This is a genomic window from Pedobacter sp. ASV12 (assembly GCF_016429155.1).
Lineage (GTDB): Bacteria > Bacteroidota > Bacteroidia > Sphingobacteriales > Sphingobacteriaceae > Pedobacter.
The window spans coordinates 1-56,598 of sequence record NZ_JAELUC010000019.1 but is presented as its reverse complement, the minus strand read 5'-3'; the positions used below and the strand labels follow the sequence as shown (position 1 = coordinate 56,598).

Below are 56,598 nucleotides of genomic sequence, written 5' to 3'. Positions count from 1 at the left end.
CCCCCCCCCCCCCCCCCCCCCCCCCCCCCCCCCCCCCCCCCCCCCCCCCCCCCCCCCCCCCCCCCCCCCCCCCCCCCCCCCCCCCCCCCCCCTTTTTTAATGATCCGGCGACCCCCGAGATCTACACATGTCGTGGTTCGTCGGCAGCGTCAGATGTGTATAAGAGACAGGTTGAAGCAGCCGAAGAATTAAATTTGCCTTTAGGAACCGTTAAGACGCGGGTCAGAATGGCTATTTTAGAGTTGAGGAAAAATTTTAATTGAGGTGGAAGTGGAAGATGTAAACGCATATATCGAATCGGGCATTCTTGAACTCTACGTTTTGGGTCAGTTAACTGAACAGGAATGTAGAGAGGTGGAAGAGATGGCTCAAAAACATCCCGAAATAAAAGAAGAGCTATCGGCTATCGAGCTGGCATTGGAAAACTATGCTTTAAGCAATGCGGTTACGCCATCGGCAACATCAGAAGCCAAAATACTTGGCAACCTCGAACAGGCCCAAACTTCTACCACCCCTGCAAACGAGCCCAAAATCATTCCTTTGCAACCTAACTATCCCGATAAAAGGGTAAAGAACCTACGCATTGCATTGGTAGCCTGTATTGCTCTTTTGGTAGTAAGCACGGTTGCTTTATTTTCGCTATATAGCCAATTAAACATGGCTCACGATCAAATTGCAAGCCTAAATGCTACAAAAGACAGCTATGCCGCAACTGTTTCGAAATTAGAATTTGATAAAGCGGGCATGAAAAACCGCATAGACATGACCGAAACCACGGAATGGGCAACCGTAAAACTGCGTGGGGTAAAAGATTCGCCAGAGGCTAATATGCAGGTTTATTGGAATAAAACCAACAAAAGCATATTGATCAATTATGCCGCCATGCAATTGCCTAAAACCGACAATGCACATGAATACCAATTGTGGGCTTTGGTTGATGGCAAACCGGTAAGCCTAGGGGTATTTGGTCCTGATGACACCGCCAAAGAAGCGGTAAAACAAATGGAAACCATTGCCAAGGCACAAGCTTTCGCAGTAACCATCGAACCGATGGGCGGCAGCCAAAATCCGACCATGGAGAAAATGGTGGTAATGGGCGAAACCTCTATCTAATCTCTATTTAAAATTTGCTTAATCGTTTTTGGAATTTGCAAACTCAATTGCGAAGCGCTAATGGTTGCTCTTTTTTTAGCCAGTTGATCGCCCGCTGCCCCATGCAGGTAAACACCCAGCACAGCCGCATCGGCAGCTGTATAACCCTGCGCCAATAATGCGGCCAAGATGCCGGTCAGCACATCGCCCATGCCCCCAGAAGCCATTGCCGGATTGCCGGTTGGATTGATATGGATTTCGCCGTCGGGTAAGCAAACAAAAGTGTATTGGTTCTTCAGCACGATGACGATTTTTCGTTGCTGGGCTTCCTCGCTTGCCGTAGCTACCCTGCTCCACCAATTTTCATGCTGGCCAAACAAACGGTCAAATTCTTTCAAATGTGGCGTTAAGATACTCCCCGGTGCCAATTCGGCCAGTATGTCTTGTCTTTTAGCCAATAGATTCAAGGCATCTGCATCAATCACCAAAGGGCGCTTTAAACCAATGACCTGCTCTAAAAGCCGTTCGTTTTCCGTCTCAGTTCCCAAGCCAGGGCCAATGGCAATGGCCTCAAATTGATCAAACACATCGATACTTAAATCGATGGTTCTTGGCAAAGCCATCACTTCCGGCAAGGCTGCGTTCAAGGCTATTAATCCGCTTGGGGGCAAGCATACCGTGGTTAAGCCTGCACCGCTATGCAAACTGGCCCCGGCCGCCAACAGGGCCGCCCCCATGGTAGTTTCGTTGCCTGCTAGCAATAATGCATGCCCATAGGTTCCCTTGTGGCTAAAGTTTTGCCGAGGCACAAGCAACCTTGCGATATCGGCTTGTTCGGTTAACTTCCATCGGCTTGATTGCCTTGCTATAAAACCTTGGTCCAACCCAATATCGGCGACCTTAAACCGTGCCAATGCGTGTACCGATTCGGGGAAGAAAAAATTGAGTTTGGGTTGTTGAAAAGCAATAACCAGTTCGGCTTTGATACCATTGTAATGGCTAAGTTGGCCTTCGGCATAGAAGCCTGTAGGTACGTCGACAGCAATTACCTTGCGATTTAACTGGTTGACCAAAGTTGCCAGAGCCAAAAAATCGCCGGTTAGAGGTTTATTCAATCCCGAACCTAAAATGGCATCTACAATGACCGTGGCTTTCGATTGGCCAAGCAAGTCTACTTTGTCCAATTGTGTCACTGCAATTTTGGTTTCTCGTAATCGGGACAGGTTTATCAAATAATCATCGCTCTGTTTAGCCGAAAAGCTGGCCAAAAAAACTTCGCAACCGCCGTAGCCCTCATGGACCAGCAGGCGCGCTATGGCCAAACCATCGCCTCCGTTGTTGCCAGTCCCGCAAATAACGGCTATCGAGGTATCCTTTTCTGGCACCTCCCGCACAAATACCTGTACAAAGGCTTTGGCAGCACGTTCCATTAAATCGACCGAAGGAATGCCTTGCTGCCTGATGGTATAGGCATCGGCTTCGCGCATTTGGGCAGCAGACAGGAGATTTTTCATTGACCTTAAGTTAGCAATTTTAGTCCAGAGTTAAAAGCGCTAATCAATGGCCAACAGGCTATCGGTTTAACAAAGAAAATGTAACATTCCTCTCCCACCGGCGTCTCTATATCGATAATTGAATCGCTAACCAAATTAAAAACAGATGAATCAAAAACCATCGAACGCATTCATAGCAGCCGCATGGATCGCACTTGGAATTGGCATGATTGGCTTTATCGTTGGGCTTTGGCGCTCCGATATGCTGTTAAACGAAAAAGGTTATTACTTTGCGGTATTGATGTTCGGCCTATTTGCCGTCATTTCGCTGCAAAAAGCGGTACGCGACAAACTGGAAGGTATTCCGGTTACCGAAATCTACTATGGTATCAGCTGGTTCTGCACCATTTTAACGATTACCTTGCTGATTATTGGCTTGTGGAATGCGGAACTGCTGCCTAGCGAAAAGGGTTTCTACGGCATATCCTTTATCCTGGCCCTTTTTGGCGCTATTGCGGTGCAAAAAAACACCCGAGACAGCCAAAACTTTAACAAAAGCCAACAATTAAACTAGAAAACCATTCATCCTTTACAGGCCACTTGCTCCAAGCAGGTGGCTTTTTTGTGTACTTCATACACTATCTTACCAAAATTGTGACAATTGGAACGCGATAAAATACTATGCTTTAGCTATTTTAGGAATAATTTATCCCATTTTTTAGATGAAGTACTTAAAAATTTTAATCTTAGCCGTTACCCCGTTTTTCGTAGCCGCTCAAAGCCCCAAATTTTTCGATGTGAAAGGCAAAAGCATCATCGACCCCAAAGGCCAACCCATTGTGCTCAAAGGCACCAACCTGGGCAATTGGCTCATCCCCGAAGGTTACATGTTCAAGTTCAAGGATGCTACTTCGCCCCGGATGATCAATCAGGTTTTCACCGAACTGATCGGCCCCGACAAAACGGCAGCTTTTTGGAAAAAATACCTCGACAATTATGTGACCCAGGCCGATATCCATTACCTGAAAAGCTTGGGCATGAACTCTATCCGCATCCCTTTTCATTACAAAATGTTCACTGCCGAAAGCTATCTGGGCAGCAACGATCCCAATCGTGGTTTCGAATTGATGGACAGGGTAATCAACTGGTGCAAAGCCGAAAATCTGCCTGTAATTTTAGACATGCACTGCGCGCCTGGCGGCCAAACTGGCGATAACATTGACGATGGCGACGGCTATCCTTTCTTGTTCGAAAACGAAGCCAGTCAGCAGTTAACCGTTGATATTTGGACCAAAATTGCCAATCATTACAAAAACGAGCCCACCGTAATCGGCTATGACTTGCTGAACGAACCTATTGCTCATTACTTCGACACCAAAAAACTAAATCCATACCTGGAGCCTTTCTACAAAAGGGTAACCGCAGCGGTAAGGAAGGTTGATCAAAACCACCTTATCTTTTTAGGCGGTGCCCAATGGGATTCGAATTTCAAGATTTTTGGCCAACCCTTCGACAACAAGCTGGTTTATACTTTTCATAAATATTGGACGGCCACCACGCAAGATGTGGTACAGGAATATGTAGATTTTAGCCATAAGTATAACGTGCCGATTTATGTTGGCGAAACCGGCGAAAACAACGACAAATGGATTTTGGAATTTAGAACCCTGATGGAAAAACTGGACATCAGCTGGCATTTCTGGCCTTACAAAAAGATGAACAACAAAAGTGGCATCGTTACTTTCCCCACACCCGAAAACTGGGATCTGGTAGTTAAATACGCCGACCAGCCCAAATACAGCTTTGCCGACTTGAGAAAATATGCTCCCGCAGACAGAACAATCATTGAAAATGCCCTGAACCAATTGCTAGAAAAGTGCAAATTCGAGTATTGCAACACCAACGATGGCTATTTGAAAGGCTTGGGCCTGAAAGAGGGGAAATAAAGTTGGCCGTTTTCAGTTTACAGTTCTCAGTTGGCGGTTGGCAGTTTACCCATGAGCCAATGAGCTAATCAACCAATCAGCTAAAAACATAGGCGAAGCTTTAAAAACCTCGCTTATGTTTTTTTAGTCTTCCATTTCTTTTTTCAGGAATTTTCCGGTCAGGCTAATCGGGCTTTGGATCAATCCCTCTGGTGTTCCTTCAAAAATAATGCGGCCGCCACCAGCGCCACCTTCTTCTCCCAAATCGATTACCCAGTCGGCTACTTTTACGACATCGAGGTTGTGTTCGATAACCAACACCGTATTTCCTTTTTCTACTAGCTCGTTCAGCACGCCCAATAACACGTTGATGTCTTCAAAATGCAATCCGGTTGTAGGTTCGTCGAGGATATAAAATGTTTTGCCGGTATCTTTTTTAGATAGCTCGGTGGCCAGCTTAACCCGTTGCGCCTCGCCACCCGATAAAGTGGTAGAGGCCTGTCCCAAACGGATATAGCCCAAGCCAACATCGTTTAGCGTTTTGATTTTACGGTAAATGGCCGGCATATGCTCAAAGAAAGCGCAAGCTTCTTCAATGCTCATATCCAGCACATCGCTAATGGATTTGCTCTTATAACGGACCTCTAAGGTTTCGCGGTTGTACCTACGTCCGCCACATTCCTCACAAGGAACGGCCACATCAGGCAAGAAATTCATTTCAATAACCTTCATGCCGGCACCCTGACAGGTTTCGCAACGGCCGCCTTTTACGTTAAACGAGAAACGGCCCGGCTTGTAGCCCCTGATTTTCGCCTCTGGCAGCTGTACAAACAGATTCCGGATATCGGAGAAAACGCCGGTGTAAGTAGACGGGTTAGACCTGGGTGTACGTCCGATGGGTGCCTGGTCGATCTCGATTACTTTGTCAATTTCTTTAAGGCCATTGATTTTTTCGTAGGGCAAAGGCGTTTTCTTGGCCCTGAAAAAATGATGGTTCAATATCGGATAGAGGGTTTCGGTAATCAGGCTTGATTTGCCGCTGCCCGATACGCCCGTTACGGCAATAAACTTGCCCAAAGGGAAATCGACAGAAACCTCTTTTAGGTTGTGGCCTGTGGCTTTAATGATCGAAAGTTTATGCCCGTTGCCTTTGCGGCGTTTTTTAGGCACAGCTATGCCTTTTTTGCCATTGAGGTAGGCCGCGGTTAGGGTATTCGATTTTAAAATTTGCGCAGGAGTTCCTTCGGCAACTACTTCGCCGCCACGTACGCCTGCTGCCGGACCGATATCTATCACATGGTCGGCTTCTAAAATCATGTCCTTATCGTGTTCAACCACCAAAACAGTATTGCCCAAATCGCGCAGGTTTTTCAAGGCATTGATCAGGCGTTCGTTATCGCGTTGGTGCAAACCGATGCTCGGCTCATCCAAAATATACATCACGTTCATCAGCTGCGAACCGATTTGGGTAGCCAAACGGATGCGTTGCGCCTCCCCGCCCGATAACGTACGGGCTGTACGGTCAAGCGAAAGATAATTCAGGCCCACATCGGTCAAAAAACCAATCCTCGACCTGATTTCCTTCAAAATTTCCTTCGCGATGGTATTTTGTCTTTCGTTCAGGCGGTCTTCCACATTTTCGAACCAGCCTTTTAGCGTCAGGATATCCATTTCGGCCAGCTCGAAAATATTCTTGCCATCTACCTTAAAGTGCAGGCTTTCTTTCTTTAAACGAGCGCCATTACACTCAGGACAAGTTTTCAGCTTGCGGAAGCTATCCATATCATCGGCTTCTTCGCCCCTGCGCTCCTGTTGTTCTTCCAGCAATTTGATAATCCCATCGAACGTAATCTGGTAGTTCTGCACGTTCCATTTATTGTATTCGACGGCAACGCTCAACAATTCGTGCGTACCGTTTAAGATGATGTCGATGTTTTCATCGCCCAACTTTTCTAGAGGCGTTGATAGCGAGAAGCTGTATTTTTTGGCCAAGGCTTTCAACACCTGGAACATCCATACGTCGCGGTATTCGCCCAAAGGCGCCAAACCGCCGTTGATGATGCTCAGCTTCATATTGGGCATTACCGATTCCTTATCGACCACAAAAATATAGCCCAAGCCATCGCAACGTTCGCAAGCACCATAAGGCGAGTTGAACGAAAAGCTGTTTGGTTGGGGTTCATCGTAAGAAATACCTGTGGTTGGGCACATCAAAAAACGGCTGAAATGCGCCACATTGTTTTCCTTATCGCTGATTTTGATAATTCCCTTGCCCAAGCGCATGGCGGTTTGGATGCTGTCCAACAGGCGTTTATGGTCTTTTTCGTCGATGATCAAGCGGTCAACCACAATTTCGATATCGTGTATTTTATAGCGATCGACCTGCATTTTGGGCGTCAGGTCTTGGATTTCGCCATCAATGCGCACTTTTACGTAGCCTTGCTTGCGGATCTGCTCAAACAGTTCGCGGTAATGGCCTTTACGGCCTTTTACTACCGGAGCCAGGATATTGACGGCAATGCCTTCAAATTTCTTATAGATATTGCGCAAGATCTGGTCTTCGCTCATACGCTCCATTTTTTCGCCGGTATTATACGAAAAAGCATCGGCCACACGGGCGTAAAGCAAACGCATAAAGTCGTAGATTTCGGTAATGGTACCTACGGTTGAGCGCGGGTTCTTGCTCGTTGTTTTTTGTTCGATGGCAATTACCGGACTTAGCCCTGAAACTTTGTCTACATCCGGACGTTCCATACCGCCCATAAACTGGCGCGAATAGGCACTAAAAGTTTCCATATAGCGACGCTGGCCTTCGGCATAAATAGTGTCAAAAGCCAACGACGATTTTCCGCTGCCACTAAGGCCCGTGATGACAACGAGCTGATTACGAGGAAAACTAACATCGATATTTTTAAGGTTATGCACTCGGGCTCCATACACTTCTACATCTTTTTGTACGCCGAGGTCGATATTGTTTTTGCTCATAAATTAGTGAATTTTCGATATTAAAAAACAGCCTGCAAAAATAACGATTTTCGGGCAGAAAAACGACCCATCTGCAAAGCTGAAAATCAGGCACATGTCATCATTATAATTCGTGACTAATACCTCAAACAAACAAGCCAAAACACAAATGGTTGGCGTTATTTTCAAACTCGAATTTGATGGAACAAAACTTGTTTTCGGCAACCGTTGCGCAAAACATATCACCGCATATTTGGAATGGAAAAAAATTAAGAATAGTTTTGAGGAAACAAAACAAAGCTTTGCCAATGGCGCAGAGCTGATTTAATTTTAAGAAAAGCTTAGAAATTATGATTATCGAACCTAGAATGCGAGGATTTATATGTTTAACCGCACATCCGAAAGGCTGTGAGCAAAACGTAATTAATCAAATTAACTATATCAAATCGAAAGGGGCCATCAACGGCCCGAAAAAAGTGTTGGTTATTGGCGCATCAACCGGTTTTGGCTTGGCCTCAAGAATTACCAGTGCCTTTGGTGCTGGCGCGGCAACTATTGGTGTTTACTTTGAAAAACCACCCAAAGAAGGAAAAACAGCCTCGCCAGGCTGGTACAATACCGCCGCTTTCGAAGCCGAAGCCCAAAAAGCAGGCCTATATGCCAAAAGCATCAACGGTGATGCCTTCTCTAACGAAGTTAAAACTCAAACCATCGACCTGATCAAAGCCGATTTAGGCCAGATTGATTTGGTGATCTACAGCTTGGCTTCACCGGTAAGAACCAACCCCAAAACAGGTATTACCCACCGCTCGGTACTGAAACCAATCGGCGGCACTTTTACCGACAAAACCGTCGATTTCCACACCGGTATTGTTTCTGAAGTTTCTATCGAGCCTGCCAACGAAGAAGAAATTGAAAACACGGTAGCCGTAATGGGTGGCGAAGACTGGGAAATGTGGATCGACGCCTTAAAAGAGGCTGGCGTATTGGCTGATGGCTTTACCACGGTAGCTTATTCGTATATCGGCCCTGCCGTTACTGAAGCAGTTTACCGCAAAGGAACCATTGGCCGTGCCAAAGATCATTTAGAAGCCACTGCCTTTACCATTACCGACAAATTAAAAGACATTAACGGCAAGGGCTATGTTTCGGTAAACAAAGCTTTGGTTACCCAAGCCAGTTCGGCTATTCCGGTTATTCCGTTGTATATTTCATTGCTCTATAAAATCATGAAAGCCGAAGGCATCCACGAAGGCTGTATTGAGCAGATCCAGCGTTTATACCAAGATAGATTATATACAGGCGCAACCGTTCCGGTTGACGAAAAAGGGCGCATCAGGATTGACGATTGGGAAATGCGCGAAGATGTTCAAAATCGCGTAGTTGAACTTTGGAAAGATGCTACTACCGAAACTTTACCTGCCATTGGCGATTTGGCTGGCTATAAAACCGATTTTCTGAATCTGTTCGGGTTCGATATAGCCGGTGTTGATTACCAGGCCGATGTAAACGAAGTTGTTGACATTCCTGGATTGGTAGAAGCTGAGGCTTAAGCCAAAAATATTTACGAAGCTTCCAAAACTTTGTAAGCGAAACTCTTGCAAAACCTCGACCAACTAGTCGAGGTTTTCTTTTATAAACGTTTGGCAATACGCCTTGATTTCGTCTCTTGTTTTGACAAAAGAAGCCAAGACCATCGCATCGCTCCCTTTGGCTTTTGCGGGATCTGAAAAGCCTTGATGAAACCTTTTGGCATGGCCCGGAAAAAACGGGCAGTTGGCCTGGGCATGATCGCAAACCGTAATGATAAAATCAAAATCGATGTCCTGGTATTCCTCGATGTGGTTAGCAGTATGGTTGGCAATATCGATCCCGTCAGCAGCCATTACAGCAACAGCAATGGGGTTAAGGCCATGGGTTTCAATTCCGGCGCTATAAATCAAGGCTTTCCCCTTGGCAAAAGCCCTCAAATAGCCTTCGGCCATTTGGCTTCGGCAACTGTTGCCTGTACAAAGCACTAATATCTTCTTCATCCCTTAACAACAGCCACCGCCAGGCGTACAGGTTCCTGAATTAGCTGTTGGCAGCTGTATCAGATTGAGCTTTGGTTTTGCCGGCTGAATACCACAAGCATCTTTGGCCAGACAGGCTGTTTGCATGTTGACCAACAAAAAGTCTTTGCCGTCAAATTCCAAACTGTATTTGCCGATGGTGCCACTTTGATATTCTACTTCAATCTCCAGATCCTCCATGCCCAACACCTCTTCGGAAAGACTGATAATGTTGAGCAATTTGGCCGGTTTTAAGCGGTGTTCAAAATCATCGGCATTCCACAGCTGAAAGTTGGCCCGGTTTTCGGTACGAACGGTTCCTCCACAGTCTATAAAGTGCTTGCGCACCACGCCAACTTCGGTTACATGAAAGTGCACTGGCACGAAGGTACCGTCGGCCAGCTTAAAATTGACCGCCTCCACCGTATTCAGGATATTTTTTACTTCTGATAATTTCATACTTTATATTTTTTCTAGCAGCATTCTTTTTTCTTGGCCAGTATTTTTCCGAACACCTCTTCAAAAAAATGCTTGAACTTGGCAAACATTTCTTCGTCTATGCAATAGCAAATGGCATTGCCTTCGATATTGCCCTTGATGAGGCCCGCATTTTTAAGCTCTTTCAAATGCTGCGATACCGTTGGCTGGGCCAAGGGCAACTCGTTTACAATATCTCCGCAAATGCAGGTATCAACGCTCAGCAAAAAATCTATAATCGCTATTCTGGCTGGGTGGCCCAAGGCTTTCATGATGGATGCCATTTCATTTTGCTTGGCGGAGAAGTGATCTGTTTTGGATGCCCCCATTATTTGATATTTTAATATTGCAATATTACGATAAAGATTTATATGCACCAAATTTTTTATCTTTAAACAAAAAATCAGATGTCGAATATTCAGCTTATAATCGAAGAAAGGCCAAGTGATATTGGCAATTTTATGGTGGGGAGGCTATTGCCTTTCCGCGAGAAAAGAATGGTTGGCCCCTTCAGTTTCATCGACCACATGGGCCCGGTAGCCATGAACGACCACAACAACCTCGACATCCCGCCCCATCCGCACATTGGGCTATCAACCCTCACCTATCTTTTTGAGGGCAACATCATGCACAGAGACGGATTGGGCACACAAATAGAAATCAAGCCTGGCCAAGTTAACTGGATGACTGCCGGCAAGGGCATTGCGCATTCGGAACGTACACCCGATTATCTGCGCAATACAGACAAAGTACTGCACGGCTTGCAGATTTGGGTGGCCCTGCCCAAGCACCTCGAACAAATGGAACCTGAATTTTTCCATGCCGATGTAGAACAAATTCCTTCTTGGGAAGAAAATGGTGTTCGGTACAAGCTGATTGCCGGCGAAGTAATGGGCCATCAGTCGCCCATTCCGGTGTATAGTCCGCTTTACTTTTTAGAACTCAAAACCTCGGCTCCACAAACCATCAAAATTGGCGATCAACTTTTTGGCGAAAGTGCCATCTACATTTTAGAAGGGGCCATAGCAAGCGATGGAAACATATTTGAGCCCAAGCAGCTTTTAGTGGCCAAAGAAAGTTCGCTCTGCGAATTTACCATGCAGGCCAATACCACCATTTATATTTTTGGTGGCGAACCCTTTCCGGAAGAGCGTTTCATTTACTGGAATTTTGTGGCCAGTAGCCGTGAGCTGATCGAGGCAGCCAAAGAAAGATGGTTGGCGCAAGACTATCCGCCCGTTCCCGGAGAAACCGAATTTGTGCCACTGCCACCATCATCCAAAAACATCAAATAGCATATTTTCTCGGCAAAAACAGCATTTTGAAATCAACAGTTTAACCATTAAGAAGTTAAGATATTTAGGCAAACCGCAACTTAGACGTCCTCAGCTGTCTTAGGTGGTAAAGTAACGGCAACATTTCAAATTGCCGTTCAACCATTTAGGCATTAAGGTACATTTAGATAAACTCAGGCTTAGACGTCCTCAGGTGTCTTAGGCGGTGAAACAACGGCAACATTTCAAATTGCCCTTCAACCTTTTAGGCATTAAGGTACATTTAGATAAACTCAGACTTAGACGTCCTCAGGTGTCTTAGGCGGTGAAACAACGGCAACATTTCAAATTGCCCTTCAACCATTTAGGCATTAAGGTAAACTTAGATAAACTGAGACTTAGACGGTCTTAGGCATCTTAGGGGATAAAACAACGGCAACATTTCAAATTGCCCTTCAACCTTTTAGGCATTAAGGTACATTTAGGCGATTGCAACTCGGGCAGACACAACCATCTACCTACTCCCAAGTAATTGTGGTGCCATTTACCGTGGGATGACCCGTACAGACCAGCACCCGCCCACGAGCCACTTCATCATCGGTAAGCACTTCGTTGTAATCCATTCTTACACCGCCTTCAATGCAAGTGGCTACACAGGTACTGCAAACACCACCGCTACAGCTGTATGGTAATTTGATCTTGTTTTCGAGCGCTACTTCTAAAATCCGTTTGGGATAAGGAATGTCTAAATGATGTACTTTGCCCGCAAAATGGAGTACCACCGAATAAGTATTCGTATCCTTTACCTTTTCGGTCGAATCATCTTCGTCAATTTCGTCCTCGGGCAACACAAAAGTCTCGCGTTTAACCTGAGCTGGCGCATAACCGGCTCCAAGCAGGGTAATGCGGCAAACATCCATGTAATCAACCGGACCACAGGTATAAAAGAGCGCGTCGGCCGAGTTGAAGGCCATATTTTCTTTTACCAATTGGTTGATCAGAAATCCATTTAGCCTGGCGCGCATCAGGTTTTTCGAATTGCTGTGCAGCTGGATGAGGGTTAAGCGCTCGGGATAATCCCGTTCCCACTGCCGAAGCTCATCCCTAAACAAAGTATCTTCGGCAGAACGGCTGCTATAAATCAGTACGATTTTAGAAAACTGCTCGCTAAGCAATGCCGTTTTGAGGATTGAAAAAAGTGGCGTTATGCCCACTCCGGCAGCAAACAGAAAAACTGTTCTTTTGAGCGTTGGTGCAGGCGTATAAACAAATTGCCCGTTGGGTTCGGCCGTATTAACTACATCGCCTATAGCCAATTGATGATGGATAAATCGCGAAATTTCTCCATTTTCCACCAACTTCACGGCAATAGACAAAGGCTCGTCGGCCACTGGCGAACTGCAAAAGGAATAAGACCTTCGCAGTTCTTTGCCGTTTACCTCAAAAACCAAGGTCAGGAATTGTCCGGCCTCATAAGCAAGCTTTGATCCGTCTACCGTTTCAAAATCGATAGCCAGCACTTCAGTGGGCTGTGGCCTGACGGCAATAACGCGAAGCTGGGGTGTAGACATGGGCCTAAATTACAAAATATCAGCACAACTCGCAGCAAGGCCAATGTCAAGACAACAAAAAAGGCCGTCAACTTTGAGATTGACGGCCTTTGTTTTGTTTAAATCAAATTACTCTACATTGCTGCTGGTGCTGCCCGTATAGGCAATGAGTGCTCTTTGCCCCACGTAGCCATTGCGTACGGGGTTTTCTAAAATTTCTTTGACCGAAATCAACTTGTAAACATACCCTCCTGTTTCCCGGTTTAATTTCATTTTGAAATAATTATCCTGATTTTGCCTGTTAATCTGTCTCTTCATGTGCACATCGCCTACGTTATAGGCCGCGGCCACAAGCGTCCAGCTATCAAAGATTCCATAAAGCTCTTTGATATATTTACAAGCCGCAATAGTCGATTTTCTCAAGTTGTTGCGTTCATCCACCCGGCTATTCACTCGAAGTCCGTAGGTACGGGCCGTTCCGGGCATAAATTGCCAATAGCCGGCTGCACCTTTGGGCGAAGTACCGCCTTGAAGGCCTGATTCAACCAATGGAATGTACTTGAAATCGTTAGGAATACCATATTGGGCCAAAATAGGTTCTATAATCGGAAACCATTCTGCCGCCTTGCGGTGTAAACGATTAGTTTGCAGGTTATGGTAAGAAAAAGAGGCCAAAACCTTTTTCATCTTGCCATTTATTTTCGCGTCGCCCATGGGTAGGGTTTCTGCTGCAAATTCTAGTTGAGCTAGTGAGAAAGCCGGCTCTTCAGCTTCTTTTTTTAGGGTATTTTTGTTGTCCTTATCAAGACTTGTCTTTACTTCTGGCAGCGTATAAGCAAACACTTTTGCCATAACCAGTAATACCAAGATTACCGTACATGGAATGAGGTGTTTCTTTATCATCTTCCTCCTTTTTTTGGTGAACAAAATATACTTGGTGCGCAAAGGTACATTTTATTAACCTAATTATCAAATAGTTATGAAATTAAGTTTAAAAATCAGGCTTTAAATAACTTTAAACGCAGATTCCATTTTTCTCAATTTGGCCAAAATTTAAGGGTTTGGATTACGAGATTTTTGCTAAATTTGCATCCGCATAATTCATGCGCTTAGAGGCATATCATGATCAGAAACAACAACAGGAACAGTCGCGATGACAAGTCCAAATCGGGCAAAGGAAGTACAGGCAGCAAATCTACAGGTACAGACAAATCCCAAAGCAGGTTTAACGACGCAACAGGAAGAGACGACAGGCGGAAATCCGGCTTCGACTCGAAAGAGAAAAGAGAATATAAACCAAGAACCGAAAGCGGTTACAAATCCAGAGAAACAGGAGACGACAGACGCAAGTCTAATTTCGACCCCAAAGAAAAAAGAGCATACAAACCCAGAACCGAAGGCGGCTTTAAAGCTAAAGAAGGATTTAATAAGCCTTGGGATAAAAAAGAGGGCTCTCGCCCATTCAAAGCCGCCAGTTCTAAAGACGGCATTACCGAAAGCAAACGCAGCTATACCAAAAGAGACGGCCAAACCGGAGAAGATTTCAAATCAGGCGACAGGAGAAGTAGCGCGCCGAAAAGCTTCGATAGCCGTCCGTTCAGAAAAAGAGAAGAAGGCAGTTTCAAGCCACGCAAAGAAGATAAAGGCGAAAGGGTTGCTCCAGCTACCCGCAGCCGGAAGCCCGTTGCTTCAAAAGACGACGACCTGATCCGCCTGAACCGCTACATTGCCAATTCGGGCATCTGCTCGCGCCGCAAGGCCGACGAACTGATCGAAGCCGGTGTAATTAGCGTAAACGGCGTTCCGGTTACCGAACTGGGCCACAAAGTTGACCCTTACAAAGACGAAGTACGCTACAATGGCGAAGTGCTTAAACGCGAAAAGAAAGTTTATGTACTCTTGAACAAGCCTAAAGACTATATTACTACTACCGACGACCCACAAGAACGCCGCACGGTAATGCAATTGGTAGAAAAAGCCAGTCGCGAACGGATTTACCCTGTGGGACGCTTAGATAGAAATACGACCGGATTATTGTTAATGACCAATGATGGCGAGTTGGCGGATAAGCTGTCGCACCCTAAAAATGGCATTACCAAAATCTATCACGTTGAGCTGAACAAAAACCTAAGCCAAGGCGATTTCAACAAAATCGAGTTTGGCTTGGAACTGGAAGATGGCCTGATCAAACCAGACAACATTTCTTACGTGGCCGGAGCCTCAAAAAAAGAAATCGGCATCCAGATCCACAGTGGCAAAAACCGCATCGTACGCCGCATATTCGAACACCTGGGCTATGAGGTAGTTAAGCTTGACCGCGTAGTTTACGGAAGCCTGACCAAAAAGGATTTGCCAAGAGGCAGGTGGCGCTTTTTGGAAGAACACGAACTGATCCAGATTAAACATTTAATTAAATAAGGCGGAAGGTTTGAAGTTGAAAGTTCAGAGTTGAAAGGCCAGAGTTGAAAGAGGAGGTGCCTGAAAGACGGCTGGTTAAAGAACCAAACAATAAGGCTAAATCATTCATCAACTCAATCGCTTTAGGCGCCATTCTTGGCTCAAATCAATTTTTTTTAATTAAATTCACTCCATAAAGACAACTTTAAACGTTGTCTTTTTTTATTAAGCTTAAATTCCGGAACCATGAAAAAATTGTTTTTCCTTACCGTTGTCCTTCTTTTTGCGGCCAATGCCCATGCACAACATTACAATCTGCTGGTAGGCACCTATACCAACAAGGGCAATAGCGAGGGGATTTATGTGTACGACTTCAATACCCTGAACGCCGAAACCAAGTTAAAAGCCGTCGCCAAAAACGTAGTCAACCCAAGTTATTTGGCCATCAGCAAAGACAAGAAATTTGTATATAGCGTAAACGAAGATGGAAAGAACAGTGGCGTAAGTTCGTTCAAATTCAACAGCACGAGTGGCGATTTAAGCTTCATCAACAGAAAGGCATCGGAAGGTGCCGATCCCTGCTACATCAGCGTTGATGATAAAAACGTAATCCTGGCCAATTACAGTGGCGGAACCATCAGTGTTTTTGGTCGCCATGCCGATGGTTCTTTAACCGATGCCAAGCAGGTAATCCAACATACAGGCAAAAGCATCGACCCTCAAAAAAGACAGGAAAGCGCGCACGTGCACATGGTGCAGTTCACTCCCGATAAAAAATACTTGATCTCGAACGACCTGGGCGAAGACCGGATTTATATCTACAACTACAATCCCATTAGCAGAAACAAAGTCTTGAGCATAAAAACAGTCATCAAAACCAATGCAGGAAGCGGCCCAAGGCACTTAACCTTTAGTCCGAACGGACGTTTTGCCTATTTGGCCCACGAGTTTAACGGCAGCATCACCGGCTTTGTTTACGCCAATGGCACTTTGAAAAAGATCCAGGAGATGGCTACTGCCGACAAAAACTTTACCGGCAGAATCGACGGTGCCGACATCCATGTAAGTGCCGACGGCAAATTCCTTTACGAAAGCAACCGCGGTGATGCCAATACCATTAATGTGTTTGCTGTTTTGCCAACAGGCATTTTGAGGTTTGTAGAAAGCGTAAGCTCTTTGGGCAAAGGCCCGCGCAATTTCAGCATCGATCCATCGGGCAAGTTTTTGCTGGTGGCGCACCAATACACTAACGAGGTAGTGGTTTTTAACCGCAACAGCATTACCGGCAAACTCACCGACAGTGGCAAACGAATCAATGTTGGCGTACCCGTTTGCCTAATATTTAGCAAACTATAAACACAGCTGTATTAATTATTTACTTTCGATTGCTCCAATACTTCGTTGTAGAATTCTACATACATGGGCAAGATTTTCTTCAAATCGAAGTCTTTGGCTCTGGTTAAGGCATTTTCCTTAAAATAAGCCAACACATCTTCATTGCTTAGAATGGTAATGGCTTTATTGGCCATATCGTCTATATCGCCTACATTGCACATGTAGCCACAAAAATCGTCGATGTTCAGCTCTGGTAAACCGCCTGCATTCGAAGTAATGACAGGTACTTTGCAGGCCATCGCTTCCAGGGCAGCCAAGCCGAAGCTTTCCGATTCGGAAGGCATGATAAAGAGATCCGAAACCGAGAGGATTTCTTCAACCGCATCCTGCTTGCCTAAAAACCTTACGTTTTCGCAAATGTTAAGCTCCCGGCAAAGCTGTTCATTGGCCGTACGCTCGGGTCCGTCGCCTACCATCAACAATTTAGACGGAATACGCTCCTGTACCTTTTGGAACATTTTGATGACGTCTTCGGTGCGTTTCACCTTCCTGAAGTTGGAGGTATGGATCAAAATGCGCTCGTTATTAGGGGCAATGGCTTTTTTGAAATGATCTTTAGGCTTCAGGCTAAAGCGGGCAAAATCGATAAAATTCGGAATAACCTTGATTTCTTTTTGAATGTCGAAGTGCTTGTAGGTATCTTCCTTAAGGTCTTGCGATACGGTAGTAACACCATCGCTTTGGTTAATAGAAAAAGTAACCACCGGTTTGTAGGTGGCGTCTTTGCCTACTAAAGTAATATCGGTGCCATGCAGCGTGGTTACAAACGGAATATTGATACCATAGGTAGCCAAAATCTGCTTGGCCATAAAGGCGGCCGAAGCATGCGGAATGGCATAATGTACATGCAACAGGTCGAGCTGTTCAAACCTGACCACATCTACCAGCTTGCTGGCCAGGGCCGATTCGTATGGAGCGTAATCAAACAGCGGATAATCCCTCACCGAAACCTCGTGGTAAAACAGGTTGGCAGAGAAAAAATCGAGCCGGGCCGGTTGGCTGTAAGTGATGAAATGAACCTGATGGCCTTCGTTAGCCAGTGCTTTGCCTAACTCTGTAGCTACTACACCGCTACCGCCAAAGGTAGGATAACAAACAATTCCTATTTTCATCTAGTTGTTTCTTTTAATAAGCTAATTAAGTATTCCATTTAATCAAAACCAGATTAAATTAACGAAAGCAAATTAACTTATATCTTATGTATTAATTGTTATCTGCCGGTAATAAAATGGAGAGATTATCAGTTGGCAGTTATCAGTTTACGGTTTACAAATCAGTCGACGCGTAATTAAAATCTGTTAACCTGTGGCTACAAATCAAGACTTCATTTCAGCCTGGATCACGAGGTACATCTCGTTAGGTCTTTGTGTACCGATGAAATATTCGAGGCCATCCCGATCGGTTAGCACGATGGCATCTTTGCCAGAAGAATAGAATCTGATGCTGCCTTTTCTGTGCAGGTTGTAAACCGGATTATTGAAAAAATAATTGCTGTAAGTAGCCTTGCGCACCTTTACAATGCTGTTCAGGTCAATTTTAACGCGCTTGGCCGTCCAAAGTCCATCAATAATTACGCTCTTGTTTTCGATGCGGATTTTATACTGGATCAGAAACAGCAGAATAATCGAAACACCAATAATGCCAAAGCCCACTACCAGAAAAAGATCTACGGTATTGTCTCTATCGCGCTCATACACGTAGGCCCCAAAACAAAAGGCCGCCATGACCAAACGAATGGCAATGCGGATATAATCGCGCCCAATGTATTGTTTTTCGATATAAACGTGCTTTTGATCCATTATTGATTTAACAGTTCGAATATAGCAACTTTTTTCGTTGTTGCATTGACTTTATATCTATTGTCTTGCCTTAATCCGGCTACCCAAATTATTTCGCCATTACCGTTAATCAGCAAAGGAATGCGTTCTTTTTGGGGCAACGGTACTTTTTCGTCGATCAAAAAATCGCTCAGTTTCTTGAACTGCCTCATTCCCAAAGGCATAAACCTATCGCCATCTTGTCTAAAACGCAATATCAACGGAAAAATAAGCTGCGCAACATCTACGTAAGCCTTATTCGGATTGGTTTCGTACACCCTCGCCTCTACATAAGAAAGCGCGATTTCCTGGCTGCCAATCCAGCTATGGCTATCTTGGGGGTGCACCAGGCAATGTTCTTCGTTTTTCTTCTCCACCGGCGAAATAATCAGCGTTTCCCTATCAATGGTTGCGCGATGGCTCGAGCTGTAAAAAGAAGTACCGCTCTGCTTATCGAGCGATGCCAAAATCCTGTTTACTACATGGGCACTAAAATTAAAGGGCTTCAGTAATTCGAACAACAAAAGCTTTTGGGGCTTTAGCTCCTTGATTTTTGCTATTTGGAGATGGCAATCGCCATGTTCTACATACATTATGGCCTGTCGGGTTTCGGCAACGATGCGCTGTACCAGTTCTTCCGTTTCGGCAAAACGCTCCATATTCTCGACAAAGGTCTGCTCCAGCTTGGGATTGAGTTCCTGCAGTTGTGGCATTACCGTGAGGCGAATACGGTTACGGGCATATTTGCTGCTCTCGTTAGAGCTGTCTTCAACAAAACTGATGTTATCTTCATCTATCAACTGGTCTATTTCTTGGCGCGACAGAAATAACAAAGGCCTGATCAACTTATCGCGTTTGGGCAAAATACCATGCATGCCACTAATACCCGTACCCCGAACCAGGTTAAGCAACAGGGTTTCTATCGAATCGTTTCGGTGATGGGCCAGCGCAATGTAATCGTACCCCAATTCTTGCCGCAATTGCTCAAACCATTGATATCGAAGTTCGCGTGCGGCCATCTGTGTCGACAGCTGATGCGTATCGGCATATTCGCTGGTATTGAAATGCGCAATGGCTACAGGCGCTTCCAAATCGGCAGCCAGCAATTTCACAAAACTCTCGTCGCGCCGCGATTCGTCGCCACGCAAATTAAAATTGCAGTGGGCTATACTAAAATGAAATCCGGCGAGTTTAAATAGCTGTGCCATCAATACCGAATCCTTACCTCCACTCACGGCCAGGAGGATTTTATCTTCCGGCTCAAAAAGGGCATTCTTTTTGATATAAGCGATGAACTGGGTCAATGGCAACATAATCCAAAATTATCTATTTTATAACGATTGTACTTAAAATATAGAACAAAAAACGCTTCCGCAAAGCCGAACCATTTAAAATGAAGGACAAAAGCCCTTGCCAAACCCTAAAACAAAAGAATTAATCAGCTGAAAATACTAAGCAAAAACTTAACTTTGTAACGTGCAAAAATTACGCTTTTTCTTTCTTCTAGTCCTTTTGCCCAACTTGTTGCTTGCGCAGCAGCGCACCAAGATCATCCTGCAGGGTTCGAGCCAGGCCAAGGTAGATACGAAAACCAACATCACTTATGTTAAAAATCCTATTTTTAGACAGGATAATGCCATTTTAACTTGCGATAGTGCCGTTTTCTATACCGAAAGAAATTTTTTCGAAGCCTATAAAAACGTACACATCAACCAAGGCGATACCGTCAATATCTTTTCCGATTTTCTCGATTACGACGGCAATGCCAAGATGGCGCACCTCAACAGCAATGTACGGATGGTAGACCCCACTTCGGTGCTCACCACCAATGTGCTCGATTACAACATGAATACCCGTATTGGTACTTATACCGACGGTGGCAAAATAGTCAATAAGGAAGGCGTAACCCTAACCAGTAAAAAAGGCTGGTACTTTGCCTTTAGCAAAGATGCTTTTTTCAGGTACAACGTGGTGGTGGTAACGCCGCAAAGCGTCATCAAATCAGATACCCTTCGCTATAACACCCTAAGCAGTTGGACCTATTTTTACGGCCCAACCAACATCAAGGGCAAAGACGACAACCTTTATACCGAAAACGGGCTTTACAACACCAAGTCTGAAAATGCCTATTTCGACAGAAACAACCTCTATACCAACGGTTCGAGATCATTAAAAGGCGATAGCTTGTATTATTACGGCAAAAAAGGCTATGCCAAAGCGGTGAGGAATATTGTTTACATCGACACTTCAGATAAAACCGTAATGCGTGGCCAACTTGGCGAGTATTACAAAGCGGACGAACGGGTTTTGGTGACCAAAAATGCCTATGTGGGTATAGGAACTGACGATTCGGTAATGGTGGGCAACAAGAAGGTCCCTGATACGCTTTGGCTGGGTGCCGATAGCCTGGAGGCACAGAAATCTTTTGTCAAAAACATCAAACTGCTTAATAAGCCTATTATTGAAAAAGACAACGAAGTAGGTGCCGAAGACGAAAAAGCGAAGGAAGAAAAGGAAAAAGAGAAAGCGGCGGCCAAAAAGGAAATGGCCAATGCCAAGCTTTTAAACAAGTCCGTTGTACCAACCGAAAGCACAAAAAAATTAAGCCGAAAGGAAAGAAAAGAAGCCGAACAAAAGGCCAAAGATACCAAAAACACGAGTCCGCCAAAATTATTGGCAGACAGCATACTGCTCACCAAAGCCAAGCTCCGGCTCGATAGCATTAGACAAGATAGTTTGCTTAACGTGCAGAAACAGCAAGCGCTGATCAAGGCCAAGGACAGCTTGAAAACTGCTCAAAAGATGGCAGACAGCTTGAAAAAAATTACGGTAGCTGGCAAAAAACCGGCAACTGTTGATCCAAAGGCAAAAGCTGTAGCGGCCAATAAAGCCAATCTCGCTGGCAAGACCGGCAAGGACAGCGTAGCTGTGTTTAATCCCGCCGATACCGTTACCGCCAGGGTAATTAAGGCTTACCATAATGTAAGGGTATACAAATCGAATATGCAGGCCATAGCTGATTCATTGTACTACACTTCGGCCGATTCGGTACTGCGCTGGTACAAAAACCCTATTTTATGGTCTGACGGGTCCCAACAAACCGGCGATACCATTAACGTATTCTTTAAAAACAAGAAAACACATAGCTTTCAGGTACTGCAAAATGCATTTATTGTGAACCTCGAAACCGATACCACCAAATTTAACCAGGTAAAGGGCAAAAAGATTACCGGCTTTTTTCAAAACGGCGAACTGCGCGACATGTATGTAGACGGCAATGCCGAGAGCATGTACTACAACAAAGACAAAAACGGCAATTACGACAACCTCAACCAAACGGTGAGTGGCCGTATCAAATTCAGGTTTGCCGACAAGGAACTTTCTGAGGTAACCATTATCAAGAAAAACGAGGGCACCATGTTCCCTATCGATAAAATGCCAAAGGAACCTTTGCTAACCGGATTTATCTGGAAACCAGAATTAAGGCCAAGAAGCAAAGCCGATGTGATTAAAGGCAGGCCAAAAGCCAAAGCTACGCCCAAGACGGCTCCTGCCGACAAATCGAAGACGGGCGACAAAAACAAGGGTGTTGACCCTAGTGGAGTGAGGCCTATACTGCCCGCCAAAAAACCAGTTGCCAGCGCTACCCCAAAAGAGGCTGGGCAAAAACCAGCTCCGCTTGGCAAGCCCTTAGAGCTGGAGCCGGTAAAAACCGATACCGGAAAAGTTATTTTACCAAAAAAGGGTTGATGATAAAGGAAATAGGGCTACTGAAGATGGATTTGGTTGCTTTTAACCGTCACAAAGCGGATCATTAAACTTAATGAATCATAATTTCTACCTAGCTAAAAGAAACGACTTATCCTTTTAAAAATGCGATGAGTTGTTGCATGGCCAAAGCCCGGTGGCTGATTTTGTTTTTCAGTGCCAAATCCATTTCGGCAAAAGTTATACCGAAGCCTTCTGGCTCGAAGATAGGATCATAGCCAAAGCCATTGGTTCCTGCAGGTTCTTGTCTGATATAACCGTTAATGACCCCTTCAAACAAATGGTTTTCTCCGTTTTGCATGAGTGAGATTACGGTTTTGAAACGCGCCTTGCGATTGGCTACCCCCTCCATTTTTCGCAATAGAAATTCAAGATTAGTTTGATCGTTTTTAACGCCACTGTAACGGGCCGAATAAATGCCGGGCTCATTATTCAAGGCCTCTACCTCTAAGCCGCTATCGTCGGCAAAGCAATCCAGCTGGAAGTTTTCAACGACATAGCTGCTTTTCAGGGTAGCATTTTCGGCAAAAGTATGGCCTGTTTCCGGAATATCCACCTCGCAACCAATGCCAGCCAGGTTCAACACTTCATAGGCAGGTGCCAGCAGGTTACTCACCTCTATTGTTTTATGGGCATTATTGGTGGCAAAGACAAGTTTTTTCATGATAGACCGGCTATTTTTTGAGTTGCTGCAAGCTACCCCAAAGCATTTTTTTGCTCTGTTGGTCGCTATCCAGGCTGTGCAGGTTATGGGTAAAAACAAATTGGATATTTTCGAGCATGGCCAATTGGTGCAAAGGCTGTTCGGCCAGTTCGAGCTGTTGGGCAGTTACCCCAAAAGACAGCACCAGCTTGCAACTAAAGAAAGTGCTGAAATCCCGAAATTTGGCTCCGCCATAATTCGCATAATTAACCAAGGCAAAATCGTTGGCAGTAAGTTCAATGGCTTTGACCAATTTGCGCAACAGTTCCCTCCCCTGTTCCGTACTCACCTCGTTTGCATTATCGTTAACCAAAATAAGGATCTGTTTCTGGTTTTTGCCCAAAAACTTGAAATCGAAACCGCCTTTTGGAGCTGTTTGCGGGCTTGGCATGGCAGGCAGGGCCACCACTTTTTCGGTTTTTGGCTCAAGTTCGGCTTTGGGCAAGGCAACAGGGGCCTGCCCGGGCACTTGGGCAGACACTACCCTAATTGGTTCAACAGAAGTCGCTTGCACATCTTGTCGCACCAAATAAACGTCTTCAGTAAAAAATAAACGTAAAGCTTCTGCGTTATTGGTAAGTTGGTTCACCTTCTTCTCTTTTCTGTTGAAATTATTTTCTGTTAAAATTAGTTAAATATCTTATTATAGCGCCTTAAATTATTACTTTTATCCATTAAAATTTATAGCTGTTGTCTCTTGTGAGAAAAGTCTGTTGCATTTTTATTTTCTGTTCTTTGGTCCATGTTGCTTTTGCTCAAAATGTTGCCTCCGTTAACGGCAAATCCATCAGCAGCAAAGAGTTTATGTGGGTCTACAAAAAAAATCATGCAGGGGTGGCCAGTGCCTCCTACCAAGACTTGGCTGCCTACCTTAACCTGTACATTAACTTTAAGCTGAAGGTAATGGACGCCAAGGCGATGGGACTGGATGCCGATACGGCCTATAAAAAAGAAATTAATGGTTACGAAGATGCCCTGAAAGCGCAAAGAAAAACCTCGCCCAAAAACATAGAGTACAACTTCATCATGAACGAGTACCGCGAAGGTGTGCTGATGTTCAATGTTTCGGAAAAGAAAATCTGGAGCAAGGTACAGGACGACGAAGCGCAAATCCATAATTTCTACAGCAAAAACGCGGGCAACTATGCCGGCAAAAGCTTTGAAGATGTCCGTGGACAGGTAATTGCCGATTATCAGCAAAGCCTCGAAGACCAATGGATCAAATCTTTAAGAGCCAAATATACCGTAAAGGTAAACGACGACGAACTTAGAAAGCTGGCCAAGCCTTAAAAGCCCGGTGTTAGCCGAATAATATTAACTTTGCAACAGAAATAATTGAATACACCCATAATGAAGAGATTTCTAATCATCGCAGGCTTGCTAACTTGCCTGTTCATCAATGTACAAGCACAAAAAACAACCATAGATAAAGTAGTGGCCGTAGTAGGAAGCAACGTGATCCTCCTCTCCGACCTCAACCAGCAATATGCTATTTTCCTCAACCAGGGAAATCCGCCCGATACCAAGGTCAAATGCTACTTCCTGCAACAAATGCTGATCCAAAAACTGTTGAAGCAACAAGCTGAAATCGACTCGATTATGGTTGACGACAGCCAGGTTGATGATGCTTTGGACAAACGCATGCGCTACCAGATCCAACGTATGGGCGGACAGGAGCGTTTAGAGCAGTTCTTGCAAAAATCGGTGCTTCAGTACAAAGACGAAATGAGACCAGAAGTAAAAGAAGGTCTTATTGCCGACAAAATGCAGCAAAAAATTACCGAAAACACAACTGTAACGCCTTTAGAGGTTAAAAAATATTTCGAAAGCTACAATAAAGACAGTTTGCCCGACATTGGTACAGAAGTAGAAGTTGGCGAAATTGTACTTTACCCTAAACTAACCAAAGCCGAAAAACAAAGGTATTACGACAAGATAGAATCGTACAGGTTGCGGATCAAAAGTGGCGAAGACTTTGGCTTTTTGGCCAAAAGCTATTCTGAGGATCCAGGTTCTGCCTCTGAAGGTGGCGATATGGGCTTTATCGACAGAACCACCATGGTTAAGGAATTTACGGCTTGGGCATTTAAGCTTAAAGCTGGCGAAATGTCGCCGGTATTCGAAACCGAATATGGCTACCATATCCTTCAGGTCATTGAGCGCAGGGGTGAGCAGGCACACGTGAGGCACATTTTGATCAGGCCACAAACTACGCCAGCCAGTTTAGACCGCATCAAGCTCAAAGCCGATAGTATCTATAAAGACATCACTGATAAAAAACTGCCGTTCTCCTCTGCCGCATCGCTCTACTCAGACAACAAAGAAACCCAATACAATGGCGGTATGATGCTTTACGCCGATAACCAAACGGCCAGAACAACCTTTATCCCGGTAGAAAAACTTGATCCTTCGGTATTTGTGGTTATCGATACCATGAAAGTTGGCGAGGTTTCGAAACCTATTCCATTTAGCAGTCAACAAGACGGCAAGGAAGGCTATAAATTGTTCTTCTTAAAGTCTAAAACCCCGCCACACAAGGGCAATCTGGAGCAGGATTACCCCAAGTTTAAAGAAAGGGCGCAACAGGATAAAAATGCAAAAGTAATGAGCGAGTGGTTTGAAAAACGCAGAGAAACTACTTATATTAGGATCGACGACGAGTTTGCTACTTGCGACGAGATGAAACTTTGGGTTAATAAAGACAAGAAACAATAGATGCAATTTAATAACGAGGTCGAAGCGGTAGATGCCCTGCACCAATCTTTCAAGAACATTAAGGCCGAAATTGGCAAAGTGGTTATTGGCCAAGACGAAATCGTAAAATCTGTACTAATCGCCATATTCAGCAATGGACACTGCCTTTTGGTAGGCGTTCCCGGATTGGCCAAAACCTTATTGGTGCAGACCGTTGCCAACGTTTTAGACCTCGATTTTAACCGCATCCAGTTTACGCCCGACCTAATGCCCAGCGATATTATCGGGGCAGAGATTTTAGGTGAAGACCGCCATTTTAAATTCATTAAAGGCCCTATATTTTCGAATATCATTTTAGCCGACGAAATTAACCGTACACCTCCAAAAACACAGGCAGCCTTATTGGAAGCCATGCAGGAAAAAGCGGTTACTGCCGCCGGCCATACCCATACCCTACCACAGCCTTTCTTTGTATTGGCTACGCAAAACCCTATTGAACAGGAAGGCACCTATCCCTTACCCGAAGCACAATTAGACCGTTTCATGTTCAATATCCAACTCAACTACCCCTCGTTTGCCGACGAGCTGACCATTGTCAAAAACACCACCAGCAACAGGGAAATACAGCTGAACAAGATTGTTAGCGCCAGCGAAATCCAATATTTCCAAAAATTGATCAGAAATATTCCGGTTACAGATAATGTATTGGAATATGCCGTCAAGCTGGTAGCCAAAACCCGTCCAAATACCGAGTTTGCTTCTACAGCTGTGAACAATTACATTTCTTGGGGAGCCGGCCCTAGGGCTTCGCAGTTTTTGATTTTGGGCGCCAAATGCCATGCGGCCATTTCGGGTAAGTACGCACCGGATATTGAAGATGTACAGGCCGTTGCCGAGCCTATCTTGCGTCATCGCATTGTGCGCAACTATCGTGCAGAAGCCGAGGGATTATCGATAGAACAACTCATTAAAGATTTATTTTGATCGGGTAATTTCTAAATTTGGGCTATGACGCTCACAAAAAACTATGTTTTATCTAATTTGGCTTCGCTTCTTCCTCTGATAGCCCTATGCCTATTTTTGGGGGTTGGCCAATCCGATCAAATTAGAAACGATAAGCGAGCCAACATCATCGAAATTGGGGATTATTCATTCGATTTCCCCACTGATTTTAAATTAGTAAAAGAACAGGGAGTAGATTCATATGTTGGCCGGATAGAAGGCAATACCTATAGCTTTGAATTTGATTTTGGTCTTTATACAAGTACATTAATTGAAAGCCCAGACGAATACCTTAAGGATGGGGATTGGCGCTTTGAGCTTCCTGAAAGATTCATAAGGCCCAATATAACCTATAAAAACAACGAGCCTAAAGTTGAAGTGCTTTCCATCAGACAAGCCAACCAAAGAGACAGTTTAATTGGAAAAGGTTGCGATTATATAGCACGTTGCCGACACAAAAAAAATATTTTCAACTTCCCAATTTATTTGCCAAAAGATACCAAAGCCCATTACTTTAAAACTGACACCCTTAATAAGATATACAGAAAAATAGTTTATGCCAAAGACCCCAAAAAAGGAATTACCGGTATATACCTTAGCAGGCTCAATAGCAAAAGGAGCTTAAGCCTAGTGGCACATCATTTAAGTCACAAAGAGCAAGAAATGGCATTAAGAATCTTTTCTACAGTAAAGCAAATAAAAAACTAAACGACATGTTTCACAAGGAATTTACATTGGTTTATATCATACATTTGCTTACTATCGGAGTTTTGCTATTTGGTTTAATAAGAGCTAAGAAGCGAAAGTTCTATACGGTTAACCTCATCATATATATTGTATATTTCTTATACTTGGCTTCTGTTTTTGCGGATGAAGAGAACTTTAGGTATGGAGGTTCGCTAGCTATTTTATTTTATACGGCTATTTTGCCTATTATTCATTTACTTATCTTATTCCTGATCTATCTATTCGGGAAGTTTTTTCATGGCTAAATAGCAGAAAAATGAATAAGTTCTAAGCCCGCCTATGCGAAAATCACCAAGCTGTTCTCGGTTTGCTGCATAGAGAAATTATTTGGGTACCTTAATCAGGATAACCTTTTAAATCCTGCATGAAGAACAGCATTTTTATCCTCCATATCGCCATTGCCGTCATTTTGCTTACACATGCCTTGCCCGGCATGTTCGATGGTGGAATCCATAGTTTCGGACAGGACTATTTAAACCAGATCGGCTTTGCGCCCGTGGGCGTACCCTTGGCTTGGGCCATCAAATTGTCGCATGTGGCTTGTGCCATCCTTTTAGTGGCCAACAAGTGGGTAAAGCCTGCCGCTTTGCTCACCATTGCTATACTTGTGATGGGCATTATACTTGTTCATTTTAAAGAGGGCTGGTTTGTGGTTGGTGGCGGGCGAAACGGCGTAGAATATAATTTGCTGCTCATCTGCGTATTGGTAGCGATCATGTTCAACAATAAGCCCAAGACTACCACGATCCAATCGCAACTATAGTTTCCAGTCTAAATTATTGGTGGTAATCGGTTGTGGTTACCTTGCCGCCAAAAATGCTTTTTTGTCTCTGTATTGCCTTAATTTTTTTCACGCTGCGATAAAGCTTTCACCAAGTTTAATTAATTGTTACGATTAAGCTGTCCCATTAAATTTGGATAGTCGGTTACAATGCCGTCAACCCCCAAATTCATGAGGTATTCTATATCAGCTACCGAATTAACCGTCCATGGAATAATCTTCACTCCAGCGGCATGGCATTTATCAACCAGATTCTTACCCACCAACACCGAATAGGGGCTATAAATGGTTGGTTTAAAGCCCAACTCCTTGATGTTATTCTCAAAATCCTCCTTCTCGTCGATGCCCAATGAAGTGCGCATTTTCGGATATTTCTGGTGCAGGTATTTTAAAGAACGCATATCGAATGATTGGATGATCACCCTTTTTTCCAGCTTTCTTTCCTTGACAATACCCATGATGATATCTACAAATTCTTCCGGGCTTGGCTGAAATTCGCCATCGCCATTGCGGATCAGCTTGGTTTCGATGTTATAATCGGGCTTAGGCAATTTCTTCTGTTTGACGTAGTTTTCTACCGAATCCAGCAGTTCGCCCAACAGGGGTTTGTAAGCCGCTATTTTCTGCTGACCAGGAAAGCGTGGATGGATTTTGCTGCCGACATCAAATTTCTTTACTTCTTCGTAATTCATCTGGTAGATATTATATTTTTTCTGGTCTTTCAAGGTAATCGGCTTGCCATCGGGGGTTAGGCTAAACTCGAAGTTAAAATAGGGCTCCTGCGAAACAACAGCCTGTCTGTCTTTAGAAATGACGATCTCCATTTCGAGCGTGGTGGCACCCAGCTCGAGGCCTTTGATCATTCCGGGGATGGTATTTTCGGGCATGATGCCACGCGCGCCGCGGTGTCCTTGCACATCGAATTTTTTTTGTGCCAAGGCGGTTAATGAAATCGAGCAAAAAATCAAGAAAAGTAGGTGTTTTTTCATGTCCATTTTCGAGCAATAATGAAGCCAGTTTTTGAAATGGCGAGCAGGGAACAGGCTCAAGCCAAAAGACCTTTAGCCACTAAACAAAAAAGGATCCCAGCATAGCCAGAATCCTTGAAGGTTTATATTTGGTTGGTTTGGTTAACGTTCGGCCAAGGTAAATATTTGGGTCATGATATTCCAATTGCCATCGCTCTGGCGTTCCCAAATAAACAGGTAATTAAAGCTTTCGCGCAAATCGGTTTTGTAGTCGATAGTGGCCACACCATAAGTATAAGCCAAATCGCCACCCAATGCCTTATCGGCAGCCGTAGTTTTCAAGTTGATTTTGTCTACCATACGGTTGTTGAAGGCCTGGATGCTTTCTTTACCGGTAATGGTTTCTGTACCTGGGAACAACAATTGCGCATCTTTATTCAAGAAACCTGCAAAAGCGCTTGGTCCATAAGACTTCAAGGTAGCATTTAATGTTTTTTCGGTTGTTAAAATCACATCCCTGCCTGCTTTCAGCTCTTTTTCTGTTGCGAATTTTGGCGTAAAATGATCTTTAGGCTCTACAAAATTGGCAACTGCCTTGTTTAAAGGCCTGTTGGTTTCGGCTCCAAGGTCGAGAATGAGTTCCCATTTTCCGTTTTTGGCTCTCCAAACCGAAAGGTAATGGCCATACGATTTTTGTTCGCCATTAATGACATAGGCACCGCTGGTAAAGCCCCAATCGCCGCTTCTCGATACACGGGCGGTTGTTGGCGTCCAGCTCAACGATTTCATGTCGGTTGCTGTGGCATAGAATTTTTTGGCATTGGTAGGGTTTGGCCTAAATACCAGGGCATCTGCTGCCGTATATTTTAGAAAAGCTGCATTTGCGCCTTCTTTAGCCGCATCTTCGGCAAATGCTTTTTCGGCATTAACCAACGATTTTGTTGTTCCATCTGATTTTTGTGCATAAGCACCTACGCTCAAAGTGGCCAGTAAAGCGGTGTAAATGATTTTCTTCATGATTAATTTTAATATGGTAGCGCGAATATAAGATTTGGGCGTAAACACCGGCCAAAAAGTATTCCACAATTACACATTAACTAACGGGTTGCTCGCGATAGATGGTCTCCAGCATGGTTTGCCCCACCGCTTTCAAGGTGTTCTTGTCAATGTTGTTCAGGTTATCGAGCTGCGTATGCCAGTTCATGTAAAAACCAGTGGCATCTGAGTAATGGATTACATCAATACAAGGAATACCCGCTTGGTTTACCCAAAAATGGTCGTCGATCAAGTTGCCTGAAGGCACATTGACAAAATAGGCCGAATAGCCGATTTCATTGCCGATATCCCATACTTTCTTCACAATTTGTGGTGCATATTTTCTAGAAACCTCGTCTTGCGTAAATTGGGCGTTGCTACCGCCTACCATATCTAGGTTGATGGCATAAAGTGGCTTGTAACCTTTTACAGGCTGATTTTTAACCCAATATTGCGAGCCTAGGCACCAAGTGGTTTCGTTTACCGATTCGTCATTGGCCTTGCCATAATCTTCAATATCCCATAAAATAAAATCAACCCCTACATTGGGCTGTTTTTGTTGCAGTTGTCGGGCCATTTCCAACATCACAGCCACGCCGCTGGCGCCGTCGTTGGCGGCGTCAAAAGGTTTATCGTGCATATTGGCATCGGGATCCTGGTCCGAAAATGGGCGTGCGTCCCAGTGTGCGGTGATCAATACCCGCTGTTTTTTCTCTGGATAAAAAGCCGCGATGATATTTTTTAGCTGATGGCTCTTGCCGTCGTAGGTTTTGGTGGCACCTTCTTGTACAAACACTTGTCCGCCAAAAGATTTGAATTGCTTCACCAAATAATCGGCACACGCGGCGTGGGCTTTGGTTGAGGGAATGCGAGGGCCAAAATCAACCTGGGCCTTGGTGTAGGCCAAAGCACTGTCGGCATTAAAATCTGGCGACACAAGCTTCACTTCTTGTGCGGGCTGGTCGGTTGTTGCACCTGGCTTGTTGTTATTGCAGGCCGCTAACACGGCAAGTGCAATCAGGGCTAGCGGTAAATACTTTTTGATCATGAAATTCTTTTTTATATTAAATAGCAAAGACTAAAGCCAAAAGACTGCGGACTACACCATCTACTTCCAACCTAAACCTTGCTCCAGGTGGTTCCTTCTTTGCTGTCTTTTAACTGGATGCCTATTTTTTGCAAGCCTACCCTGATCATATCAGAAGTGGCATAATCTTTATTTTCTTTGGCTTCTTTGCGCAAGTTAATCACCATATCCAACACCTCATTAAACTCGCCGTTGCTGGTGTCTTCGTCTTTCAGTCCAAAAATATCGGTTACAAAATCATCCATCAGCTTTTTCAGGGCCTCAAGTTCGGTGGCCGAAATCTTGGCGCTGCCGTCGTAAACCGTATTGATGATGCGAACAGCTTCAAAAAGTTCGGCAATAACTACCGGACTGTTGAAATCATCGTTCATGGCATTGATACAGTTGATGCGGATCGGTTCGATGGCTACATCGCTCTGTTCGCTGGCTACCAGCTTTGGCAAAAGGGCGATGGCATTCATCATGCGCTTGAAGCCCTTTTCTGAAGCATCCAACGCATCGTTAGAAAAATCCAAGGTGCTTCGGTAATGAGCCTGCAGCATAAAGAACTTCACCGTCATGGGGCTATAGCCTTTTTTAAGCAAGGGATGGCTGCCCGTAAACAGCTCTCCTGGCAAAAAGCCGTTACCTGCCGATTTAGACATCCGGGTGCCATTAACCGTTAGCATATTGGTATGCATCCAATATTTAGCTGGCTGGTGATGGCTACAGGCTTCAGACTGTGCAATTTCGTTGGTATGGTGCGTAGCGGCCAAATCCATGCCTCCCCCGTGGATATCGAATTCGCTGCCCAGGTATTTGGCGCTCATGGCCGAACACTCGATGTGCCAACCCGGAAAGCCCATGCCCCATGGCGATGCCCACTGCATCAGGGTTTCGGGCTTGGCTTTGATCCACAAGGCAAAATCCAATCGGCCGTGCTTATCGCCCTGGCCATCCAGTTCTCTGGTATTGGCCAACAGGTCGTCGAGGTTGCGATTGGTTAAAATGGTATAGTTGTATTTTTTGCTGTACTTTTCTACATCGAAATAAATGGTGCCATCTACCTCATAGGCATAGCCGTTATCCATGATGACTTTGATCATTTCAATCTGCTCGATGATATGACCGGTTGCGGTAGGCTCGATGCTTGGCGGCAGGGTATTGAACATGCGCAACACTTCGTGGAAACCCAACGTATATTTCTGTACAATTTCCATCGGCTCCAACTGCTCAAGCTTGGCGCGCTTTGCAAATTTATCATCGCCCTCGTCCCTATCGCCTTCCAAGTGGCCGGCATCCGTAATATTCCTTACGTAGCGAACTTTGTAGCCGCTGTATTTCAGGTACCTGAAAATAAGGTCGAACGAGATAAAAGTTCTACAATTGCCCAAATGCACATCGCTGTAAACGGTTGGCCCGCACACGTACATGCCCACATGTGGTGCATTTAGCGGTTCGAATACTTCTTTTTTTCGAGAAAGGGTATTGTATAATTGGAGATCTTGTATCATGCTGCAAATGTAAATAAAAACCGTTTAAGGCTTGCTTTTTAAACGCAGGTCGCTGCGAACAGGAAAATGGTCTGACAATTTTGCTTCAACAATATGGTAATTAACCACTTCAAAGTCTTTTGTGGTGGCAATATAATCGATTTGAAAGTTCGGGAATTTGCCATTATAAGTGCGCCCCAAGCCTCTTCCCTGTTTGATGAAGGCATTGTTCAGCGAATCGGTCATTTGGGTTACCGCATAAGAAGCGGGCGTGTCGTTAAAGTCGCCGGCAATAATGTAAGGAACCGTACAGGTACGCATGTGGGCCTTCATGATACCTACCTGCTCGCTGCGCTTTTTGAATGCGCTCCTCAACATGCGTACAATGCGCTTAGAAGGATTCATCTGCGGATCCATTTCCTTTACCTTTTCTAAATAGGTATAATCTTCTTTTTCGAAAGAGATCGATTGCAGATGGATGTTATAAACCCTGATGGTTTGGCCGTTCACATCCAGGTCGAGGTAGATGCTCTCGTTGCCTGCATTTGGCTCGAAAATAATCTGACCCTTGTTTTTGATGGGATATTTAGAAAAAATAGCCAATCCAATAGCCTCCGATTGGCTTTTCATGGTAGGCTGAAAATAATAATACTGGGTGTTGAGCATTTTCATCAGGCTATCAACCGTATCAAAAGGTCCTTTGTAGCGGGTATAAAATTCCTGGAAACAAATGATGTCGGGATTTTGGGTCTTCACTACATCGAGCATCTTGGCTTTTATCCCTTGCGTAATCTCTTCGCCATAGGGCTTAAAATTGTGCACGTTGTAAGTCATCATCCGCACCAAGCCGGCTTCTTCTTTTTGGTTGGCACCCACTTTGCCAAAAAGTCCGAAGGTAGCAATAAGCGTATGCCAGCCACTGCAAATTACCACCACTGTAACCAAGCTTAATATCCAGCGCCGGCGCAACACCCACCACACCAGCATCATTACATTACCCAACAAAAAGAAAGGATAAGCCAACCCGAAAAAGGCCAGTAAGATATGTTGCCTTGGATCGTTTTGACCGGCCAAAATACCACAGACCAGGCCGATAACCAGTACAGCACTGATCAACAGCAACAACTTATCGAGAAAGGTAAACTTCTTCTTCATCAATTTTTGCTGGCCTTGAACAGCGTTTCTTTTTCTTCTTTGCTCAATTTATCGTAACCGCTTTTAGAGATCTTATCCAAAATGGCATCGATTTCGTTTTGGTTGATATGGCTTGTATTTTGCTTTACATTTTCGTTCCGAACCACTTTCAGCTTTGGCCTGCGCTTAAAAACCGTGCTCATATCGTAGCCGTTTTGCAGCAGTTTGATATAAACAAAGCCAAACAAGGCGCCGCCCAAATGGGCCAAACTGCCACCGGCGTTGCCATCGGCTGTACCAATCAGGTCTAAAACGATGTAGGCTAGCAACAAGTATTTCATTCTGACATTGCCGATAAACAACAAGCGGATTTCGTAGTTGGGTATCAACGTGGCCAAAGCCGCCATTACCGCCATTACGCAGGCCGATGCGCCAACGAGCGGAATGCCGACAAATTCCTTAAAAGCAGGAATGAAGTTAAAAATAAGTGCAAAAAAGATAGCACCTGCAATACCACCACCCAAATAAATGACATGGAATTGCCGGGGCTTGATAAAATCGAGCAGCAGCTGCCCCATCCAATACAGCCAAAGCATATTGAACAGGAGGTGCAGAAAACCATCGTGAAAAAACTGATAGGTAATGAGGGTATAAAACCGGCTCAGCCATAGTTCAGGACTTGACGGGAAGGCCAGGTATTGGTATACCAGTCCATCAACCAAACCTCTTTGTCCCGCCAAAAAACAAACTAAACCTGCCAGGCCAACCACTACAAAAATAAGCACATTGAGCCCTATATAGGCCATAGCAGGGCTACCTGACCTCAAAAACTTCAGCTTTAAATCGTACCAAATATTGTTATTCATAATAGTCGTAAAAGGTATTCTTGTTCTTCCAAAGCTTAACCAAGATATAGCCGATCAGGGCTCCACCCAAATGGGCAAAGTGCGCCACCGAATCGCCTTTAAACTGACTGAAGCCCAAAAACAATTCTATAACGATATAAATCGGAATAATATATTTGGCCTTCACCGGAACCGGAATAAACATGATATATAATTCAACATTTGGATAAAGCATGCCAAAAGCAACCAACAAGCCAAAAATAGCGCCAGAGGCCCCTAGCATCGGGGTTGAATAGATATCCCTTAATTTTGTAGCCGCTGCCAAATCGGTAATATTCAGGCCGTAAAGATTATTGATTGGGCTACCTGTAATCTGGTAAACCTCAAAAGCCTGTACCGCCCATTGCAGCGCCAAAGCGCCCAGGCCGGTAATCAGATAAAAATTAATGAAACGTTTGCCTCCCCAATGCGCTTCTAAAATACTGCCGAACGAGTAGAGGGCAAACATATTGAAGAAGATGTGCGCCAACCCTCCATGCATAAACATATAGGTAATGGGTTGCCAAATCTTAAAGAATGGAGAGTTAAAATAAAAAACAGATAGATTTTCAACCATAAATTCTCGCTGAAACCAAGTGGCTGCAAAGAAAATGATATTGATAATGAGCAGGTTTTTGACTACCGGAGGAATATTTAAGTTATTCATAAAATTACTTTTCAAATTTTTGGATCAGCTCGGCCAAGGTAATGGTTTGGATTACCGGCCGGCCACCAATGCTAAAGTTAGGAGTTTTACAGGCAAAAAGTTCTTCAATCAGCGCATTCATTTCCTGTTGGCTCAATACCGTACCGCTTTTAATGGCGCTGTTACGGGCCATGCTTCGGGCCAAGGCATCGCGCTTGTCTAATTTAAGTTCTTGCTGCGAATTTTTAAAGCCTTCTATTAGGCATTCAAACAGCTCGGTTTCGTTGATGTTGCTGCTGCCCAAATCGACCGGAATGCCTTCGATAACCAGGGTATTTTTACCAAACTCGCGCACTTCAAAACCCAGGCTCTTGATATCGTCGAGCAGGCCTTTGGCCAATTCGTAATCGTTGGCACTCAAAGTTACCGTTTGTGGAAACAGGCTTTGTTGCGAGGCGCCCTTGCGGTCTTCCAGGTGCAGCAAAAACCTTTCGTATAAAATACGTTCGTGCGCCGCCTGCTGGTCGATGAGCATAATGCCAGATTTGATCTGCGAAACAATATAACGGTTATGGATCTGCATAAATTGTTTCTGCACAGGCTCAAACTGTTCGTCGCGGGGCGAGCTGCCCAAGTCGATGCTCGCCTGTTCAGGCTGCTGGTGCTGTACCACCTCGTACAACGAACCCCAATTCTTGGCGCTAGGCGCATGCGACACGGGGCTTCTTGAGGCAAAACTGCCCGAACTGGCCGGCTTGCTTTGGGCAAAAGGATTAAAATCGGGGTTAAAAGAAATGCTCGGAGGCACAATATCTTCGGGTGCAATGGGGCTGATCATGTTGCTAAAGCCCGTTTCCTGGTCAAAATCGATGGTTGGACTGATATTGAACTTGCCCAGTGATCTTTTTACCGCCGAATGGATAATGGCATAGATGGATTTTTCATCCACATACTTGATCTCGGTTTTGGTAGGATGCACGTTCACATCAATTTTTGCCGGATCGATATCGATGAATAGCACATACAAAGGAAAGTTATCATCGGGCAACAGTTCTTCGTAGGCCCGGTTAATGGCATGGTTCAAATAACCGTCTTTGATAAAGCGCTCATTTACAAAAAAGAACTGTTCGCCCCTTGTTTTTTTGGCAAATTGGGGCTTGCCGATAAAGCCTTTGAGGTTAATAATGGTGGTTTCTTCTTCTACCGGAATTAAGCGCTCATTGTAGTTATTGCCCAGCAAATGCACGATGCGCTGTTTCATGCCCGAGGCCGGCAGGCGATAAATCTCTACCCCATCGTGGTGCAAACTAAAGGCAATATGGGGCCTGGCTAGCGCAACCCGCTGAAATTCGTCGATGATGTGGCGCATCTCGGCCGGATTGCTCTTCAAAAAATTTCTTCGTGCCGGAATGTTATAAAACAGGTTTTTGACGGCGATACTGGTTCCGTTAGGGCAACCAGTTGGTTCTTGTTTGATAAAAGTCGAACCTTCGATCTGAATTAGGGTACCTACTTCGTCTTCATGGCGTTTGGTTTTCATTTCAACCTGCGCAATGGCGGCAATAGAAGCCATCGCCTCGCCCCTAAAACCCATGGTACGAATGGCAAACAAATCTTCGGCCTTGCGCACTTTCGAAGTGGCATGGCGTTCAAAACAGAGGCGCGCATCGCTAATGCTCATGCCGCAGCCGTTATCTATCACTTGGATCAGGGCCTTGCCTGCATCTTTTACAATCAGCTGTATCTTGTCTGCCCCTGCATCTATGGCATTTTCTAAAAGCTCTTTTACCGCCGAAGCCGGTCGCTGTACCACCTCACCTGCCGCAATCTGGTTGGCAACACTGTCGGGTAAAAGTTGAATAATATCAGACATCTATTATGGTTGTGTAAAGGTGCTAATTTAGCGAAAATAAGCCTTATCCATAAGCCTGTTTTCACAATACTGATACTAAATGACTTAACTATGTGGTTCAATGGCCCATGAGCTCATTGGTTTGTTGGCCGTTGCCGGGTTTTAAAGAAGTGGGTTGAACCGGGGCAAAAATCACAAGCTTTTTATATCTTTAAAGCATGAAACCATCATGGTGCATGAAAGGTGAAAGGATCAAACAAACCAGCAGGATTTTAAAAGGTCTCTACGCCAGTTTCATTGCCATCAAAAGAAACCAACACACAGATGAAAAAGATTTTATCCCTACTCCTTTTATTGGCTGTTTTTTGCAGTTGCAGCAAGCCAAGGGCAGATTTGATTGTCTACAATGCCAAAATCTATACCGTTAACAACAAATTTGACATCGAGGAGGCCATGGCGATTAAGGATGGCAAGATTATACAACTGGGCAAAAATGCCACCATCAAAGGCCAATATGAGGCCAAAGAGGAGCTTGACGCACAAGGTAAAGCCATTTATCCTGGCTTTATCGATGCCCACGCCCACTTTTTCGGCTATGGCCAGAGTTTGCAAACGGCCGACTTGCGAGGCACCAATAGCTGGGAGGAAGTTTTAGACAGGCTGAGCGAATTTGCCAAAACCCATCCCGAGGGCTGGCTTACCGGACGTGGCTGGGACCAAAACGACTGGCCCGACAAACAGTTTCCGACCAGGGAAAAACTAGACCAGCTTTTCCCGAACAGGCCCGTGCTATTGGAACGGATAGATGGCCATGCCGCTGTTGCCAATGATATTGCATTGAGCGAGGCGGGCATCACCAAATCATTTACCTTAACCGGAGGCGATATTGTAGAAAAAGACGGTAAGCTAACCGGTTTGCTCATCGACAATGCGGTTGAACTCGTAGCCAGCAAAGTACCTTCGCCAGATTCAATTCAAACCAAAAAAATGCTACTGGACGCACAAAAAAACTGCTTTGCTGTAGGCCTCACTACCATAGACGACTGCGGACTGGATTACGATGCCGTTGAGTTTATCGAAAAGCTGCAGGCCGATAAAAGCCTAAAAATGCGTTTGTATGTGATGCTTTCCGATGCCGAGAAAAACTTCGAATACCTGTTTAAACGAGGCGCCATAAAAACCGACCGGCTCAATGTACGTGCCTTTAAGGTTTATGCCGATGGTGCATTGGGCTCGAGAGGCGCCTGCTTATTGCATCCTTACACCGATATGCCCAAAAAATCGGGTTTTTTGCTGAGCGACATCAAGCACTTTCAAGAGGTAGCCCAAAAAATAAACCAGCATAACTTTCAGATGTGCACCCACGCCATCGGCGATTCGGCCAACCGCAGCATCTTAAAAATCTATAACGAGGTACTTGGAGGCAAAAACGATAAACGCTGGCGCATTGAACATGCACAAGTAGTAGCTCCGAGCGATTTTGCTCTGTTTGGCAAAACCAGTGTTATACCTTCTGTACAGCCTACACATGCCACTTCAGATATGTACTGGGCAGCCGACCGTTTAGGCCACGAAAGAATAAAAGGTGCCTATGCCTACAAACAATTGATGGCCCAAAATGGTTGGATACCATTGGGCACCGACTTTCCGGTTGAACAGATTAACCCGATGCTTACTTTTTATGCCGCAACCATCCGAAAAGACAGCAAAGACTATCCAACCGGAGGATTCCAGATGGAAAATGCCCTTACACCAGAAGAAGCTTTGCGAGGCATGACCATCTGGGCCGCCAAAGCCAATTTCGAAGAAAAAGAAAAAGGAAGCTTGGAAGTGGGCAAATTGGCCGATTTTGTCTTGATGGATAAAGACATAATGAAGGCCACGCCACATCAGATTTTAGACAACAAAGTGTTAAAGACCTACCTGAATGGAGAAAAAGTATATGAGAAATAACCTGGCTGGCGTAATTGCCATTTGCCTAGCTACCGTTTTTACGTTGAGCGCATGCGCCCAAGACCATAAACAGAACGAAAACAGACTTAAAAACATCAATGCCATTGCCAAAAGCGATGTTCTTTTAAACAATCAGCAGGGATTTATTCCCCTAACCAAACTGGCCGAAAAAAAAATTGCTTCGGTAAACCTTGGCTTCGTTTACCAAGCGCCGTTCGACAGCCTGCTCAACAAATATGCCGATGTCAAATCGCTTAATGCCGAAAAATACAAAGACTCTGCTACCCTAAACGACCTGGAAGATGATCTTAAATATTTTAGCACGGTAATTATTGGCCTAACCGACCAAATGGCCAGCAATGGTCGCTACCTCAATTTCATCAGCAATGTGGCTAAACACAAAGAACTGGTATTGGTACTGTTTGGCGACGGCAAAAACCTATCGGCGTTCGACAACCTAAGCTCGCCCATTGTATGGAGCCCACAACAAAGTGCCGAAGCTGCCATGATTGCCCCGCAAGTAATTTTTGGAGGCATAGCCGCCGAACAAGTGTTGGCCAAAACCTATTCTGGCAAATACACCCAAGGTTCAGGCTTTAAAACCACGGTTACCCGCCTAAAGTATACCGTACCCGAAGATGCCGGCGTAAATACCGAAAACCTGATGGAAATAGACAGGATTGCGGCCGAAGCCATTGCCGGCAAGGCAACGCCTGGGCTGGTAGTACTGGTAGCCAAAGATGGCAAGGTTATTTACAACAAAGCCTACGGTTTTCATACCTATGCCAACGCTATGCCCGATAAAGTTACCGATATATTCGATTTGGCGTCGGTAACCAAAACCACTGCCACCACGCCCAGCGTCATGCGTTTGGTTGAGGAAAACAAATTAAAGCTCGACACCAATATTGGCTATTACATTCCGAAAGCACGCAATACGCCGATGGAAAACATCAACGTGCGCGAGGTAATGCTGCACCAGGCCGGCTTTATTCCTTACATCCCTTTTCATAATTTTATTAAAGAAGGCGATTATAGCCGCGACTCTTCGGCCGCCTATCCGACCAAAGTGGCAGACAATTATTACATCAAAAAGGGATTTTTTAGCGATTTCATGTGGCCGAAGATGCTCAACTCGCCCATTAAAACCCGTGGCGCTTACGTATACAGCGACATCAGCATGTACGTTATGAAGGATATTGTAGAACACATTACCGAAGAACCTTTGGACAAATATGCGCTCGACAACTTTTACACGCCATTGGGCATGCACACTGCCGGATTTTTGCCGAGAAACCGTTTCAGCAAAGACCTGATTGTGCCTACAGAAGACGACAAGGTTTTTAGAAAGACGCTTCTAGAAGGCTATGTACACGATCAGGGCGCCGCCTTGGCTGGCGGTGTTTCTGGCCATGCCGGTTTATTTGCCAATGCCAACGATTTGGCCATCTTTTATCAGTTATTGCTCAATAAGGGAACTTATGGTGGCGAACAGTACTTTAAGCCTCAAACTGTAGAAACCTTTACCAGTAAACAGTCTAATGTGAGCCGCAGGGGCCTTGGCTTTGATCGTTGGGATCCAGACTTGAGCAAAAAATATCCGTCAGAATTAGCTTCGTCGCAAACTTTTGGACATACGGGTTATACCGGAATCGGGGTTTGGGTTGACCCATCGAGAGGGTTGGTTTACATCTTTTTGTCTAACCGCGTAAACCCACAGGTTTCAGACAACCTCTTGAAAATGAACATCCGTCCGCGTATTCAGGATGCCATCAACAGGGCTATCGACAAAGGAAACAACTAATAAAAATCAAAATGGCCAATTTATAGCATTTATTATGCTATAAATTGGCCTGCAATAGAAGTTGATATTGTTGAAATTACCCGCCTCCAATACCGCCGCAGGTTGATGTTTTTTTATTATAACCACTTTTATTCGCACAATAGCCGTCCCAATTGGAAGGACTGCAATCAGATACCTCGAACGAATCGTCGATCAAACTGCCATCCGCCGTACGACACGCCATCCAAATCTTACCGCCGCCTCCTATCTCAAAAGAGCCCGGATCATCTCCACCTAATACCATTTTCATTTCAGCTTTGCTGAGCAAATTCATTTTTTTCATCGTTAAAGTTGTTTTAGTTTGGTCAAACCTCTTTTAGCCGGGTTTGCTAAGCTTTATCAATCACCATGTACTGACGGATAAGCTAAATTTAGAAGTACCGGCTCCCAAAGCGAAAAAATAACGGAATAATTTTATTGGCATAAAGAATGAATTTATCCCCCGTTTTCGGCTAGCAGATTGTCAATTCTTATAACACCTGATTAAACCGAAAAAGATGAGAACGATAAAGAGCGGAATTATGCGGAGGTATAGAGATGAAAAATGCTATTCTCAAGCCTTTGTAGCCAATAAACTGGGCATCACCCAAAGCGCCTATCAAAAAATAGAAACTGGCGATGTAAAGATTACTTTAGACCGATTGGCCCAGATTGCAATCATTTTGGAAAAAAAAATAGAAGATTTTTTAGACTGCCCTGAAAAAAACGTCCCTATCAAAGACACGGTCTTACAGCACCATAAGCAATTTAATTTTATCGAGAAAATCATTCTTCAACAAGCAAAGTGGATAGAAGAACTTGAACTTAAATTAAAAACAAAAGATGACGAAATCGAAAATTTGAAGCGTCAGTTGGCTTTTGCAAAACTCCAGCAGCCTTCTACCTAAACCTTATTTTTATGCCATTAGAATCAAAACAACCAAAGATCAATGAGCTAAAAATCATCCGTCATGCCGCATTACTAAGTGCCAACGAAATGAAGGCATTTAAACCACACAAAATAAACAGTTTTAGAACGGAGAAGAAATACAGCCAGGCCTTTATGGCCTATAAACTAGGGCTAAGTCTGGGCAGTTACCAAAAACTTGAAAGCGGGGAAACCAAAATTTCCTTGTTTCAACTGATACAGATCGCCATTGCTCTGGAAAAGCTGCCCCAGGATTTTTTATAACACCACAGCAACTCGTCGCTAAAAAACAACCGCTCGTCGGAAATCGCTGTGCAAAAAGCCTCTTCAGCGCCAAATTTGAGGCATGAAATGTCAAAGGCTTTACTTTTTGCTCAGCTTCTTGCCTATTTCCTTATGGACACCTGGCAACTCGGCCGCTCAAGTTAGGATTAAGGGAAATGTTACAACCATTACTCATAAAGCCGTTCCTTTTGCTTCTGTTGGCATTAAGGGCAGCTATGATGGCACGACGGCCGACAGTACGGGAAAATTCCATTTTACAACCAGCGAAAGAGGCCTTAAAACCCTATTGGTTAAGGCAATGGGTTACGAAACCGATAGCCTGACGGTTGATCTAAACAAACCTGTTGACTCATTGCAATTCCGCTTAACCGAAAAATCAAATTCGTTGAATACCGTGACCATTGGCATAGGAAGCTTCGTTTCGGGCATTCAGGGAAAAGGAATTTCGTTAAACGCCCTCGATATTGCCACAACGCCGGGCATGGCCGCCGATATCTTTGGCGCCATGCAAACCCTGCCCGGCGCACAAATGGCTTTTGGCGAAAGCGGCCTGCTGGTTCGCGGAGGCTCTACCGCAGAAACCAAAACTTTTATCGATGGCATGCTCATGAAAAATCCCATCAATGCCCAGGTGCAGGGGCTCTCATCGCGGGCCCGTTTATCGGCTTTCAACTTTAGGAGTACCGATTTTTCTACAAGTGGCTATGCGGCACAGTTTGGGCAGGCACTGTCTTCTGTTTTATCGCTCCAAACCAATAACATCCCCGAAAAAACAAGCACCACACTCCGCTTGCTTTCGGTAGGTGTTGAAGCCCAGCAAAACATCAACTTAAAAAACAGCGGACTGGTTTTAACAGGCAGCTATTATAACCTTAAACCAAACTATACTTACTTAAACCCCTCGCAAATAGACTGGATCAAGCCCCCGGCAACAGCAGCCATAGGTGCCCAATTTATGCACCGCATTGGCGAAACCGGCATGTTCAAATACTATATGGACTACAGCGATTCGAAACTCGGGCTAAACCGCGCCACCCCAAACAGCATGAATGATTTTGCGGTCGTACACAATAAAAATTCCTACCTCAATACCACTTATCAAGATGCACTATCGCCGTTATGGAGATTAGAAACCGGCATTGCTTACAGCTACACCAAAGATGACATCAAAATACAGCTTGGAAATGTACAGCGTTTAGACCAATTGCTGCAATTGCGTGCCGTTGCAATACACAATGTCGGCAAATTATCTTTGATCCGTTTTGGGGCTGAAACATTTTATACCAATCGGGGAGAATCGCTCAACGGGCTATCTCGAAGCTACCAAGACCAATTGTCTGCCGTTTTTGCAGAAACAGACCTATACCTGAGCAGAAAATTGGCCATTCGGGCCGGATTAAGGGGCGAATACTCTTCCTATCTGGCAAAATCCAACCTCTCTCCAAGAATTTCGTGCACCTATAAACTGAACAGTTACACGCAAGCTGGCCTCGGTTATGGCCGTTATTTCCAATCGCCAGCCGATGAATACTTGTTGCGTTCAAAATTAGATTTCCAAACCGCCGACAGTTACGTAGGGAATTTCGAATACAAAAAATCGGGCTATAACTTCAGATTCGAAGCCTATTTTAAAGCCTATGGCCATTTAATCAAAACGGCGGATGGCCTTTTCAACAACAACGGAGATGGCTATGCCAAAGGCTTTGACTTGTTTTGGCGGGACAAAGAAAGCATGAAGGATTCCGAATACCGCATTGGCTACTCGTTTCTCGACACCAAAAGAAACTACCTGGACTACCCTACATTGGCCACACCAGGCTTTGCCTCTAAACATACCTTTAATATCTTTTACAGAAAATACTTCGGCGATATCAAGACCCAGCTTAATGCCGGCTATGTTTTTGCCACCGGAAGGACCTATTACAACCCCAAAAACCCGCATTTTTTGGCAGATAAAAGTCCGAATTACCACGACATCAGCGTAAATGCGAACTACATCACCACCTTGTTCAAGCAACTGGCGGTAGTTTATGTAAATGTGGGCAATGTTTTGGGTCTTCGACAAATATACGGCTATAACTATACCGCCGACGGAACTGTCCGGACGCCCATTACGCCCTCAACCAAAAGAAATATCATACTGGGCCTGATCATCACCATAGGCGACAATACTTTTTACAACTAAACCACTCACTTACCAAAAATCAAATCATGATGAAAAACCTGATCATTTTATTCAGCTTATTGGCTTTTACAACCCTAGCCAAAGCCCAAAACACACCTTATGTGAAGGCCATGCAAAATGCGATTGCCCTGCTAAACAAAGCACAGGAAAAGAGCGATTTTATTACCCAGGCTGCCGCGTTTAACAGAATTGCCGATGCCGAGCCCAAGGCTTGGCTGCCTTTGTATTACGCCTCTTATGCCAACTTGATGGGCGGCTTGAGCGAAGCCAATGCCAAAGAGAAGGATGCTTTTTTCGACCTTGCGCTTCAATTGCTGGACAAAGCCGAAAAGATAACCGGCAGCAACGACGAAGTTTATGCCTTACGTGGTTATGTGCAGTACATGAAAGTATCTATCGACCCGATGAACCGTCTCCATTTTGTGGCCGCTTCTAAAGCGGCATTGGAAAAAGCACAGGCGCTTAATCCGGAAAACCCGCGCATTTACCTCATCAAGGGACAGAATACATTTTACACGCCAGAAAATTTTGGAGGCGGAAAGGCCGTCGCCAAACCCATTTTAGAAATGGCCAAACAAAAATTTGAGGCATTTAAGCCCGCAAACGATTTATCGCCCAATTGGGGCATGGCAAGAACTGCACAATTATTAGCCCAATATCTTTAAAAAAATCGCCAATTTGCAATATGTTAACCCGGTGCAGAAAAAGCTGGTTGCGAACCAATATCAAATATGGCCTCATTGGCCTTGTGCTTGGACTTTTGGTCTATGTTACGCAATCGGCTATAGCTAATGCCTTAAAACCTATCGAATACCTTATTGCCAGTCTCACCTTTAGCACCAGCATTTCGCTCACCATTGCCAACATGGTCCATTTTGCTACCTCTACCAAGCTATTGCGCAACTGGGAAAACGTATGGCGCAATTTTACGATCTATTACCTGATTAGTTTTGCGGGCATGATTATCGCCGTAGAACTGACCTATTTGGTGCTGGGCTATTTTTACAACTGGGAAAGCCAGTTTCCACACACCAAAGACTATCTCTTCGATTCAATTTTGGTATTGGTGGTTTGTACGCTCATTTATGTAGACATTTACCGGAAAGCCCTTCAGGCAAACAAGCTGAACCAAAAAGAGCTCGAGTTGCATAAAATGAACGAGTTGAGGTCGAATGCCGAACTAGAGGCCCTGCAGGCGAAGATCAATCCGCATTTTTTATATAATGCCTTAAATTCTATTGCAGGCCTTATCAAAGACAATCCAGATCAGGCCGAAGAAATGACCATTAAGCTCTCCAAGCTTTTCCGTTACAGCATTAACCAGAGCCAAGAAAACCTGGTGAGCATTAGGGAAGAAGCCGAATTGCTTAGCCTTTACCTCGAAATAGAAAAGATACGTTTTGGAAACAGGGTTACCTTTGAGGTCAACATTGGAGCCGGGTTATATACGACTAAAATTCCCAGGTTTTTGATCCAGCCTTTGGTAGAGAATGCCTTAAAACACGGCCTCAAATACAACGCCGCAAACGGCCGCTTAGCAGTTGATGTTTTTGCCGAGGTTACTGATTTGGTTATTCAAGTAGCCGATAACGGCCAACCTTTTGCCTCCGATTTAGTGTTGGGATATGGCTTGCAAAGCACTTTCGACAAAATACAGCTGCTCTATGGGGCCCATGGCAAAGTGGAGCTCATCAACAGTCCTCAAAAAATGGTTCAGATTAAAATACCTTTAGCCCATGTTTAAAACCTTAATCATAGACGACGAACCCCTAGCCAGAAGCCGACTGCGCAGGTTGCTGGCTGCTTATACCGATGCTATCGTCATTATAGGCGAAGCCGCCAACGGCGAAGAAGGGGCCGAACTGATCAACCTCTTAAAGCCCGATGTTATTTTCCTGGATATCGAAATGCCCATGCTCAATGGCTTTGAGATGCTCGACAAATTGGAGTTCCACCCCATCGTTATTTTTGCGACGGCCTACGATCAATATGCCATTAGGGCTTTTGAAGAAAACTCCATCGACTATTTGTTAAAGCCCATTGAAGCAGACCGGTTGGCAAAAACCATTCAGAAACTACAGAAAAACGTCATTAAAAACGACTTTGAGGCCATCAGGCAACTTGCGTTTAACGAACCCGCCAAAAAAGCGACTACGCTGAGCCTGCAAATTGGCGAGCGTTTTGTATTAATCAAAATAGCCGACATCAATTACGTGGAAGCCGATGAGAAATATGTTTTCATCTATACCAACGACCACAAAAAATACATTACCGATTTTACGTTAAAAGCGCTGGAAGAAAAATTGGGCGAAGATTTTATGCGCATACACCGGAGCATCATCATCAACAACAATCAGGTTGCCGAAATCAGGCGAAGCTTTAATGGCGCTTTTGTATTTATCATGAAGGGGGCACAGGAAATCAGGCTAAAATCGAGCCGTTCTTATGCCAACGAAATCAGAAAGGCTTTTGAAATTTAAGTTGCAGGCTTTGGGACAGGCGTGGCAAAAATCATAAAAAACGCTTATCTTCAACTACCTTTTCAACCCTTAAAATCATCCCTTCATGAAAAAGACTGTTTTTATTTTAGCCTTACTGGTTACGGGCTTTATTAATGCTTCAAAGGCTCAGCAGCTTAAAGATGGCCAAACCCTAGACCTCAACGGCATCTCCGTAACCTTCAACATTATTAACAAAGAAAGCATCGAGGTAAAAGACCAAAGCTTTGACCGCTACAAAGTGGTGGCCACCGTAAAAAACAACAGCCCAAAATCATTTAACGTCAGGTTGGCTTCCGCGAGCGACTTATCGGCAGCGCTTAAAAGCAAAATTGTGGAACTGAACTGCTTAAATGCAACTGGTGCCAGGCTAACTTCGAAAAAGCTAGACGTAGGCATGAAAGCGCACATGATTACGGTTACTTATCCGGGCAAAGACAAAGACGGCAAATTTGTGAGCCAAACCATGACCGTAGTGGCAGGCTATTATTTTGATGCCGGCCAAACCCTGCAAAGCGATGCTATTTTTATTGTACCCAAAGGCGAAACTCCGCAAGTATCGGTTAGAAGCCTGTTGCAAAACTAGCATCGTCGAGCCACAAGATCTACGCCATAAAAAAAGGCAGCTGACTATTCAGACAGCTGCCTTTTTTATTTTTGAATGGATTATTTTTTTAGTCCAATTTCTCTCAAGCGCTCATCCAGATACTCGCCTGCGGTCATATCGCTGTACACTTTCGGGTGCTCGGCATCAATGGTTGACGGCAAGCTGGTCAAGTCCATATCAGAACGCGGATGCAAGAAGAATGGCACCGAGAAACGCGAGGTCTTCATCAGCTCTCTTGGCGGATTAACTACCCTGTGCGTGGTAGATTTCAGCTTGTTATTGGTTAAGCGTTGCAACATATCGCCAACGTTTACCACAATATCGGTATGGTGGGCCTTAATTGGCAACCATTCGTTGCTTCTGGTCAATACCTCAAGTCCATCGGCACTGGCACCAATCAGCAAGGTAATCAGGTTAATATCCTCATGGGCACCAGCACGAACCGCATCATCAGGCAACGAATCGGGGTTTTCGATAGGAAAATAATGGATACCCCTTAAAATAGAGTTACCATTGTGTACATGTTTGTCAAAATAATCGATTGGCAAACCTAAATAAGTGGCAATGGCTCTTAACAGGTGTTTGCCGTTTTCTTCCAGCTTTACATAAATTTCGCGGGTAACCTGGTTAAATTCAGGCAACTCCTCCAGCACTTCATTATCAGGATATTCTTTTTTAATCGGATCCCCATCAGATACTTCCTGGCCAATTTGCCAGAACTCTTTCAAATCGGCAGTTTTAGCGCCTTTTGCAGTTTCCTTGCCTGCACTGGTGTAGCCACGCTGGCCGGCCAGTTCAGGCTTTTCGTATTTGCGTTTGGTTTCTACCGGAAGGGCAAAAACCGCTTTAATGTTTTCGTACAGCTTGTCAATCAATTCCTGACTTACGCCATGGTTGGTAATGGTTACAAAGCCCGAGTCGTTGAAGGCTCTTCCCAGTTCGTCGGAGAACTTTTTGCGTTGCTCCTCGTTTCCATTAATGTAGGTGCCCAAATCTAGGCATGGAATATACGGTGTAGACATATGATTTTAATTTTAATGAATATTTAAATTTAGAAAAGATATGTTAATAAAGTTTGAACCTGCCCATTTTTACCAGCTAACAATTTACAAAACAATTTGTTAAGTTATTAACAAATCTGAAAGTTCAGCGCAATTCCGGCTTTTGTCAGCAAGAAGTACATTTTTTGATTTAAAAAACTTTAATGCATCCTTTTACGTATACTTACTAAACATTGCGTACATTATATTTTCATCAGATGAAATACCTAACCATTATGGCACTAATCCTCCTATCTATGCAAGATGCAAACGCCCAAAAACCAAAAACCCTGAAAGCCACTTTTGGCATGGGCTGTTTTTGGTGCTCCGAAGCTTTATTCCAGCGATTAAACGGCGTATCGAACGTAAAGTCGGGCTATGAGGGTGGCGATATTGCCAACCCTACCTACGAAGAGGTATGTACCGGAACCACCAACCATGCCGAGGTTATTGAAATGGAATACGATCCGGCAAAAATAAGCTACGACGAACTACTGGAAATTTTCTGGAAAAGCCACGATGCCACCACCCTGAACAGGCAAGGTGCCGACGTGGGCACCCAATACCGCTCGGTTATTTTTTACCATAACAACGAGCAAAAAGAAATTGCCGAAAAATATAAGGCAGAGTTGAACAAAGCCAATGCCTTTGGCAAACCAGTAGTAACCGAAATTGCCAAGGCCCAGCCTTTTTATGTGGCCGAGAACTACCACCAAGACTATTACCTGAAAAATGGCGAAGCGCCTTACTGCCGACTGGTGATCTTACCCAAAATGGAAAAACTGGAAAAGCTGTTCAAAGCAAAGCTGAAACATTAAATCGTGGGAAGTTCTGGGTTGAACCATTCAGGCTTACGCCATTCAAAAGCCTAAACACGGCCACACGAAACAACCAAGCTCAATTAGCTTAATGGTTAAAGTAAAAAGCCTCATCCTGATCTAAATCAAGAAGAGGCTTTTTTGTTATTGTTAGCAAATCCAGGTCAGGAAAAGCGCAATCTATATTCCTATTTTCAAGCCCACGTTCAAGCCCAATCCCCCAATGTTGATATAGGATTTCAAGTCGTCGCTGGGTTGGTTCGGATTGTAATTTGCCGTACCCGCTACATTAGAGCTTGGCGTTAGCGTTTTGTGGTAATTGGTTTCCCTTACCGCGGTTGGCAAATCGTTTAGCCCAACGTTTACCTTGGTTCCGTTGGCCAAGGTTCCGGTAGCGTTAAAGCTTTTAACTTCTTTGCTATCGCTGTTTACCGATACGTTTCGATATTCGATTTCGCTAAAGAAGCTGATGTTTTTACCAATGGGGTAATTAAAGCCCGCCGCGCCTATAAAGCCGAGCGTTGGCTTAGGTTTTACCCTTTCAGAACGGGTAAGCTCAATGGCCACAAAGTTAGGGTTTACGGTTTTGGCAATGGTACCGGTTTGGTCGCTGGCCGTAGTATTGATATCTAGGTAGCCATATACGGGAACTACCGCTCCCATTTTGAGATAAGGCTTAAATTTCATTTGCGTTGGCAAGTGGAAAACCAGGCTCGGAGTTAAATCCAATGCCGAAACCTGTCCAACAGCCTCTAGTGCCAATACGCGGTTATTGCCGATGTAGCCCGTTTGCTTGGCCATGGTGTTTTTCTCGCTTTGGAAATAATTCACGCCCAATTCGACCGCCACAACATTATTGAACCTGAAACCTCCCGTTAAACCGGCACGCCAGCCCTGGCCAAACGACCCTGTTATGGTGCTTTCAGAAATCCGCGTCTGTGCACCCGACGAAGGGTTGATCGAAAACACATAATCACGTGGCTGCAACGAGCCCACATTCGGGAATTCTACCGGGGTAACCTTTAAAAAGTAGCTTCCAGTTGGCTTAAGGTAAAACCCCCTTCCTTCCTGGGCAAAAGTAGAGAGAGACGCTCCTGCTAATAATGTAGCAATCAATACAAGCTTTTTCATAACGATGAGAATTTAGGAACAAGCATATTCATTATGCTTGCATAGTATAATATTTAAACGTCATTAGGCAGCAAATGTTTTTACCTCACCCTTTTTCCTATCATTTTTTGGTCATAAACCATTTTAGATGTTTCAGTTTTGAACAAGGCATTCTACTTTTGCTAACAGTGTTAACTTTTTATTAAATGGCAGTTACAGAACGTCGGTTAAAACAGCGCGAGCAACAGAAGGAATCCATTTTGGAAGCCGCCCGCGCCATTATGCTCAAAGAGGGCTGGACTGCGGTTTCTATCCGCAAAATTGCCGATGTAATAGGCTACAGCCTGCCCGTGGTTTACAACCATTTCGAAAACAAGGATGCCATTATGGAGGATTTTATCAGGCATGGCTTTATCCTTTTGGGCGATGCCGCTCTGGCCGCAAAGGCACAATCGGCCGATCCGGCGCAACAACTTAAGCTCATTGCCATAGCTTATTACGAGTTTGCCCTTTCGCACCGCGAATACTACCAGATTATGTTTGGCCTGGGCGTACCCAATTGTGATCGCGCTAAAGAAATAGCCGAAATTGGCCGCTTTGGCGACATCATCATTGCTGCCCTCAAACAGCTGCAGGGAGGCGAATGCAGCCCCCAAACCACTTTAAAGTTCCACACTTTTTGGTCGATCCTCCATGGACTAAGCTCCATCAACATGATCAACCTTACCGCTGCCCCCGATGAACTGCAGCAAAAAGTGCTGCAAGATGCCATACAGGGCTTTATCATGAACATCAACAATTAAAAAATCACATAAAAATTAGAATAATACAATGGAATTAATAGAAGCATTGAACTGGCGCTATGCCACCAAAAAAATGAACGGACAAGCGGTACCGCAAGAAAAAGTAGACCTTATTTTAGAAGCCGCCCGCTTGGCGCCAACTTCATCCGGCTTGCAGCCATTCAAGGTAATCGTGGTAACCAACCCCGAACTTAAACAAGCCTTGTTGCCACACGCCTTTAACCAATCACAAATTGTAGACTCGTCGCATCTATTGGTTTTTGCGGCTTGGGACAACTATACCCATGAGAACATTGACGAGGTATTTAACAGAACCAACCAAGAGCGCGGCGTTCCGGCCGAGGCCACTGCCGACTATGTTGCTCGCCTAAAAGGGATGTTGGTTGACCGCGAAGCCGAACTCAATTTCCAGCATGCTGCCCGTCAGGCCTACATCGGCTTTGGCATGGCTATTGCACAAGCGGCCTTGCTTCAAGTGGATGCTACCCCGATGGAGGGTTTCGACAATGCCAAAGTTGACGAATTGCTGGGTCTAAGAGCCAAGAATTTGCGCAGCGTTACAATGTTGCCTTTGGGCTACCGCGATGAAACGGGCGACTGGTTAGTGGGCTTGAAAAAAGTACGTCAATCACTTGCAGATTTTGTAATCGAATTCAAATAAAATAGCTGAAAAGGCAGACTTTGGATTTGCCGAAGAAATTGCTTATCCCATTGGCAATAAAAAAGCGGGCGATTGTTTACAGTCGTCCGTTTTTTTGATTAAGCTTTCGAAATTTTGAAAACTTCACCAATATTGATCAAACGCAGCCGCTCTACATCCGCCACCCTGCACAGGCAGGTCCTATTGTAAAAATATGTTAAAGATGAGTTACAATAAGTTTCTATCCATCAATAATCAATATATTAGCGAACATTCAACAAGTACGACAATTGATGAAACTGACCAAAATCCTTTTCGCCTTCCTGATTTCCACCTTCCTATTTAATTTATCGGCCAGTGCCCAGCAAGACAGCGTGGCCCTTAGCAATATCATTAGCAAAACCAAAAGACTTTCCGACGAACAACCTATAGAAAAGGTTTATGTGCATTTTGACAAGCCCTATTATGCAGTGGCCGACACGGTTTGGTTCAAAGCCTATGTAACTACCGAACAGAATGTACCTTCGCCATTGAGCAAGATTGTGTATGTAGAACTGTGGACGGCCAAGGATTCACTGGTACAAACAGTTAAGCTGCCGGTTAGGAACAGCGTAGCTTACGGCAATATTCCGCTGAATATGAACACCTACAAACAGGGCAATTATTATGTAAGAGCCTATACCCTGTGGATGGCCAATTTCGACAACGCTTATTTCTTTACCAAAACCATCCCCATAGGCGAGGCGATTGACAAGCAACTCATTACCAATATTTCCTTTACCAACGAGCAGAGCGACAAAAACATCAAGACCAATGCCAAAATCCAATTTCGCGACATGACCAAAAAGGCCTATGCCAACAAAACGGTCAACTGGCAGGTCTATTCTAATTACGACGTATTTGCCAAAGGCAAGGGCACTACCGACCAAAACGGCGTACTTACCATCAGTGTAACCAGCAAAAACGGCGAACCCATTACCAAGGGCAATATTATAACCTCGCTCAGCATTAACGAAAAAGAAACCGCCAATGCAAGTTTCGATTTGAAGCAGCGCGTTAATACGGTCGATTTTCAGTTTTTCCCGGAGGGAGGCGAACTGGTTGGAGGCATTCCGAATCAGGTTGGCTTTAAGGCCGTAAGGGCTTCTGGTTTGGGTGCCGACGTGAAAGGCAGCATTATCGACGACCAAAACAACGAGATTACCGCTTTCAACAGTTCGTTTGCAGGCATGGGTTCGTTTTTCATTACACCCGAAGCCGGCAAGGTTTACAAGGCCAAAGCCACTTTTAAAGATGGCTCTACCAGTATCTACGAACTGCCAAAGGCAAGCGCCAGCGGCATTAGCCTGCAGGTAATCAATTCGAATACCGAATTTGTTAATTTAAAGATTTTGGCCAATACGCCTTATTTTGAAGCCAACAAAGACAAGACTTTTTTTGTAGTGGCCCAAAACTCGAACGTGGTTTACTATGCAGCCAAGGCGCCACTCAAAAACCAGGTGATCATTACCAAAATCCCCAAAGGCAATTTCCCATCGGGTATTGTGCAGCTTACTTTGTTCGATGCCAACAGCAAGCCTTTGAGCGAACGCTTGGTTTTTATTCTCCATCCAAATGCCCTTAACCTGACCGTAAAAAGCGATCTGCCCTTGTACAAGCCTCGCCAAAAAGTAAAAATATCGCTCGACGCCAAAAGTGCCAGCCTCCCGGTAGCCGGCGATTTTTCGGTATCGGTAACCGACGAACAAAAAGTACCGGTTGACGAAAATAGCGAAACCACCATTTTGAGCTCGCTGTTGCTCACTTCCGACCTTAAAGGCTACATCGAAAAACCAAATTACTACTTCATCAAAACCGATGAGAAAAAACTGGCTGACTTAGACAAGCTCATGCTCACACAAGGCTATCGCAGGTTTTCTTACAAAGCCATCCTGGCCGACGAATATCCGATTGTTAATCTGCTGCCAGAACAAGGCATGAACATTACCGGCACGCTGAGAGACCGCACCGGTATGCCGATTAGAAAGGGCGCTATGCGTTTAATGGTAACCGGAAAACCGATTTCGGCCGAAACCGTAACCACCAACATGGGCGTGTTCAACTTCCAGAACCTGAACATTCCCGATTCATCGCAAGTGGTAATCAGCGCCAAGTACAATGCAAATTCGGCCAATATGATGATCATGCTCGATGGCGTTCCCTCTCCTGCGCCTTCCAAAAACCCCAACATTGCAGACGAGGTGGCCAATATCGACACCACACTATCGGCCTACCTGAACAACAGCCAAAAGCAGTACAGGTATTTGCGCACCTTAAAAACCGTAGAGATTAAAGGCGCTCCGATTAAAAAACCAAGCCATAGCGACCATGCAACCCTTTCTGGTCTTAGTCCAAATCCCGACCATTTGCTAAGTGGCGACCGTTTTAGCTCGGGCTGTACAATGTTGCTGCAATGTTTGAAAACAATGGCCACTGGCCTCACTTTCGACAATGAGAATTTTTATGTTTCGAGAGATTTCAACTCGGGATCGCGAACGCCGGTTCAGGTTTTCATCAATGGAAACCCGGTTGATGCCAGAGACATCAATGGCGTAAACGCCGCAGAAGTAGAATCGGTAGAGATTTTCTTAAAGGATGACCTGGGAACCGTAGATCGTCTTTATGGAACACGCGGTGTAATGGTAATCAACACCAAGAAGGCACCTGTGGGCAAAAAAATCAGCAAGCAAGAACTGATGGACATGTTGCCCAAAACCAACATCATTACCTATTCGCCACCTGGATATGCCAAGGAAAGAGAGTTTTATGCGCCAAAATACCTGCCAGGCGCGCCAATCAACAGCAACGACTTAAGAACAACCATTTATTGGAATCCTAAGGTAATTACCGACGAAAAAGGCAATGCCAGCTTCGAGTTTTTCAATGCCGACGGCAGGGGAACCTACAGGGTGGTAGTTGAGGGGCTCGACAAAAGCGGCAACCTGGGAAGAGCCGTTTACCACTATACGGTCAAATAGTTTTTTCATAAAAAAGCCCCGAAGCTATTGCTTTGGGGCTTTTGGCTTATTTAAGCGTATCTTTTACACCTGCACACAGCTCTTTTAGCTTTTGGTAGGAAGTGAATGAGTTTTTGTTCTTCTTAAAATCGATTTCTACATAGCCTGGATAAGCCTTCAGGTAAAACCGGCTACCATCGCCTAAAACGATTTCGGCATCCTTTTTTTCTGCCGCATCAAAAATACGGTCGTCTTTTAAGGTGCGCTCAACGTAGTCGACCACGTATTTGCTTTTCCGCTCGGGATAAGAAGCCTGAAAGTTGTAGCCTTCGTTGGTGTTCCTAATGCTGATCGATTGGCTATCAGCATGGCCACCAAATTTACAGCCCGATGCCAATACCGCAACCAAGGCTACCATTAAGTATATTCTTTTCATATCTGTTTTATTTAATTCGTTTCAATTCTGCTGCAAAACTTCCATTTTCGCAGGCAATTATTTTGGCTATTTTTTTGTTCGCCTTTATAAATTCGAAGATAAGATCCTGGCTCTTGACGAAGCTGGTATTTTCAGTCTGCACCATGGTTTGCACCATCAAAATACCTGGCAAGCCTCCGATGATGAGCAATACCAACCTAAATCTGCTTATTGTTTTCATCGCTTCAATATTAAATAATTAAACATTAGTCGTTAATAGCCGGAACATAATTATATTTAGCATTGAGTAATTTGATAAAGCTGAAGGCCATGGACACAAACCACATGGACCAGCCCAGGTGAAAAAAACGTTGTACCAGACCTGGAAAATGCTGTTGAAACGAAGGAACAAAGCGCAGAAAAATCAAGGCCATCATCAAAAAACTTAGCAACGACAGCTTTCTCAGGTTTTGCAGCTGCCGTGACTTCCAAAGCAACACGCTTAGCCATGCTCCGATAAAAAGCAACAAGGGCACAAAACCAATTACCTCATGCCATGGATGTCCGAGATGGAAAATGGATGTCCAGGCGAACATGATTGCACAGGCAGGCGTAGCCAAAATAGGCACAATGCTTACTTCCATCTCCGTGCAAACACGCCATAAGCCTACAACGAAGCATAGGGTCATCACTGCACAACACAGCATGGCAATGGCCATAAAGCTTTCCGAATTTGCACCAATGGCACCCAGTTCGCTTACGGTATGCACAAAGGGATTATAGTTGCCGTGCAGTTCGCCGGCAATGGCCATGCTTACCCAAAACACGAAGGGCATAATGAGACCTAGGTAAAGTAGTTTTTTGGTTTTCATGATTTTTCAGGTTAATTGGCCCTATTCTTCAAATCGTCGGTGGCGGTGTTGCGGTTACGGGCCGATTTTACATTCTGGTTTCCAAAATTATAGCTGAGACTAAACGATGCCCTACGGCTGGTATAGCGGTTTACTACCTGCAGGTTTACATTCTGATATTGGAGCTTGCCTTCCCAATGGTTGGTCAGAAAAATATCGTCTACACTCAACCTGAGCTTCATCTTCTTGTTCAGCAATGATTTTTGTACGCCTGCATTCAAGGCATATTGGTAAATGGTGGTTTGTTCTACCCCTGTCTCTTATACACATCTCCGAGCCCACGAGACAGTACTCATGATCTCGTATGCCGTCTTCGGCTTGAAAAGGGGGGGGGGGGGGGGGGGGGGGGGGGGGGGGGGGGGGGGGGGGGGGGGGGGGG

At 44.7% G+C, this 56,598-nt stretch carries 54 protein-coding genes and 1 pseudogene; 28 read left to right on the top strand and 27 right to left on the bottom strand.

Translation table 11 applies throughout. The annotated features are described in order from the left end of the window. Window positions 1-263, top strand: a pseudogene (locus JHD69_RS20945) (hypothetical protein); the annotation flags it as partial. 7 nt (window positions 264-270) lie between these two features. Then, window positions 271-1,113, top strand: a complete 843-nt coding sequence (locus JHD69_RS07260) for an anti-sigma factor (RefSeq protein ID WP_199138824.1) — start codon at window positions 271-273, stop codon at window positions 1,111-1,113. On the opposite strand, the gene JHD69_RS07255 is transcribed toward JHD69_RS07260, so the two are convergent. After that, window positions 1,110-2,606 (bottom strand): NAD(P)H-hydrate dehydratase, encoded by a 1,497-nt coding sequence (locus tag JHD69_RS07255; protein ID WP_199138823.1) that lies wholly within the window; start codon window positions 2,604-2,606, stop codon window positions 1,110-1,112. The genes JHD69_RS07260 and JHD69_RS07255 overlap by 4 nt on opposite strands. A gap of 145 nt (window positions 2,607-2,751) precedes the next feature. Between JHD69_RS07255 and yiaA the strand changes: the two genes are divergently transcribed. Together yiaA and JHD69_RS07245 are read left to right on the top strand one after the other, a co-directional pair. Next, the gene (gene yiaA / locus JHD69_RS07250) at window positions 2,752-3,159 is read left to right on the top strand and encodes an inner membrane protein YiaA (protein ID WP_199138822.1); all 408 of its coding nucleotides are present in this window, start codon (window positions 2,752-2,754) and stop codon (window positions 3,157-3,159) included. Window positions 3,160-3,307: 148 nt separating this feature from the next. Next, window positions 3,308-4,531: a glycoside hydrolase family 5 protein gene (locus JHD69_RS07245; protein WP_199138821.1), complete on the top strand. Its 1,224-nt coding sequence runs from the start codon at window positions 3,308-3,310 to the stop codon at window positions 4,529-4,531. Window positions 4,532-4,654: 123 nt separating this feature from the next. Here JHD69_RS07245 and uvrA read toward each other — a convergent pair whose 3' ends face one another. Beyond that, window positions 4,655-7,495 (bottom strand): excinuclease ABC subunit UvrA, encoded by a 2,841-nt coding sequence (uvrA, locus tag JHD69_RS07240; protein ID WP_199138820.1) that lies wholly within the window; start codon window positions 7,493-7,495, stop codon window positions 4,655-4,657. Between the two features lie 148 nt (window positions 7,496-7,643). On the opposite strand from uvrA, the gene JHD69_RS07235 reads away from it, so the two are divergent. Both JHD69_RS07235 and fabV read left to right on the top strand, forming a co-directional pair. Continuing rightward, window positions 7,644-7,802 (top strand): hypothetical protein, encoded by a 159-nt coding sequence (locus JHD69_RS07235; RefSeq protein WP_199138819.1) that lies wholly within the window; start codon window positions 7,644-7,646, stop codon window positions 7,800-7,802. Window positions 7,803-7,824: 22 nt separating this feature from the next. Then, window positions 7,825-9,027 carry an enoyl-ACP reductase FabV gene (gene fabV, locus JHD69_RS07230; RefSeq protein WP_199138818.1) on the top strand — a complete coding sequence of 401 codons (1,203 nt, stop codon included), beginning with the start codon at window positions 7,825-7,827 and terminating at the stop codon, window positions 9,025-9,027. A 63-nt stretch (window positions 9,028-9,090) separates the two neighbouring features. Here fabV and JHD69_RS07225 read toward each other — a convergent pair whose 3' ends face one another. The 3 genes from JHD69_RS07225 to JHD69_RS07215 are packed head-to-tail and all read right to left on the bottom strand — an operon-like array spanning window position 9,091 to window position 10,331. Further along, the gene (locus JHD69_RS07225) at window positions 9,091-9,507 is read right to left on the bottom strand and encodes an arsenate reductase ArsC (RefSeq protein WP_199138817.1); all 417 of its coding nucleotides are present in this window, start codon (window positions 9,505-9,507) and stop codon (window positions 9,091-9,093) included. 3 nt (window positions 9,508-9,510) lie between these two features. Then, window positions 9,511-9,984 carry a DUF6428 family protein gene (locus tag JHD69_RS07220; RefSeq protein ID WP_199138815.1) on the bottom strand — a complete coding sequence of 158 codons (474 nt, stop codon included), beginning with the start codon at window positions 9,982-9,984 and terminating at the stop codon, window positions 9,511-9,513. 14 nt (window positions 9,985-9,998) lie between these two features. Further along, window positions 9,999-10,331, bottom strand: coding sequence for an ArsR/SmtB family transcription factor (locus JHD69_RS07215; RefSeq protein WP_199138813.1), 333 nt, complete (start codon window positions 10,329-10,331; stop codon window positions 9,999-10,001). A gap of 78 nt (window positions 10,332-10,409) precedes the next feature. Here JHD69_RS07215 and JHD69_RS07210 point away from each other — a divergent pair, with 78 nt between their 5' ends. Next, entirely contained in the window at window positions 10,410-11,297 is an 888-nt protein-coding gene (locus JHD69_RS07210) for a pirin family protein (protein ID WP_199138811.1), read from the top strand. 497 nt (window positions 11,298-11,794) lie between these two features. Here JHD69_RS07210 and JHD69_RS07205 read toward each other — a convergent pair whose 3' ends face one another. Further along, on the bottom strand, window positions 11,795-12,847 hold the full coding sequence (locus tag JHD69_RS07205; RefSeq protein WP_199138809.1) for a ferredoxin--NADP reductase: 1,053 nt from the start codon (window positions 12,845-12,847) through the stop codon (window positions 11,795-11,797). Window positions 12,848-12,955: 108 nt separating this feature from the next. Then, a complete protein-coding gene (locus JHD69_RS07200; protein ID WP_199138807.1) occupies window positions 12,956-13,729 on the bottom strand; it encodes a lytic transglycosylase domain-containing protein in 774 nt (257 codons plus the stop codon). A 219-nt stretch (window positions 13,730-13,948) separates the two neighbouring features. On the opposite strand from JHD69_RS07200, the gene JHD69_RS07195 reads away from it, so the two are divergent. Together JHD69_RS07195 and JHD69_RS07190 are read left to right on the top strand one after the other, a co-directional pair. Next, complete coding sequence (locus JHD69_RS07195; protein WP_199138805.1) at window positions 13,949-15,244, top strand: pseudouridine synthase; 1,296 nt, start codon at window positions 13,949-13,951, stop codon at window positions 15,242-15,244. Window positions 15,245-15,469: 225 nt separating this feature from the next. Continuing rightward, window positions 15,470-16,579, top strand: coding sequence for a lactonase family protein (locus JHD69_RS07190; protein WP_199138802.1), 1,110 nt, complete (start codon window positions 15,470-15,472; stop codon window positions 16,577-16,579). An 11-nt stretch (window positions 16,580-16,590) separates the two neighbouring features. Here the strand turns inward: JHD69_RS07190 and bshA are convergent, their stop codons facing one another. The 3 genes from bshA to tilS all read right to left on the bottom strand — a co-directional run bounded on the left by bshA (window position 16,591) and on the right by tilS (window position 19,748). Continuing rightward, complete coding sequence (gene bshA, locus JHD69_RS07185; protein ID WP_199138800.1) at window positions 16,591-17,730, bottom strand: N-acetyl-alpha-D-glucosaminyl L-malate synthase BshA; 1,140 nt, start codon at window positions 17,728-17,730, stop codon at window positions 16,591-16,593. Between the two features lie 204 nt (window positions 17,731-17,934). After that, window positions 17,935-18,417 carry a hypothetical protein gene (locus tag JHD69_RS07180; protein WP_199138799.1) on the bottom strand — a complete coding sequence of 161 codons (483 nt, stop codon included), beginning with the start codon at window positions 18,415-18,417 and terminating at the stop codon, window positions 17,935-17,937. Next, window positions 18,417-19,748 carry a tRNA lysidine(34) synthetase TilS gene (gene tilS / locus JHD69_RS07175; protein WP_199138797.1) on the bottom strand — a complete coding sequence of 444 codons (1,332 nt, stop codon included), beginning with the start codon at window positions 19,746-19,748 and terminating at the stop codon, window positions 18,417-18,419. The genes JHD69_RS07180 and tilS overlap by 1 nt, the downstream gene beginning before the upstream one ends. Window positions 19,749-19,911: 163 nt before the next feature. On the opposite strand from tilS, the gene JHD69_RS07170 reads away from it, so the two are divergent. After that, the gene (locus JHD69_RS07170) at window positions 19,912-22,185 is read left to right on the top strand and encodes an OstA-like protein (protein WP_199138795.1); all 2,274 of its coding nucleotides are present in this window, start codon (window positions 19,912-19,914) and stop codon (window positions 22,183-22,185) included. Window positions 22,186-22,294: 109 nt separating this feature from the next. Here JHD69_RS07170 and rdgB read toward each other — a convergent pair whose 3' ends face one another. Together rdgB and JHD69_RS07160 are read right to left on the bottom strand one after the other, a co-directional pair. After that, window positions 22,295-22,867, bottom strand: a complete 573-nt coding sequence (gene rdgB / locus JHD69_RS07165; protein WP_199138794.1) for an RdgB/HAM1 family non-canonical purine NTP pyrophosphatase — start codon at window positions 22,865-22,867, stop codon at window positions 22,295-22,297. Between the two features lie 10 nt (window positions 22,868-22,877). Next, on the bottom strand, window positions 22,878-23,495 hold the full coding sequence (locus JHD69_RS07160) for a hypothetical protein (RefSeq protein ID WP_199138792.1): 618 nt from the start codon (window positions 23,493-23,495) through the stop codon (window positions 22,878-22,880). A gap of 215 nt (window positions 23,496-23,710) precedes the next feature. Between JHD69_RS07160 and JHD69_RS07155 the strand changes: the two genes are divergently transcribed. From JHD69_RS07155 to JHD69_RS07135, 5 genes are all read left to right on the top strand, one after another. Continuing rightward, window positions 23,711-24,196 carry a hypothetical protein gene (locus JHD69_RS07155; RefSeq protein ID WP_233165757.1) on the top strand — a complete coding sequence of 162 codons (486 nt, stop codon included), beginning with the start codon at window positions 23,711-23,713 and terminating at the stop codon, window positions 24,194-24,196. A gap of 60 nt (window positions 24,197-24,256) precedes the next feature. After that, window positions 24,257-25,621, top strand: a complete 1,365-nt coding sequence (locus JHD69_RS07150; protein ID WP_199138788.1) for a peptidylprolyl isomerase — start codon at window positions 24,257-24,259, stop codon at window positions 25,619-25,621. Continuing rightward, window positions 25,622-26,584, top strand: coding sequence for an AAA family ATPase (locus JHD69_RS07145; RefSeq protein ID WP_199138786.1), 963 nt, complete (start codon window positions 25,622-25,624; stop codon window positions 26,582-26,584). It abuts the gene before it with no gap. 24 nt (window positions 26,585-26,608) lie between these two features. Continuing rightward, complete coding sequence (locus JHD69_RS07140; RefSeq protein ID WP_199138784.1) at window positions 26,609-27,310, top strand: hypothetical protein; 702 nt, start codon at window positions 26,609-26,611, stop codon at window positions 27,308-27,310. A gap of 403 nt (window positions 27,311-27,713) precedes the next feature. Beyond that, window positions 27,714-28,112 (top strand): DoxX family protein, encoded by a 399-nt coding sequence (locus tag JHD69_RS07135; RefSeq protein ID WP_199138782.1) that lies wholly within the window; start codon window positions 27,714-27,716, stop codon window positions 28,110-28,112. 119 nt (window positions 28,113-28,231) lie between these two features. Here JHD69_RS07135 and JHD69_RS07130 read toward each other — a convergent pair whose 3' ends face one another. The 8 genes from JHD69_RS07130 to mutL all read right to left on the bottom strand — a co-directional run bounded on the left by JHD69_RS07130 (window position 28,232) and on the right by mutL (window position 37,229). Further along, a complete protein-coding gene (locus tag JHD69_RS07130) occupies window positions 28,232-29,119 on the bottom strand; it encodes a glycerophosphodiester phosphodiesterase family protein (protein ID WP_199138780.1) in 888 nt (295 codons plus the stop codon). A 141-nt stretch (window positions 29,120-29,260) separates the two neighbouring features. Then, complete coding sequence (locus JHD69_RS07125) at window positions 29,261-30,115, bottom strand: nuclear transport factor 2 family protein (protein ID WP_199138778.1); 855 nt, start codon at window positions 30,113-30,115, stop codon at window positions 29,261-29,263. A gap of 76 nt (window positions 30,116-30,191) precedes the next feature. Continuing rightward, window positions 30,192-31,181 carry a M28 family peptidase gene (locus tag JHD69_RS07120; RefSeq protein WP_199138776.1) on the bottom strand — a complete coding sequence of 330 codons (990 nt, stop codon included), beginning with the start codon at window positions 31,179-31,181 and terminating at the stop codon, window positions 30,192-30,194. Between the two features lie 71 nt (window positions 31,182-31,252). Then, the gene (gene cysS / locus JHD69_RS07115) at window positions 31,253-32,713 is read right to left on the bottom strand and encodes a cysteine--tRNA ligase (RefSeq protein WP_199138774.1); all 1,461 of its coding nucleotides are present in this window, start codon (window positions 32,711-32,713) and stop codon (window positions 31,253-31,255) included. Between the two features lie 24 nt (window positions 32,714-32,737). After that, window positions 32,738-33,847 (bottom strand): endonuclease/exonuclease/phosphatase family protein, encoded by a 1,110-nt coding sequence (locus JHD69_RS07110; RefSeq protein WP_233165755.1) that lies wholly within the window; start codon window positions 33,845-33,847, stop codon window positions 32,738-32,740. Beyond that, on the bottom strand, window positions 33,847-34,692 hold the full coding sequence (locus JHD69_RS07105; protein ID WP_199138771.1) for a rhomboid family intramembrane serine protease: 846 nt from the start codon (window positions 34,690-34,692) through the stop codon (window positions 33,847-33,849). The genes JHD69_RS07110 and JHD69_RS07105 overlap by 1 nt, the downstream gene beginning before the upstream one ends. Beyond that, a complete protein-coding gene (locus JHD69_RS07100; protein ID WP_199138768.1) occupies window positions 34,685-35,377 on the bottom strand; it encodes a rhomboid family intramembrane serine protease in 693 nt (230 codons plus the stop codon). Before JHD69_RS07100 ends, JHD69_RS07105 begins: the two co-directional genes overlap by 8 nt. A 4-nt stretch (window positions 35,378-35,381) precedes the next feature. Continuing rightward, on the bottom strand, window positions 35,382-37,229 hold the full coding sequence (gene mutL, locus JHD69_RS07095; protein ID WP_199138766.1) for a DNA mismatch repair endonuclease MutL: 1,848 nt from the start codon (window positions 37,227-37,229) through the stop codon (window positions 35,382-35,384). A gap of 303 nt (window positions 37,230-37,532) precedes the next feature. Here mutL and JHD69_RS07090 point away from each other — a divergent pair, with 303 nt between their 5' ends. Together JHD69_RS07090 and JHD69_RS07085 are read left to right on the top strand one after the other, a co-directional pair. After that, window positions 37,533-39,161: an amidohydrolase gene (locus JHD69_RS07090; protein ID WP_199138764.1), complete on the top strand. Its 1,629-nt coding sequence runs from the start codon at window positions 37,533-37,535 to the stop codon at window positions 39,159-39,161. Then, complete coding sequence (locus JHD69_RS07085) at window positions 39,136-40,965, top strand: serine hydrolase domain-containing protein (protein ID WP_199138762.1); 1,830 nt, start codon at window positions 39,136-39,138, stop codon at window positions 40,963-40,965. Before JHD69_RS07090 ends, JHD69_RS07085 begins: the two co-directional genes overlap by 26 nt. 76 nt (window positions 40,966-41,041) lie before the next feature. Here JHD69_RS07085 and JHD69_RS07080 read toward each other — a convergent pair whose 3' ends face one another. Continuing rightward, the gene (locus tag JHD69_RS07080; RefSeq protein WP_199138760.1) at window positions 41,042-41,287 is read right to left on the bottom strand and encodes a hypothetical protein; all 246 of its coding nucleotides are present in this window, start codon (window positions 41,285-41,287) and stop codon (window positions 41,042-41,044) included. Window positions 41,288-41,501: 214 nt separating this feature from the next. On the opposite strand from JHD69_RS07080, the gene JHD69_RS07075 reads away from it, so the two are divergent. The 7 genes from JHD69_RS07075 to JHD69_RS07045 all read left to right on the top strand — a co-directional run bounded on the left by JHD69_RS07075 (window position 41,502) and on the right by JHD69_RS07045 (window position 47,465). Continuing rightward, entirely contained in the window at window positions 41,502-41,891 is a 390-nt protein-coding gene (locus tag JHD69_RS07075) for a helix-turn-helix domain-containing protein (RefSeq protein ID WP_199138758.1), read from the top strand. Window positions 41,892-41,902: 11 nt separating this feature from the next. Then, on the top strand, window positions 41,903-42,175 hold the full coding sequence (locus JHD69_RS07070) for a helix-turn-helix domain-containing protein (protein ID WP_199138756.1): 273 nt from the start codon (window positions 41,903-41,905) through the stop codon (window positions 42,173-42,175). Between the two features lie 82 nt (window positions 42,176-42,257). Beyond that, a complete protein-coding gene (locus JHD69_RS07065; RefSeq protein ID WP_199138754.1) occupies window positions 42,258-44,381 on the top strand; it encodes a TonB-dependent receptor in 2,124 nt (707 codons plus the stop codon). A 29-nt stretch (window positions 44,382-44,410) separates the two neighbouring features. After that, entirely contained in the window at window positions 44,411-45,046 is a 636-nt protein-coding gene (locus JHD69_RS07060; RefSeq protein ID WP_199138753.1) for a hypothetical protein, read from the top strand. 20 nt (window positions 45,047-45,066) lie between these two features. Next, on the top strand, window positions 45,067-46,125 hold the full coding sequence (locus JHD69_RS07055) for a sensor histidine kinase (RefSeq protein ID WP_233165753.1): 1,059 nt from the start codon (window positions 45,067-45,069) through the stop codon (window positions 46,123-46,125). Continuing rightward, a complete protein-coding gene (locus JHD69_RS07050; RefSeq protein WP_199138751.1) occupies window positions 46,118-46,861 on the top strand; it encodes a LytR/AlgR family response regulator transcription factor in 744 nt (247 codons plus the stop codon). The genes JHD69_RS07055 and JHD69_RS07050 overlap by 8 nt, the downstream gene beginning before the upstream one ends. 85 nt (window positions 46,862-46,946) lie before the next feature. Continuing rightward, on the top strand, window positions 46,947-47,465 hold the full coding sequence (locus tag JHD69_RS07045; protein ID WP_199138750.1) for a hypothetical protein: 519 nt from the start codon (window positions 46,947-46,949) through the stop codon (window positions 47,463-47,465). 80 nt (window positions 47,466-47,545) lie between these two features. Here the strand turns inward: JHD69_RS07045 and JHD69_RS07040 are convergent, their stop codons facing one another. Then, entirely contained in the window at window positions 47,546-48,508 is a 963-nt protein-coding gene (locus JHD69_RS07040) for an isopenicillin N synthase family dioxygenase (RefSeq protein ID WP_199138749.1), read from the bottom strand. Window positions 48,509-48,744: 236 nt separating this feature from the next. On the opposite strand from JHD69_RS07040, the gene msrA reads away from it, so the two are divergent. Then, window positions 48,745-49,344, top strand: a complete 600-nt coding sequence (gene msrA / locus JHD69_RS07035) for a peptide-methionine (S)-S-oxide reductase MsrA (protein ID WP_199138747.1) — start codon at window positions 48,745-48,747, stop codon at window positions 49,342-49,344. A gap of 180 nt (window positions 49,345-49,524) precedes the next feature. Here the strand turns inward: msrA and JHD69_RS07030 are convergent, their stop codons facing one another. Further along, complete coding sequence (locus JHD69_RS07030; RefSeq protein WP_199138744.1) at window positions 49,525-50,475, bottom strand: outer membrane beta-barrel protein; 951 nt, start codon at window positions 50,473-50,475, stop codon at window positions 49,525-49,527. Window positions 50,476-50,660: 185 nt separating this feature from the next. On the opposite strand from JHD69_RS07030, the gene JHD69_RS07025 reads away from it, so the two are divergent. From JHD69_RS07025 to JHD69_RS07015, 3 genes are all read left to right on the top strand, one after another. After that, window positions 50,661-51,257 carry a TetR/AcrR family transcriptional regulator gene (locus tag JHD69_RS07025; protein WP_199138743.1) on the top strand — a complete coding sequence of 199 codons (597 nt, stop codon included), beginning with the start codon at window positions 50,661-50,663 and terminating at the stop codon, window positions 51,255-51,257. 28 nt (window positions 51,258-51,285) lie between these two features. Further along, on the top strand, window positions 51,286-51,918 hold the full coding sequence (locus tag JHD69_RS07020) for an NAD(P)H-dependent oxidoreductase (protein ID WP_199138741.1): 633 nt from the start codon (window positions 51,286-51,288) through the stop codon (window positions 51,916-51,918). 272 nt (window positions 51,919-52,190) lie between these two features. Further along, a complete protein-coding gene (locus JHD69_RS07015) occupies window positions 52,191-54,914 on the top strand; it encodes a carboxypeptidase regulatory-like domain-containing protein (RefSeq protein WP_199138739.1) in 2,724 nt (907 codons plus the stop codon). A 46-nt stretch (window positions 54,915-54,960) separates the two neighbouring features. Here the strand turns inward: JHD69_RS07015 and JHD69_RS07010 are convergent, their stop codons facing one another. Genes JHD69_RS07010 through JHD69_RS06995 form a run of 4 tightly spaced genes read right to left on the bottom strand, consistent with a single transcriptional unit; the run spans window position 54,961 to window position 56,440 of the window. Then, window positions 54,961-55,329 carry a hypothetical protein gene (locus tag JHD69_RS07010; RefSeq protein WP_199138737.1) on the bottom strand — a complete coding sequence of 123 codons (369 nt, stop codon included), beginning with the start codon at window positions 55,327-55,329 and terminating at the stop codon, window positions 54,961-54,963. Between the two features lie 7 nt (window positions 55,330-55,336). Continuing rightward, window positions 55,337-55,549, bottom strand: coding sequence for a hypothetical protein (locus tag JHD69_RS07005; RefSeq protein ID WP_199138735.1), 213 nt, complete (start codon window positions 55,547-55,549; stop codon window positions 55,337-55,339). Window positions 55,550-55,574: 25 nt separating this feature from the next. Beyond that, entirely contained in the window at window positions 55,575-56,180 is a 606-nt protein-coding gene (locus JHD69_RS07000; RefSeq protein ID WP_199138733.1) for a DUF998 domain-containing protein, read from the bottom strand. A gap of 11 nt (window positions 56,181-56,191) precedes the next feature. Beyond that, window positions 56,192-56,440, bottom strand: coding sequence for an outer membrane beta-barrel protein (locus JHD69_RS06995; protein WP_199138731.1), 249 nt, complete (start codon window positions 56,438-56,440; stop codon window positions 56,192-56,194). Window positions 56,441-56,598: the final 158 nt, after the last annotated feature.

What these genes read in the sequence shown, in the direction of transcription:
- JHD69_RS07255 (WP_199138823.1), bottom strand. Translation starts at nt 2,606, where the DNA reads ATGAAAAATCTCCTGTCTGCTGCCCAAATGCGCGAAGCCGATGCCTAT.
- yiaA (WP_199138822.1), top strand. Translation starts at nt 2,752, where the DNA reads ATGAATCAAAAACCATCGAACGCATTCATAGCAGCCGCATGGATCGCA.
- JHD69_RS07245 (WP_199138821.1), top strand. Translation starts at nt 3,308, where the DNA reads ATGAAGTACTTAAAAATTTTAATCTTAGCCGTTACCCCGTTTTTCGTA.
- uvrA (WP_199138820.1), bottom strand. Translation starts at nt 7,495, where the DNA reads ATGAGCAAAAACAATATCGACCTCGGCGTACAAAAAGATGTAGAAGTG.
- JHD69_RS07235 (WP_199138819.1), top strand. Translation starts at nt 7,644, where the DNA reads ATGGTTGGCGTTATTTTCAAACTCGAATTTGATGGAACAAAACTTGTT.
- fabV (WP_199138818.1), top strand. Translation starts at nt 7,825, where the DNA reads ATGATTATCGAACCTAGAATGCGAGGATTTATATGTTTAACCGCACAT.
- JHD69_RS07225 (WP_199138817.1), bottom strand. Translation starts at nt 9,507, where the DNA reads ATGAAGAAGATATTAGTGCTTTGTACAGGCAACAGTTGCCGAAGCCAA.
- JHD69_RS07220 (WP_199138815.1), bottom strand. Translation starts at nt 9,984, where the DNA reads ATGAAATTATCAGAAGTAAAAAATATCCTGAATACGGTGGAGGCGGTC.
- JHD69_RS07215 (WP_199138813.1), bottom strand. Translation starts at nt 10,331, where the DNA reads ATGGGGGCATCCAAAACAGATCACTTCTCCGCCAAGCAAAATGAAATG.
- JHD69_RS07210 (WP_199138811.1), top strand. Translation starts at nt 10,410, where the DNA reads ATGTCGAATATTCAGCTTATAATCGAAGAAAGGCCAAGTGATATTGGC.
- JHD69_RS07205 (WP_199138809.1), bottom strand. Translation starts at nt 12,847, where the DNA reads ATGTCTACACCCCAGCTTCGCGTTATTGCCGTCAGGCCACAGCCCACT.
- JHD69_RS07200 (WP_199138807.1), bottom strand. Translation starts at nt 13,729, where the DNA reads ATGATAAAGAAACACCTCATTCCATGTACGGTAATCTTGGTATTACTG.
- JHD69_RS07195 (WP_199138805.1), top strand. Translation starts at nt 13,949, where the DNA reads ATGATCAGAAACAACAACAGGAACAGTCGCGATGACAAGTCCAAATCG.
- JHD69_RS07190 (WP_199138802.1), top strand. Translation starts at nt 15,470, where the DNA reads ATGAAAAAATTGTTTTTCCTTACCGTTGTCCTTCTTTTTGCGGCCAAT.
- bshA (WP_199138800.1), bottom strand. Translation starts at nt 17,730, where the DNA reads ATGAAAATAGGAATTGTTTGTTATCCTACCTTTGGCGGTAGCGGTGTA.
- JHD69_RS07180 (WP_199138799.1), bottom strand. Translation starts at nt 18,417, where the DNA reads ATGGATCAAAAGCACGTTTATATCGAAAAACAATACATTGGGCGCGAT.
- tilS (WP_199138797.1), bottom strand. Translation starts at nt 19,748, where the DNA reads ATGTTGCCATTGACCCAGTTCATCGCTTATATCAAAAAGAATGCCCTT.
- rdgB (WP_199138794.1), bottom strand. Translation starts at nt 22,867, where the DNA reads ATGAAAAAACTTGTCTTTGCCACCAATAATGCCCATAAAACAATAGAG.
- JHD69_RS07155 (WP_233165757.1), top strand. Translation starts at nt 23,711, where the DNA reads ATGTGGGTCTACAAAAAAAATCATGCAGGGGTGGCCAGTGCCTCCTAC.
- JHD69_RS07150 (WP_199138788.1), top strand. Translation starts at nt 24,257, where the DNA reads ATGAAGAGATTTCTAATCATCGCAGGCTTGCTAACTTGCCTGTTCATC.
- JHD69_RS07145 (WP_199138786.1), top strand. Translation starts at nt 25,622, where the DNA reads ATGCAATTTAATAACGAGGTCGAAGCGGTAGATGCCCTGCACCAATCT.
- JHD69_RS07140 (WP_199138784.1), top strand. Translation starts at nt 26,609, where the DNA reads ATGACGCTCACAAAAAACTATGTTTTATCTAATTTGGCTTCGCTTCTT.
- JHD69_RS07135 (WP_199138782.1), top strand. Translation starts at nt 27,714, where the DNA reads ATGAAGAACAGCATTTTTATCCTCCATATCGCCATTGCCGTCATTTTG.
- JHD69_RS07130 (WP_199138780.1), bottom strand. Translation starts at nt 29,119, where the DNA reads ATGAAAAAACACCTACTTTTCTTGATTTTTTGCTCGATTTCATTAACC.
- JHD69_RS07125 (WP_199138778.1), bottom strand. Translation starts at nt 30,115, where the DNA reads ATGAAGAAAATCATTTACACCGCTTTACTGGCCACTTTGAGCGTAGGT.
- JHD69_RS07120 (WP_199138776.1), bottom strand. Translation starts at nt 31,181, where the DNA reads ATGATCAAAAAGTATTTACCGCTAGCCCTGATTGCACTTGCCGTGTTA.
- cysS (WP_199138774.1), bottom strand. Translation starts at nt 32,713, where the DNA reads ATGATACAAGATCTCCAATTATACAATACCCTTTCTCGAAAAAAAGAA.
- JHD69_RS07110 (WP_233165755.1), bottom strand. Translation starts at nt 33,847, where the DNA reads ATGAAGAAGAAGTTTACCTTTCTCGATAAGTTGTTGCTGTTGATCAGT.
- JHD69_RS07105 (WP_199138771.1), bottom strand. Translation starts at nt 34,692, where the DNA reads ATGAATAACAATATTTGGTACGATTTAAAGCTGAAGTTTTTGAGGTCA.
- JHD69_RS07100 (WP_199138768.1), bottom strand. Translation starts at nt 35,377, where the DNA reads ATGAATAACTTAAATATTCCTCCGGTAGTCAAAAACCTGCTCATTATC.
- mutL (WP_199138766.1), bottom strand. Translation starts at nt 37,229, where the DNA reads ATGTCTGATATTATTCAACTTTTACCCGACAGTGTTGCCAACCAGATT.
- JHD69_RS07090 (WP_199138764.1), top strand. Translation starts at nt 37,533, where the DNA reads ATGAAAAAGATTTTATCCCTACTCCTTTTATTGGCTGTTTTTTGCAGT.
- JHD69_RS07085 (WP_199138762.1), top strand. Translation starts at nt 39,136, where the DNA reads ATGGAGAAAAAGTATATGAGAAATAACCTGGCTGGCGTAATTGCCATT.
- JHD69_RS07080 (WP_199138760.1), bottom strand. Translation starts at nt 41,287, where the DNA reads ATGAAAAAAATGAATTTGCTCAGCAAAGCTGAAATGAAAATGGTATTA.
- JHD69_RS07075 (WP_199138758.1), top strand. Translation starts at nt 41,502, where the DNA reads ATGAGAACGATAAAGAGCGGAATTATGCGGAGGTATAGAGATGAAAAA.
- JHD69_RS07070 (WP_199138756.1), top strand. Translation starts at nt 41,903, where the DNA reads ATGCCATTAGAATCAAAACAACCAAAGATCAATGAGCTAAAAATCATC.
- JHD69_RS07065 (WP_199138754.1), top strand. Translation starts at nt 42,258, where the DNA reads ATGAAATGTCAAAGGCTTTACTTTTTGCTCAGCTTCTTGCCTATTTCC.
- JHD69_RS07060 (WP_199138753.1), top strand. Translation starts at nt 44,411, where the DNA reads ATGAAAAACCTGATCATTTTATTCAGCTTATTGGCTTTTACAACCCTA.
- JHD69_RS07055 (WP_233165753.1), top strand. Translation starts at nt 45,067, where the DNA reads ATGTTAACCCGGTGCAGAAAAAGCTGGTTGCGAACCAATATCAAATAT.
- JHD69_RS07050 (WP_199138751.1), top strand. Translation starts at nt 46,118, where the DNA reads ATGTTTAAAACCTTAATCATAGACGACGAACCCCTAGCCAGAAGCCGA.
- JHD69_RS07045 (WP_199138750.1), top strand. Translation starts at nt 46,947, where the DNA reads ATGAAAAAGACTGTTTTTATTTTAGCCTTACTGGTTACGGGCTTTATT.
- JHD69_RS07040 (WP_199138749.1), bottom strand. Translation starts at nt 48,508, where the DNA reads ATGTCTACACCGTATATTCCATGCCTAGATTTGGGCACCTACATTAAT.
- msrA (WP_199138747.1), top strand. Translation starts at nt 48,745, where the DNA reads ATGAAATACCTAACCATTATGGCACTAATCCTCCTATCTATGCAAGAT.
- JHD69_RS07030 (WP_199138744.1), bottom strand. Translation starts at nt 50,475, where the DNA reads ATGAAAAAGCTTGTATTGATTGCTACATTATTAGCAGGAGCGTCTCTC.
- JHD69_RS07025 (WP_199138743.1), top strand. Translation starts at nt 50,661, where the DNA reads ATGGCAGTTACAGAACGTCGGTTAAAACAGCGCGAGCAACAGAAGGAA.
- JHD69_RS07020 (WP_199138741.1), top strand. Translation starts at nt 51,286, where the DNA reads ATGGAATTAATAGAAGCATTGAACTGGCGCTATGCCACCAAAAAAATG.
- JHD69_RS07015 (WP_199138739.1), top strand. Translation starts at nt 52,191, where the DNA reads ATGAAACTGACCAAAATCCTTTTCGCCTTCCTGATTTCCACCTTCCTA.
- JHD69_RS07010 (WP_199138737.1), bottom strand. Translation starts at nt 55,329, where the DNA reads ATGAAAAGAATATACTTAATGGTAGCCTTGGTTGCGGTATTGGCATCG.
- JHD69_RS07005 (WP_199138735.1), bottom strand. Translation starts at nt 55,549, where the DNA reads ATGAAAACAATAAGCAGATTTAGGTTGGTATTGCTCATCATCGGAGGC.
- JHD69_RS07000 (WP_199138733.1), bottom strand. Translation starts at nt 56,180, where the DNA reads ATGAAAACCAAAAAACTACTTTACCTAGGTCTCATTATGCCCTTCGTG.